The sequence below is a fragment of the Sporosarcina ureae DSM 2281 genome (assembly GCF_000425545.1).
Taxonomy (GTDB): domain Bacteria; phylum Bacillota; class Bacilli; order Bacillales_A; family Planococcaceae; genus Sporosarcina; species Sporosarcina ureae.
Genome location: NZ_AUDQ01000003.1, coordinates 57672 through 115342 on the forward strand (window position 1 = coordinate 57672; position 57671 = coordinate 115342).

63 protein-coding genes and 2 riboswitches (2 of these 65 cut by a window edge) are annotated in these 57671 nt (G+C 41.3%); of the genes, 5 read left to right on the forward strand and 58 right to left on the reverse strand.

Annotated features, from left to right (window positions below):
• The 27 genes from aroB to H605_RS0104240 all read right to left on the reverse strand — a co-directional run.
• Positions 1–1087, reverse strand: the 5' portion of a protein-coding gene (gene aroB, locus H605_RS0104105; RefSeq protein WP_029053039.1) for a 3-dehydroquinate synthase. The gene continues 20 nt to the left of window position 1, outside the view; 1087 of the gene's 1107 nt are visible here — the first part of the coding sequence; it begins with the start codon at positions 1085–1087; the stop codon falls past the left edge of the window.
• Between the two features lies 1 nt (position 1088).
• A complete protein-coding gene (gene aroC / locus H605_RS0104110; RefSeq protein ID WP_029053040.1) occupies positions 1089–2270 on the reverse strand; it encodes a chorismate synthase in 1182 nt (393 codons plus the stop codon).
• 23 nt (positions 2271–2293) lie between these two features.
• Positions 2294–3067 (reverse strand): CheR family methyltransferase, encoded by a 774-nt coding sequence (locus H605_RS0104115; RefSeq protein WP_029053041.1) that lies wholly within the window; start codon positions 3065–3067, stop codon positions 2294–2296.
• Between the two features lie 115 nt (positions 3068–3182).
• Positions 3183–3629, reverse strand: coding sequence for a nucleoside-diphosphate kinase (gene ndk / locus H605_RS0104120; protein ID WP_029053042.1), 447 nt, complete (start codon positions 3627–3629; stop codon positions 3183–3185).
• Between the two features lie 90 nt (positions 3630–3719).
• Positions 3720–4694, reverse strand: a complete 975-nt coding sequence (locus H605_RS0104125) for a polyprenyl synthetase family protein (RefSeq protein ID WP_029053043.1) — start codon at positions 4692–4694, stop codon at positions 3720–3722.
• Between the two features lie 26 nt (positions 4695–4720).
• A complete protein-coding gene (locus H605_RS0104130) occupies positions 4721–5416 on the reverse strand; it encodes a demethylmenaquinone methyltransferase (RefSeq protein ID WP_029053044.1) in 696 nt (231 codons plus the stop codon).
• 36 nt (positions 5417–5452) lie between these two features.
• Positions 5453–6166 carry a heptaprenyl diphosphate synthase component 1 gene (locus H605_RS18340; protein ID WP_051210462.1) on the reverse strand — a complete coding sequence of 238 codons (714 nt, stop codon included), beginning with the start codon at positions 6164–6166 and terminating at the stop codon, positions 5453–5455.
• Positions 6167–6195: 29 nt separating this feature from the next.
• The gene (gene mtrB / locus H605_RS0104140; protein ID WP_029053045.1) at positions 6196–6417 is read right to left on the reverse strand and encodes a trp RNA-binding attenuation protein MtrB; all 222 of its coding nucleotides are present in this window, start codon (positions 6415–6417) and stop codon (positions 6196–6198) included.
• A gap of 65 nt (positions 6418–6482) precedes the next feature.
• The gene (folE, locus tag H605_RS0104145) at positions 6483–7052 is read right to left on the reverse strand and encodes a GTP cyclohydrolase I FolE (RefSeq protein ID WP_029053046.1); all 570 of its coding nucleotides are present in this window, start codon (positions 7050–7052) and stop codon (positions 6483–6485) included.
• Positions 7053–7231: 179 nt separating this feature from the next.
• Positions 7232–7504: an HU family DNA-binding protein gene (locus H605_RS0104155; protein ID WP_037561579.1), complete on the reverse strand. Its 273-nt coding sequence runs from the start codon at positions 7502–7504 to the stop codon at positions 7232–7234.
• A 216-nt stretch (positions 7505–7720) separates the two neighbouring features.
• A complete protein-coding gene (spoIVA, locus tag H605_RS0104160) occupies positions 7721–9199 on the reverse strand; it encodes a stage IV sporulation protein A (RefSeq protein ID WP_051210463.1) in 1479 nt (492 codons plus the stop codon).
• A 279-nt stretch (positions 9200–9478) separates the two neighbouring features.
• A complete protein-coding gene (locus H605_RS0104165; protein WP_029053049.1) occupies positions 9479–10189 on the reverse strand; it encodes an LptM family lipoprotein in 711 nt (236 codons plus the stop codon).
• Between the two features lie 4 nt (positions 10190–10193).
• Positions 10194–10397, reverse strand: a complete 204-nt coding sequence (locus H605_RS0104170) for a DUF2768 domain-containing protein (RefSeq protein ID WP_029053050.1) — start codon at positions 10395–10397, stop codon at positions 10194–10196.
• 20 nt (positions 10398–10417) lie between these two features.
• Positions 10418–11437 (reverse strand): NAD(P)H-dependent glycerol-3-phosphate dehydrogenase, encoded by a 1020-nt coding sequence (locus tag H605_RS0104175; RefSeq protein WP_029053051.1) that lies wholly within the window; start codon positions 11435–11437, stop codon positions 10418–10420.
• A 26-nt stretch (positions 11438–11463) separates the two neighbouring features.
• The gene (gene der / locus H605_RS0104180) at positions 11464–12774 is read right to left on the reverse strand and encodes a ribosome biogenesis GTPase Der (protein WP_029053052.1); all 1311 of its coding nucleotides are present in this window, start codon (positions 12772–12774) and stop codon (positions 11464–11466) included.
• Between the two features lie 130 nt (positions 12775–12904).
• On the reverse strand, positions 12905–14053 hold the full coding sequence (gene rpsA / locus H605_RS0104185) for a 30S ribosomal protein S1 (RefSeq protein ID WP_029053053.1): 1149 nt from the start codon (positions 14051–14053) through the stop codon (positions 12905–12907).
• Between the two features lie 80 nt (positions 14054–14133).
• Positions 14134–14718, reverse strand: coding sequence for a lysophospholipid acyltransferase family protein (locus tag H605_RS0104190; RefSeq protein ID WP_029053054.1), 585 nt, complete (start codon positions 14716–14718; stop codon positions 14134–14136).
• A complete protein-coding gene (gene cmk / locus H605_RS0104195) occupies positions 14715–15392 on the reverse strand; it encodes a (d)CMP kinase (RefSeq protein WP_029053055.1) in 678 nt (225 codons plus the stop codon). The genes H605_RS0104190 and cmk overlap by 4 nt, the downstream gene beginning before the upstream one ends.
• Before the next feature lie 76 nt (positions 15393–15468).
• Positions 15469–16110, reverse strand: coding sequence for a flagellar brake protein (locus H605_RS0104200; protein ID WP_029053056.1), 642 nt, complete (start codon positions 16108–16110; stop codon positions 15469–15471).
• Between the two features lie 66 nt (positions 16111–16176).
• Positions 16177–17460: a PepSY1/2 domain-containing protein gene (locus H605_RS0104205; protein WP_029053057.1), complete on the reverse strand. Its 1284-nt coding sequence runs from the start codon at positions 17458–17460 to the stop codon at positions 16177–16179.
• Between the two features lie 22 nt (positions 17461–17482).
• Positions 17483–18280: a spore cortex-lytic enzyme gene (gene sleB / locus H605_RS0104210; protein WP_029053058.1), complete on the reverse strand. Its 798-nt coding sequence runs from the start codon at positions 18278–18280 to the stop codon at positions 17483–17485.
• Between the two features lie 97 nt (positions 18281–18377).
• Positions 18378–19058: a glutamic-type intramembrane protease PrsW gene (gene prsW / locus H605_RS0104215; RefSeq protein ID WP_029053059.1), complete on the reverse strand. Its 681-nt coding sequence runs from the start codon at positions 19056–19058 to the stop codon at positions 18378–18380.
• Between the two features lie 80 nt (positions 19059–19138).
• Positions 19139–20101: a YpdA family putative bacillithiol disulfide reductase gene (locus tag H605_RS0104220; protein ID WP_029053060.1), complete on the reverse strand. Its 963-nt coding sequence runs from the start codon at positions 20099–20101 to the stop codon at positions 19139–19141.
• A 28-nt stretch (positions 20102–20129) separates the two neighbouring features.
• Positions 20130–20894: a metallophosphoesterase gene (locus H605_RS0104225; protein WP_029053061.1), complete on the reverse strand. Its 765-nt coding sequence runs from the start codon at positions 20892–20894 to the stop codon at positions 20130–20132.
• 100 nt (positions 20895–20994) lie between these two features.
• On the reverse strand, positions 20995–21309 hold the full coding sequence (locus H605_RS0104230) for a hypothetical protein (RefSeq protein WP_029053062.1): 315 nt from the start codon (positions 21307–21309) through the stop codon (positions 20995–20997).
• Positions 21310–21457: 148 nt separating this feature from the next.
• Entirely contained in the window at positions 21458–22897 is a 1440-nt protein-coding gene (locus H605_RS0104235) for a RecQ family ATP-dependent DNA helicase (protein WP_029053063.1), read from the reverse strand.
• Entirely contained in the window at positions 22897–23925 is a 1029-nt protein-coding gene (locus tag H605_RS0104240) for a YpbB family protein (protein WP_029053064.1), read from the reverse strand. Before H605_RS0104240 ends, H605_RS0104235 begins: the two co-directional genes overlap by 1 nt.
• A gap of 113 nt (positions 23926–24038) precedes the next feature.
• Between H605_RS0104240 and H605_RS0104245 the strand changes: the two genes are divergently transcribed.
• Positions 24039–24296: a ferredoxin gene (locus H605_RS0104245; RefSeq protein WP_029053065.1), complete on the forward strand. Its 258-nt coding sequence runs from the start codon at positions 24039–24041 to the stop codon at positions 24294–24296.
• 268 nt (positions 24297–24564) lie between these two features.
• On the opposite strand, the gene H605_RS0104250 is transcribed toward H605_RS0104245, so the two are convergent.
• The 12 genes from H605_RS0104250 to H605_RS0104305 all read right to left on the reverse strand — a co-directional run bounded on the left by H605_RS0104250 (position 24565) and on the right by H605_RS0104305 (position 36627).
• Entirely contained in the window at positions 24565–25146 is a 582-nt protein-coding gene (locus H605_RS0104250; RefSeq protein ID WP_029053066.1) for an ECF transporter S component, read from the reverse strand.
• A gap of 188 nt (positions 25147–25334) precedes the next feature.
• A riboswitch (FMN riboswitch) is annotated at positions 25335–25469 on the reverse strand.
• Positions 25470–25541: 72 nt separating this feature from the next.
• Positions 25542–26741 (reverse strand): GerMN domain-containing protein, encoded by a 1200-nt coding sequence (locus H605_RS0104255; RefSeq protein WP_029053067.1) that lies wholly within the window; start codon positions 26739–26741, stop codon positions 25542–25544.
• A 4-nt stretch (positions 26742–26745) separates the two neighbouring features.
• A complete protein-coding gene (locus tag H605_RS0104260; protein ID WP_029053068.1) occupies positions 26746–27270 on the reverse strand; it encodes an RNA polymerase sigma factor SigX in 525 nt (174 codons plus the stop codon).
• A 47-nt stretch (positions 27271–27317) separates the two neighbouring features.
• Positions 27318–29120 (reverse strand): ATP-binding protein, encoded by a 1803-nt coding sequence (locus H605_RS0104265; protein WP_029053069.1) that lies wholly within the window; start codon positions 29118–29120, stop codon positions 27318–27320.
• Complete coding sequence (locus H605_RS0104270; protein WP_029053070.1) at positions 29117–29836, reverse strand: response regulator transcription factor; 720 nt, start codon at positions 29834–29836, stop codon at positions 29117–29119. The genes H605_RS0104265 and H605_RS0104270 overlap by 4 nt, the downstream gene beginning before the upstream one ends.
• Positions 29837–29940: 104 nt before the next feature.
• On the reverse strand, positions 29941–31125 hold the full coding sequence (gene ccsB / locus H605_RS0104275) for a c-type cytochrome biogenesis protein CcsB (protein WP_029053071.1): 1185 nt from the start codon (positions 31123–31125) through the stop codon (positions 29941–29943).
• Positions 31116–32774, reverse strand: coding sequence for a cytochrome c biogenesis protein ResB (gene resB / locus H605_RS0104280; protein ID WP_029053072.1), 1659 nt, complete (start codon positions 32772–32774; stop codon positions 31116–31118). The genes ccsB and resB overlap by 10 nt, the downstream gene beginning before the upstream one ends.
• 15 nt (positions 32775–32789) lie before the next feature.
• The gene (gene resA, locus H605_RS0104285; protein WP_029053073.1) at positions 32790–33326 is read right to left on the reverse strand and encodes a thiol-disulfide oxidoreductase ResA; all 537 of its coding nucleotides are present in this window, start codon (positions 33324–33326) and stop codon (positions 32790–32792) included.
• A gap of 104 nt (positions 33327–33430) precedes the next feature.
• Positions 33431–34162 (reverse strand): pseudouridine synthase, encoded by a 732-nt coding sequence (locus H605_RS0104290; protein WP_029053074.1) that lies wholly within the window; start codon positions 34160–34162, stop codon positions 33431–33433.
• A 107-nt stretch (positions 34163–34269) separates the two neighbouring features.
• On the reverse strand, positions 34270–35274 hold the full coding sequence (locus H605_RS0104295) for a D-alanyl-D-alanine carboxypeptidase family protein (RefSeq protein ID WP_029053075.1): 1005 nt from the start codon (positions 35272–35274) through the stop codon (positions 34270–34272).
• Positions 35271–35882 carry an SMC-Scp complex subunit ScpB gene (gene scpB, locus H605_RS0104300; protein WP_029053076.1) on the reverse strand — a complete coding sequence of 204 codons (612 nt, stop codon included), beginning with the start codon at positions 35880–35882 and terminating at the stop codon, positions 35271–35273. The genes H605_RS0104295 and scpB overlap by 4 nt, the downstream gene beginning before the upstream one ends.
• A 13-nt stretch (positions 35883–35895) precedes the next feature.
• Entirely contained in the window at positions 35896–36627 is a 732-nt protein-coding gene (locus H605_RS0104305) for a segregation/condensation protein A (protein WP_029053077.1), read from the reverse strand.
• 36 nt (positions 36628–36663) lie between these two features.
• Here H605_RS0104305 and H605_RS0104310 point away from each other — a divergent pair, with 36 nt between their 5' ends.
• Positions 36664–37173 carry a DUF309 domain-containing protein gene (locus H605_RS0104310; RefSeq protein ID WP_029053078.1) on the forward strand — a complete coding sequence of 170 codons (510 nt, stop codon included), beginning with the start codon at positions 36664–36666 and terminating at the stop codon, positions 37171–37173.
• Here H605_RS0104310 and H605_RS0104315 read toward each other — a convergent pair.
• From H605_RS0104315 to H605_RS0104375, 12 genes are all read right to left on the reverse strand, one after another.
• A complete protein-coding gene (locus tag H605_RS0104315; protein WP_029053079.1) occupies positions 37170–37544 on the reverse strand; it encodes a GNAT family N-acetyltransferase in 375 nt (124 codons plus the stop codon). The two genes, H605_RS0104310 and H605_RS0104315, sit on opposite strands and share 4 nt — an antisense overlap.
• A gap of 180 nt (positions 37545–37724) precedes the next feature.
• Positions 37725–39050: a diaminopimelate decarboxylase gene (lysA, locus tag H605_RS0104325; protein ID WP_029053080.1), complete on the reverse strand. Its 1326-nt coding sequence runs from the start codon at positions 39048–39050 to the stop codon at positions 37725–37727.
• An 86-nt stretch (positions 39051–39136) separates the two neighbouring features.
• Positions 39137–40594, reverse strand: coding sequence for a spore germination protein (locus H605_RS0104330; protein ID WP_029053081.1), 1458 nt, complete (start codon positions 40592–40594; stop codon positions 39137–39139).
• Between the two features lies 1 nt (position 40595).
• Entirely contained in the window at positions 40596–41384 is a 789-nt protein-coding gene (locus tag H605_RS0104335; RefSeq protein ID WP_029053082.1) for a SigF/SigG family RNA polymerase sporulation sigma factor, read from the reverse strand.
• Positions 41385–41387: 3 nt separating this feature from the next.
• Positions 41388–41834 carry an anti-sigma F factor gene (gene spoIIAB / locus H605_RS0104340; protein ID WP_029053083.1) on the reverse strand — a complete coding sequence of 149 codons (447 nt, stop codon included), beginning with the start codon at positions 41832–41834 and terminating at the stop codon, positions 41388–41390.
• Positions 41824–42177 (reverse strand): STAS domain-containing protein, encoded by a 354-nt coding sequence (locus tag H605_RS0104345; protein WP_029053084.1) that lies wholly within the window; start codon positions 42175–42177, stop codon positions 41824–41826. The genes spoIIAB and H605_RS0104345 overlap by 11 nt, the downstream gene beginning before the upstream one ends.
• A gap of 499 nt (positions 42178–42676) precedes the next feature.
• Positions 42677–43972, reverse strand: coding sequence for a pyrimidine-nucleoside phosphorylase (locus H605_RS0104350; protein ID WP_029053085.1), 1296 nt, complete (start codon positions 43970–43972; stop codon positions 42677–42679).
• Between the two features lie 7 nt (positions 43973–43979).
• Positions 43980–45173, reverse strand: a complete 1194-nt coding sequence (gene deoB / locus H605_RS0104355) for a phosphopentomutase (RefSeq protein ID WP_029053086.1) — start codon at positions 45171–45173, stop codon at positions 43980–43982.
• A gap of 24 nt (positions 45174–45197) precedes the next feature.
• Positions 45198–46088 (reverse strand): site-specific tyrosine recombinase XerD, encoded by an 891-nt coding sequence (gene xerD / locus H605_RS0104360; protein WP_029053087.1) that lies wholly within the window; start codon positions 46086–46088, stop codon positions 45198–45200.
• A 44-nt stretch (positions 46089–46132) separates the two neighbouring features.
• A complete protein-coding gene (gene fur, locus H605_RS0104365; protein ID WP_029053088.1) occupies positions 46133–46609 on the reverse strand; it encodes a ferric iron uptake transcriptional regulator in 477 nt (158 codons plus the stop codon).
• Positions 46610–46705: 96 nt separating this feature from the next.
• Positions 46706–47218 carry a hypothetical protein gene (locus H605_RS0104370; protein ID WP_029053089.1) on the reverse strand — a complete coding sequence of 171 codons (513 nt, stop codon included), beginning with the start codon at positions 47216–47218 and terminating at the stop codon, positions 46706–46708.
• A gap of 64 nt (positions 47219–47282) precedes the next feature.
• Positions 47283–47816, reverse strand: a complete 534-nt coding sequence (locus H605_RS0104375; protein WP_029053090.1) for an NUDIX hydrolase — start codon at positions 47814–47816, stop codon at positions 47283–47285.
• Positions 47817–47888: 72 nt separating this feature from the next.
• Between H605_RS0104375 and H605_RS0104380 the strand changes: the two genes are divergently transcribed.
• Positions 47889–48791 carry an aldo/keto reductase gene (locus H605_RS0104380; RefSeq protein WP_029053091.1) on the forward strand — a complete coding sequence of 301 codons (903 nt, stop codon included), beginning with the start codon at positions 47889–47891 and terminating at the stop codon, positions 48789–48791.
• Positions 48792–48832: 41 nt separating this feature from the next.
• Here H605_RS0104380 and H605_RS0104385 read toward each other — a convergent pair whose 3' ends face one another.
• From H605_RS0104385 to H605_RS0104395, 3 genes are all read right to left on the reverse strand, one after another.
• Positions 48833–50188: a nucleobase:cation symporter-2 family protein gene (locus tag H605_RS0104385; RefSeq protein ID WP_029053092.1), complete on the reverse strand. Its 1356-nt coding sequence runs from the start codon at positions 50186–50188 to the stop codon at positions 48833–48835.
• Complete coding sequence (locus H605_RS0104390; protein ID WP_029053093.1) at positions 50185–50772, reverse strand: xanthine phosphoribosyltransferase; 588 nt, start codon at positions 50770–50772, stop codon at positions 50185–50187. Before H605_RS0104390 ends, H605_RS0104385 begins: the two co-directional genes overlap by 4 nt.
• A gap of 15 nt (positions 50773–50787) precedes the next feature.
• A riboswitch (purine riboswitch) is annotated at positions 50788–50887 on the reverse strand.
• A 228-nt stretch (positions 50888–51115) separates the two neighbouring features.
• Positions 51116–52003: an AEC family transporter gene (locus H605_RS0104395; RefSeq protein ID WP_313247659.1), complete on the reverse strand. Its 888-nt coding sequence runs from the start codon at positions 52001–52003 to the stop codon at positions 51116–51118.
• Between the two features lie 116 nt (positions 52004–52119).
• Here H605_RS0104395 and H605_RS0104400 point away from each other — a divergent pair, with 116 nt between their 5' ends.
• On the forward strand, positions 52120–53349 hold the full coding sequence (locus H605_RS0104400) for a CynX/NimT family MFS transporter (RefSeq protein ID WP_029053095.1): 1230 nt from the start codon (positions 52120–52122) through the stop codon (positions 53347–53349).
• A 295-nt stretch (positions 53350–53644) separates the two neighbouring features.
• Here the strand turns inward: H605_RS0104400 and H605_RS0104405 are convergent, their stop codons facing one another.
• Positions 53645–54490 carry a VOC family protein gene (locus H605_RS0104405; protein WP_029053096.1) on the reverse strand — a complete coding sequence of 282 codons (846 nt, stop codon included), beginning with the start codon at positions 54488–54490 and terminating at the stop codon, positions 53645–53647.
• Positions 54491–54994: 504 nt separating this feature from the next.
• Between H605_RS0104405 and H605_RS0104410 the strand changes: the two genes are divergently transcribed.
• Positions 54995–55525, forward strand: coding sequence for a helix-turn-helix domain-containing protein (locus tag H605_RS0104410; protein WP_029053097.1), 531 nt, complete (start codon positions 54995–54997; stop codon positions 55523–55525).
• Between the two features lie 172 nt (positions 55526–55697).
• Here the strand turns inward: H605_RS0104410 and H605_RS0104415 are convergent, their stop codons facing one another.
• The 3 genes from H605_RS0104415 to H605_RS0104425 form a co-directional block, all read right to left on the reverse strand.
• A complete protein-coding gene (locus H605_RS0104415) occupies positions 55698–56453 on the reverse strand; it encodes an exodeoxyribonuclease III (RefSeq protein WP_029053098.1) in 756 nt (251 codons plus the stop codon).
• A 20-nt stretch (positions 56454–56473) separates the two neighbouring features.
• The gene (locus tag H605_RS0104420; protein WP_029053099.1) at positions 56474–57385 is read right to left on the reverse strand and encodes a pseudouridine-5'-phosphate glycosidase; all 912 of its coding nucleotides are present in this window, start codon (positions 57383–57385) and stop codon (positions 56474–56476) included.
• 64 nt (positions 57386–57449) lie between these two features.
• A protein-coding gene (locus H605_RS0104425; protein ID WP_029053100.1) for an NAD(P)/FAD-dependent oxidoreductase crosses the window boundary here: on the reverse strand, positions 57450–57671 show its 3' portion. The gene runs 903 nt beyond the window's last position; only the last 222 of its 1125 coding nucleotides appear in the window; its start codon lies off the right edge, out of view; its stop codon occupies positions 57450–57452.

Consider the following 57671-nt stretch of genomic DNA (forward strand, 5'->3'; position numbering starts at 1 on the left):
TCAATTTTGCTTTAAATTCCTCAAATGCCGCCTGACACTCTTCCGAACTAATTTCTTTTACAAAAGGTTCACCGATTTTTTGTAATAAAACAAAATTCATCTTGCCGAATGAAGCTTTTTTATCCTTTTGCATATAGGATAGTAACTCTTCGAAACTATAAGAGAATACCGGCCCAAATGTATAGCCATTATTGTTAGCGAAGTGAAGATAGCGATTCGTGAATCCTTCTGGTATATCACCGTATTTTTCACTTAGCAAGAAGGCATAACCCATACCAATCATGACACATTCACCATGACTGAGGCTACCGAATCCAGAAGCCGCTTCCACAGCGTGTCCAAATGTGTGGCCGAAATTCAGATACTTGCGCGTAGAATTCTCAAACTCGTCTTCTCCCACGATCTCTGCTTTTACCTTGATGCCTTGCAGTAATTCCTGTTCAAGCCATTCAATAGAAGGTGTAGAAAACTGTTCCTTTTCCAGTAATCGCTCTGTCCATAATGGATCCGAAATAAAAGCGTGCTTGACCAATTCTGCCAAGCCTGAACGCATTTCTGATGCAGGTAACGTATTGAATACATCCGTATCAAACAATACAGCTGAAGGTTGATGGAATGATCCCACCATGTTTTTCCCTTCCGGCATATTAATGGCTGTTTTACCACCGACCGCACTGTCATGCGCAAGCACAGTTGTCGGACATTGGATAAAGCGAATACCCCGCATAAACGTAGCTGCTACAAAGCCTGTTAAATCCCCACACGCCCCTCCACCAAATGCGATCAGGAGTGAATTCCGCGTAAAACCTTCAGTCAGTAAGAAAGACTGACACTCCACGTAGACTTCTGGCATTTTACACTTCTCGCCGCCAGGTACGATTTTCACCGATACCTCGCGACCAGAATGTGCTAGTGCTTTTTGCAATAAAGGCAGATGTAGCTCTGCTACATGTGCGTCGGCAATAATTCCAATTTTATCTGTAGTACGTAGCAACTCTGCATATTCAGTCGAAAATAATTCATAAGTGTTCGAACCTACATAGACATCGTATTGGTGATCACGGACGGAAACAGTTAACTTATCCATCTTAAAACTCCTTTACATATTGTCTATATTGTTCAATATCTTTCTGTAAGCCATCCATTGTATCCGAACGGAATTCTTCCATAATCGCTTTAGCCATCTCTGTAGCGATGACATGTTCAGCTACAACGGATGCAGCAGGTACCGCACAAGGATCGGAACGCTCAATTGTTGCTACGAAAGGTTCCTTTGTATCAATATCTACGCTTTCCAGTGGTTTATATAGCGTCGGTATGGGTTTCATTACACCGCGAACTACGATCGGCATACCTGTCGTCATTCCACCTTCAAGTCCGCCTAAACGATTGGATTTTCGGTAATATCCTAGCTCTTCATTCCAACTGATTTCATCATGCACTTCACTGCCTGGCATTTTGGCCATATCAAACCCTAAACCAACTTCAACCCCTTTAAAAGCGTTGATGCTCATCATAGCGCCTGCAAGCTTGCCATCCATTTTGCGATCGAATTGCACGTAACTACCAATTCCCGGAGGACATCCTTCAATGATGACTTCTACTACTCCACCAAGTGTATCGCCACGCTTTTTAATATCATCTATAGCTGCCGTCATTTTGACAGACGCGTCTGCATCCGCACAATATACTGCATCTTCTTCTATGATGGCACGCAGCTCTTCTATGGAAAGATCGGCATAAGCGGCAGGATCTGTTTTGATTCCACCAATTTCTGTCACATGCGCTACAGTTTCAATCCCAAGCTGACGCAAGAATTGTTTTGCTACTGCACCGATTGCAACACGCATCGTCGTCTCACGTGCTGATGAACGCTCCAAAACATTTCGCAAGTCACGGTGGCCATATTTCATGCCGCCGACTAGATCTGCGTGTCCAGGACGAGGACGAGTGATCTGACGCTTCACATCTTCCGGATTTACGTCTTCAGGCAGTGGTTCTACACCCATGATGCCTGTCCAATGTTTCCAATCATCATTAACAACTGTCAGCGTGACTGGCGAGCCCATTGTTTTACCATGACGTACACCTGATGAGATTTCCACACGATCCTTCTCTATTTGCATCCTACGGCCTCTACCGTGCCCACCTTGTCTTCTCTTCAATTCTTTATTGATCATCTCAGCAGTAAGCTCCATCTGTGCAGGTAATCCTTCAATGATAGCTGTAAGCTGTGGACCATGTGATTCTCCAGCTGTAATATAGCGCATATTCCATTCCTCCGTAACGTGGTTTATTGTTTTTTTCTATAAAAGAATGTATCTACTGATTCGAAGTTGTATTTTTCAGGATTAAATATTTGTTCTGTGCTTCCAACGAACAGAACACCACCAGGTTTAAGTGCTTTGGAGAAGTTGGTGTAAATCTGATCTTTCGCTTCTTCCGTGAAGTAGATCATCACATTACGGCAAACGATCAAGTCGTAGTTCGTATCATAGCGATCTTCCAGCAAATTTTGCTGTTTGAATGTAACGGTCTTCTTAATATCTTCTACCACTTGATAGGAAGCACCTTCTTTTATGAAGAACTTATCGACGATTGGCTTCGGCACCTCTTTTAATGCACGCTCATTGTAAAGACCAACTTTGGCACGATTCAATACGCCCATATCTAGATCTGTGGCGTAAATGGAGATATCACGCAACGGAAGGTAGGATGATAGAACCATAGCAAGTGAGTATGGCTCTTCTCCGGTAGAACAAGCTGCGCTCCAAATTTTTAATCGAGTATTCTTTTCCAGTAATTGAGGAAAGATTTTCTTCTCTAAGACGTTCCAACGTATGGCGTTGCGGTAAAATTCTGAAACATTAATCGTCATGCGGTCCAAGAATTCTTCCAATAAGTCTTTGTCCGTTTGAATAGCTAGAGAGTAATCTTTAAAATTACGAAAGCCTTTCTTTTCATATAGTGAAGTGAGTCTCCTCTTCATCTGGGCTTCTTTATACAAAGACAAATCAATCCCGGTTTTCTTTTTGACCCCTTGAATTAACATCGAATAATCAGACATTTCACAACCCCCTGCTGCCTTTTCTTTCTTATGTACGTTCTCATTATAGCGGAAAAAGTATGTTGTATGTATAAGAAAAACAGCCATGCGAAATTCGCTCGGCTGTTTTTGGCGATTAATTAATCCAGTTGTTCACTGTTTTGTCATAAGTCACAAGCTCTTCTTCTTTAAAGAACAAGTTAATCTCGCGGCTTGCTGACTCAGCTGAGTCTGAACCATGAATAATATTCTTGCCTACTGTTACAGCGAAATCTCCACGAATAGTTCCAGGAGCTGATTCTTTTGGATTCGTTGCACCCATCATTAAGCGAGCAGTAGAGATTACGTTCTCGCCTTCCCATACCATTGCGAAAACTGGTCCAGAAGTGATGAATTCTACAAGTTCTCCGAAGAATGGACGTTCTTTATGTTCTCCGTAATGTTGTTCAGCAAGTTCTTGAGAAATGTTCATTAATTTCCCGCCAACTAATTGATATCCTTTGTCTTCGAAACGACCAACGATTTCACCTACAAGGTTACGTTGTACGCCGTCAGGCTTTACCATTAAAAATGTTCTTTCCATCTCTTAAACACTCCTTCGATCTTCTATAGGGATAATCCCTTTTAAATCGTAACATTGACGCCTTTTTCTTTCAACTATTAACAAACATCGTCAATATTTTCGTTGACCAATAAAATCAGCAATTTGAGTCAAAGCTTTCTTCGACTTTCCATTCGGCAGACTTTCCAATTCCTTCAGTGCTTTGATCAAGTACAAATCACTTACATGCTGTGCTTTTTCGATAGCACCACTTTGTCGAATATAGCGAAGCATCGCTTGCCTATCCGATTCTTCCATCACCCCAGTAAACGCACGTTTCATGTAGGGCTTGAATTGTTCATCATCTTTTATGTATAAAACAGGCAATGTAATATGACCATTTAATAAGTCGCTTCCTGCCGGTTTCCCAAGTTCTGCATCTGTTGAAGTGATATCCAAGATATCGTCGACGATCTGAAATGCCATTCCAGTGAAATACCCATATCTCTTAAGTTTTCGTACAGTTTGCGAATCCGCATCCGCACTAAGTGCGCCGAGTTCACAACTGGAGGATAGCAGTAAAGCAGTTTTTCGCTTAATACGTTTCAAATAGTCGCGCAGATCTTGATCGGTTTGTTGTTGGAAATCAATTTGGATGATTTCCCCTTTACATATCTCAAGCATCGTTTCTGCGAGAATCTGATGAACAGGTGCTTTCTCGATATTACCAATAGATGTCAGCGCTCGTGAAAAGATGAAGTCCCCTGCATACATAGCTACCCGATTGTTCCACTTCGCTTTAACAGTTTCTAAACCGCGCCGCATATCAGAATCATCAATTACATCATCATGGACAAGAGATGCCATATGGATCAATTCCAGGGATACTGCAATTTTCGCAGCGTTCTCCAGCGAATACGTTCCGAATTGAGCAGCCATTATAACGAAAATCGGCCGGATTCTTTTTCCGCCCGCTTTTAATAAATGCAAGGAAGCCTGACGAACAATGGGAGAAGAGGATTGCACGGAACGCTCAAGCTCTTTTTCAATATAGGACATATCTTTGCGGAAATCCGTATAAAGCGACATCAACTTAATTTTTTCCAACCCCATTACCTTCTCCCGTGTATTCATTATTTGTAAGCGATATGGCCTGCCGCCGCACCGCCACTGTAAGACTTATACGAAACTTCTTGATATCCTGCATCGACAAAAAGCTGTGCTAGCTCTTTCATGCCTGGGAAATCATTTGCCGATTCTTGAAGCCAAGAATATTCTTTATAGCTCTTTGCAAACAGTTTACCGAATAACGGCATAATGTATTTGAAATAGAAGCGAAACCCTTGACGATAGACAGGTATTTTAGGTTGAGATGTTTCCAAACATACTGCCATTCCACCGGGCTTTAACACGCGTCGCATTTCTTTTAAAACAGTCAAGTAATCAGGAACATTGCGAAGACCAAACCCGATCGTTACATAATCAAATGAATTGTCCGCAAATGGAAGTGACATTGCGTTACCTTGAACCAACGTAAGATGCGGATAAGGTGCTACTTTGTCTCTGCCGGAATCCAGCATGTTGGCACTGAAGTCTAAACCGACAACTTCACCAGTAGGTCCTGTAGCTTGAGCCAATGCGACAGTCCAATCTGCAGTACCACAGCAAACGTCAAGTGCTTTAGCACCCGGCTGTACATGCATGCGTTCCATGATATCGTTCCGCCATTTTATATGTTGATTAAAACTGATCACGGAATTCATTTTATCATAGTCTGTCGAAATTTTTTCAAAGACGTTATGAACTTTTTCTTCTTTTGAGACCGCCACAGTTCGTCCCTTCTTTCCTCACTTCAATTTACTTTCTCATTGATTCGTCATTTTCTGCAACTCGGCTATTACTTCAGTATGTAAATAAAAGCTGTTCTCTAATCTGTCGTTCAGCTGTTGTTGTAACTGATCGATCCAATCTTGTGTCTCATGCGTACTCGGTACGAGATGCGGAAATTTCATGCGATTCAAATCATGCCGTCTGCTGTCAAGCAACCAGACGAAAGGAAAGACCGTCTCTACAATATGTACGTAGCGACTAAAACCAAATGATTCGAAGAACTTCACAATACACGCACTTTCCACTTCAGCGATTAACTGCAACCGCTCTTCAACAGTTGTTGGCGGCGCTTGAAGCAATGTCGTCTTGCATTCATTGACTCTGCCGATAGCCGATGACAAAGAACGAATGAGATGGAAGTTCGGAATCGACGCCAATAGCTTATAGTGAATACCGCTGAAGTGATCGCCCGCCAGGACCATCAACTGCTGTTCTTTGGATGAAGCATCGACGATATCGATTTGATCATGGACGTCAAAAGCCGTATGGATGGCACCGATGGCCAACGCTGCGGTTTGCATCTCATCTGTCCACTGCTCTCCGTTAAGCAAAGGCAATAAGAGCAACGAAGCTTTTCGCCTGTCAATCGGAGCATGTCCGACATCTCGTTCGACCACTGGCTGATAAATAGCGCGTCGCAAATGGTGTATATAATTGTCGACTTGGTCAGTGAACCCTTTTGTTTCCATCAGTAAGCTCCATTCCCGTAAGGATACGGTCATTCTTTTTCTTCGCTCGCAATTACGCCGTGAGCTGTATGAATTTCAGCTTCTCCCCGAATCTTAATAGCGGAGGTATGCTCGGTAAACTGCGCGATCATGACTTCTCCTCTATCTAGCTTTTCGGTATGGTGAAACTTGGTGTCATTGCCTCTCGTGAGCCCAATAACATTCACTCCATCTTTTTTCGCCTTGATAATCAGATAATCTGGTTGTGTCATTTTCGCATCTCCAGTCTATATATAATCCTAATGATAGCATATACAGCAAGCGCTCGGCAAAGACCTTAGTTTGTTCTAATAAGAGATAAAATTTCAGCACGCTTCACGTCATCATGTTCATAGATTCCTCTAGCAACGGTCGTGATAGTTTTAGCTCCCGGCTTCTTAATGCCTCTCATCGTCATACACATATGCTCAGCTTCGATGATGATATAAACACCATGGGGATTCAACTTTTCCATCATGGCATCTGCCACACTGGATGTAATGCGTTCTTGCAATTGTGGACGACGCGCTGCCGTTTCAACAGCTCTTGCCAACTTACTCAAGCCTGCAACTACTCCATTACGCGGAATATAGGCTACATGGGCCACACCGAAAAACGGTACTAAGTGATGTTCGCACATAGAATAAAATGGAATATCTTTCACCAAGACGACTTCGTCATGATTCTCATGGAATACTGTATCGAAATATTCTCTTGGATCTTTATTTAAACCTTCAAATACTTCTTGGTACATTTTAGCCACACGTTTTGGCGTATCAAGCAATCCTTCACGAGTCGGGTCTTCACCGATTGCTTCCAAGATCATCGTAACAGCCTGCTCTAATTTATTTATATCTTGCTCTTTCATAACAGCATGTCCTCCTTGTTGGAACAAAACCTATTTCCCCAAAATACTAGCACATTCCATTCATTCCGTATAGTTACTTGTACTTCCTTATGTATACCATTAAAAAAAACGGAAAGGAGTCCATCCATGGCCATCTGATGAACAGATTCGCTGGACGGACTCCTATGTAAAATCTCAAATTATTTTACTGCGTCTTTAAGTGCTTTACCTGCTTTGAAAGCTGGAACTTTACTTGCAGCGATTTCGATTTCTTCACCTGATTGTGGGTTACGTCCTTTACGTGCAGCACGCTCGCGTACTTCGAAGTTTCCGAAACCAATCAATTGAACTTTATCACCGTTAGCAAGAGTCGATTGAATTGTATCGAATACAGCTTCAACAGCTTTAGTTGCGTCTTTTTTTGTTAGACCTGCCGCTTCTGCCACAGAGTTAATTAATTCTGTTTTATTCACACCGTTCACCTCCTCTCAAAGGGGGATGCTATTGCTGTTAACACTGTAAAAAGAGTAACATAAGAAAAACTGCGGTGCAACAATATTATCGTGCTTTTCCTTTATTCACGGCATTTCAAGCGATTTTGATTGAAAAGCATAGAAAAAAGACCCGTTTTTGACGGATCTTTCATCATTCCAATCTACATTTTTTCGTTATTCTCCAGCTATTTCACCTTACACAATAAAGGTAATCATACCTTTATTTCCATCATTCACCATCTGTTCAATCGTTTCACGCAAGCGTTTTCTTGCTCGATCTGGAACTGCCGCGGTCTTATATCGGATACTTTCTTTCATGACTTCATGAAGTGGTGTGCCAAATAATTGTGTTTCCCATAATGCTTCCCGATCATGTAAATAGGCATTTTTCAATTCTTTTAACAAGTGATGACTATGGAATTCAGAGCCGATCAATGGAGCAAATTCCGCTTCCATATCGATTCGAATAATATGAAGTGAAGGTGCTTTCGCTTTCATTTTCACACCATAAAACGTGTCTTGTTTAATTAATTCAGGAGCAGTTGGCTGGAAATCTTCAATCGATGGCAACGCTACGCCATACCCTGATTTTTTCGCTGTATCGATTGCTTCTGCGTACATATCATACGATTTTTTCGCCTTAACTGCTTCTTGAATGAAGACAAGCCAATCTTTTTTCGAGCGCATTTCCGTCCCCATGAACTCTTCACACACATTAACAAAAGCTTGCTCATCCATATCAATTTTGACGATCGCACGCCCTTTACCTGCATCAACTTCTACTACTTCCGCTTGTCTAACAAACTCTTCTTCTTGCAATAACTCTGCAATCTCTTGAACTTTACGAATCTTAGAGACACCGAGGAATCCGTCTGTAATTAGCTGATCGATCCGTGCATTCAGCTTGTGGCTATCCCCTAGTTCCTCCATCCAATCAGGACGTTGCAGCTCAATATCCGTGATAGGGAATTCATAGAGCGCCTCTTTAAGTATGAGCTGAATCTCCGCTGCATTGAGCTGGTCCGCACTAATAGCAATTACGGGAACACCATACTTTTCATGTAATTGCTGTTTCAATTCCAATGCTTTTTCATGGGCAGGCATTTTAGAATTTAATACAATGACGAACGGTTTGCCGATTTCTTGCAGTTTCGAAACGATTTCTTTCTCAGCGGCTTCAGCGGCTGCGCGTGAAATATTGTTTACCGTGCCGTCCGTCGTCAGCAAAATTCCAATTGTGGAGTGATCACGAATAACTTTGTCCGTTCCGATGCGCGCCGCTTCCTGGAACGGGATCGGCTCATTGTGCCATGGTGTATGGACGTACTTCGGTCCATCCTCATCCTCATATCCTTTAACGCCGTCTATGACGTAGCCTACACAGTCCGCTAGGCGAATTTGGAATTCCAGTTCTCCATCCCCGATTGATACGCTTGTGCCTTGGGCAGGTACGAATTTAGGTTCTGCAGTCATAATTACGGGACCTGGTGAACTTTGGGGAAGTTCGTCTTGTGCGCGTATCCGATCGTTGGCATCCGTCATGTTGGGGATTACAACTTCCTCCATGACTCGTTTGACAAATGTGGATTTCCCTACTCGAACAGGGCCTACCACGCCTATATAAATATCGCCGTCTGTTCTTCTAGCTAAGTTTTCGTATAGTTCTTCTTTCATCATTAGCCCTCCTTTTTCTCCGCATTGTAGCTTATGAAATAGAAAAACGTTTCATGCATGAATGCATGAAACGTTTTTGGGTAATGATATGAAACTTTCTTCAGATATGTTACTAAACTTGGATAGCGGTTCGGGATTTCCGTTCCAGGCGGACACTTTCCTGCCGGTGTCGCATTCCACTACAATCCTAGTTATATTGTGGTGAAAGTTTGTATCATACGTTGAAATATGTAACGTTCAAGTAAATAATACAACAGTTCATACACAAATTCGAGAACGTTATTTCTTCATAAACACAGGTTCGTTGTTTTCGTCTACAGTGTATGGCAAGGAGTATGCCGGGAGGACTAGGGAGTCTTCGTATAGTAGGTAACGGATGTCTGTGCCTGGTTCTACTTCTGGCTTTTGTTCCATCAAGATCTTGTTGAGGTCGATGGAGTAGTCTACGTAGAAGTTTCCGTCGCCGCCTACTACGATAGGCAGGTGGGCGTCAGAGTATGGGCTTTGGACGGTTAGTGGTTCTTTGAAGCCCATTTTCTTGAAGTCTACTGCATAGACGTTGTCGCCAACCGGATCTAGGAATGGAAGTTCTCCATTGATAAATTTGCGCAAGTTTAAGTCACGCAATTTTTCAGTGGTACGCAAGTCGACTAACTTAACTGTAGGATGTTCTTCTACATCCATAAGAACGTACTGGAAGATGCCACCGTTTTCGAATGCGTTAGACGGAATCTTTTCAGTAAAGTCCGGAACGATTTTTGAGAACTCGATTGGATATTTGATAAATTGATCGGTTTCTTGATCGCGTGTTTTAATTGGTAATAGGCCGCCTGATTGTTCTTGGTAGCGCTCTACAGCTTTTTGAATTGTTTCTTGCAGTTCAGGATACGGTGTTTCACTTGCTTGCTTTTCTTCAGGCGGTCGACCGCCACAAGCAGACAGTAAGAGTCCACAGATCATGACTGAAAGTATAAGTAATCGTTTATTCATAAGTTTACGCGCCTCCTGTCGGTCCGTTGAATACTAAATAGACCATTGCGAAGAACGACGAAATTAATAATGTATAGGCAATAATTGCAAATAGAATTTTTACTACACGGTTTTTCATTTTATATCGGCTCAAATAAATCAAGCCCATTGAAATGACCATGAATCCCATTGCGTAAAAAGATAGCCACATTTTATCTAACGAGGACAAAATTGTCACCCTCCTACTGTTTAAATACCGAAAAATGTATCGATTTCTTGTTTCTTACCACGGGTCATTAATTGATCCACAGCTTGTTTAGGTGGAACCCCACCAAATAGTATGGAATATAAAGCTTCTGTCAATGGCATGTTGACATCAAACTGCTGTGCCAACTGAAACGAAGCCTTTGTAGTACGCACACCTTCTATGACCATACCCATTTCTTCGGTCACTCTTTCTAGAGACTGACCTTTTCCAAGTAAGTTTCCTGCGCGCCAGTTTCTTGAGTGGACACTTGTACATGTAACGACCAAGTCACCAAGTCCCGTTAATCCGGAAAATGTTTGTTGATCCGCACCCATTTTGACACCTAGACGCGTGATTTCTGCTAGACCTCTTGTAATAAGAGCAGCCTTTGCATTATCACCGTAACCAAGACCATCGGAAATTCCAGCAGCCAAAGCAATGACATTTTTCAATGCCCCGCCAAGCTCCACGCCGATTACATCTTTATTCGTATAGACACGGAAATAATTGCTCATGAATAAATCTTGTATCTGTTCTGCTGCTTCCATGTTGCTTGAAGCCACCGCCACCGTGGTTGGATGTCGAAGTACGACTTCCTCCGCGTGGCTCGGTCCAGACAGCACTACAATAGCTTCACGTAGTGTTTCATCAATTTCCTCAGCAATAATTTCAGAAATCCGTTCCAATGAATCCGGATCAATTCCCTTGGAGACATGGACAAATATAGCCGGTTCAGTTAGTAATTCCTGTATATGGCGACACGTCTCGCGCATCGCAACGGTCGGTACAGCCAGTATAATCGTTTTCGCATGCTGGACCGCCACGTTTAATTCACTAGTAGAGTTAAGGTTTTCGGGCAGTTTCACATTTGGCAAATACCGGTTGTTTGTATGCTGATTATGGATTTCATCCGCTTGTTCTGCACGTCTTGTCCAAATTAAGCTGTCATGTCCATTTTCAGCCAGCACAACAGCGAGTGCGGTTCCCCAACTGCCTGCCCCAAATATAGAGACTTTTTCCATTACCTCCACCCTTTCTGTTTGCGTAGTTAGCTTCTTGCTCTCGTGATTAAGCGGATTGGTGTACCTTCAAATCCAAAAGCTTCACGTAATCTGTTTTGTAAAAAGCGTTCATAAGAAAAGTGCATAAGTTCTGGTTCGTTGACAAAGACCACGAATGTCGGTGGCTTCACAGCAACTTGTGTTGCATAGTAAATCCGCAAACGACGTCCTTTGTCTGAAGGTGCAGGATTTCTAGCTACTGCATCTTCTACTACCTCGTTCAAGACACTTGACTGAATGCGCATTGCATGATTTTCGCTGATCAATTGGATATTGGAGAATAATGTATGCACACGTTGCTTCGTTTTAGCTGAAACAAAGAAAATAGGCGCATAATCAAGGAATCTAAACTGATCACGAATATCATCGATGAAGTTATTCATCGTCTTATCATCTTTTTCAAGCGTATCCCACTTGTTGACGACAAACATGACACCTTTTCCTGCTTCTTCCGCAAAGCCAGCTACACGCTTGTCCTGCTCACGAATACCTTCTTCTGCGTTCATGACAATCAAGACAACGTCAGAGCGATCAATCGCTTTTAAGGCACGTAATACACTATACTTCTCTGTGTTTTCGTATACTTTCCCTTTTTTACGCATTCCGGCAGTATCGATAATTTTAAATTCTTGCCCTTCTACTACTTTTGTAGAGTCAATCGCATCTGTTGTCGTTCCAGCGATATCGCTAACGATCACTCGATCTTCACCAAGTAACGCGTTAACAAGTGACGATTTTCCAACATTCGGACGTCCAATTAAACAGAACTTGATGGAATCATCTTCCTCTTCCTCTAAGTTCATATCTTTAAAGCTCTCTGCGACTGCGTCCAATAAATCACCAAGACCTAGCCCGTGTGATCCAGATAGTGGATATGGCTCGCCAAATCCAAGTGAGTAGAAATCGTAAATCATATCTCTCATTTCTGGATTATCTACTTTATTCACTGCCAATACGACAGGCTTATTCGTTTTATACAGCATACGTGCAACCTGTTCATCTGAATCTGTCACACCATCTCTACCATTCGTCAAAAATATGATGACGTCAGCTTCTTCAATGGCGATTTCAGCCTGCATACGGATTTGGTCAAGTAATGGCTCATTACTCAGTTCAATACCGCCTGTATCAATTAAGTTAAATTCATAATTCAACCAATCTGCTGCGCTGTATATACGATCTCGCGTTACACCGGCAACGTCTTCTACGATAGAAATACGTTCGCCTACGATCCGGTTAAAGATTGTCGACTTACCGACGTTGGGTCTTCCTACTATTGCTACTGTTGGTTTTTTCATTTTCTTTCATTACACCCTTCCGACCTATCTTTAAATATTATACACAAAAAGAATGATGATGCATATGAAAGCATCATCATTCCCGTTACGCTAATTTATCATTTGTGGCTAGTTTATCACATTCTGAAGATTATTTTTGGAATTTCTTTAGTTGATCGCCGATGACATCCGCTAAAGAGAAGCCGGTTGTTTCTTCAGGCATTTCATAACTAAAGTTTTCTTCACGTGCTTCTTGAGGCTTTTCGATAAGATCTTTAATACTCAATGAGATACGTTTTTCTTGTGGATTTACGTCCAATACTTTTACTTGTATAGACTGTCCTTCTTCCAAGACTTCTTGTGGTGTACCGATATGCTCATGTGCAATACGTGAAATGTGTACGAGTCCTTCCACGCCAGGCAAGATCTCAACGAATGCACCATATGCTACAAGTCGTTTTACCGTACCATCCAGTACAGAGCCGACTTCTGCCTTTTCTTCGATGTTTTCCCATGGTCCAGGCAATGTATCTTTAATGGATAGAGATACACGTTCTGCATCACGGTCAACAGACAATACTTTGACTTGGATTTCGTCTCCTTCTTTCAACACGTCCGACACGCTTTCAATATGTCCGTGTGAAATTTGAGAAATGTGTACCAAACCATCTACCCCACCGATATCAACGAATGCGCCGAAAGAAGCGATACGTTGGACTGTACCATCTAAAATGTCACCTTCTTGAATCTCAGAAAGTGCAGCTTCTTTTTTCTGCTCGTTCTGCGCTTGGACCACCGCACGGTGAGACAAGATCAATCGATTCTTTTCTTTTTCCATTTCCACGATTTTAAATGTCATCGTACGTCCTTTATAATCATCAAATGATTCAACGAAGTGATCTTCTACTAAAGAAGCGGGAATAAATCCGCGAACGCCAAGGTCGACAACCAGTCCGCCTTTCACTACGTCCTTTACTTCTGTTTCGATGATTTCACCGCTTTCAAATTTCTCTTCTAATGAATCCCATGCATTTTCCGCATCTACTTGGCGCTTGGACAAGACGTACGCCTCGTCTTCCACTTTAGTAATCGCCAACTCTAATTCGTCACCGACTGAGACTGCATCTGCTGCTTTTTCAATATGCAAGCTAGAAAGTTCACTGATCGGAATCACGCCGTCAAAAGGAGCACCAGCGATTTCAACCGTCACCGATTTCTCTTCAACTTTTGTCACTACACCCGTTACGTGTGCACCTTCACCGTATTCTTTAACTTCATCCATATTCATCTCTTCAGTCATATGTAGCCCTCCTCCATAATGAATCCTATCTCTATATTATGCGAATTGAGACTTAAAAACAAAAAATTACACTTATTCTTTTATTTGTACTGTTCTATCAACTTAGATATCTCTGCCATAATCGCCTCTGTTACCTCTTCAGCAGATGCTTTTCTTTCACGATAAGCCGTCATATCCATAGCTTCTCCATACACGACTTTTAGTTGCGAAAAGGCTTTATACGGTCCAATGATTGCACAAGGAACGACTTTCGCCTCTCCACCTTTTAACGCAAAGAATCCTGCGCCTGCCAAACCTTTTCCAATCTCTCCCGTTTTGCTTCTCGTTCCTTCAGGGAAAAGGCCTACCACTTTGTCTTCCCGTAATAGTTTAATGGTTTTACGGAATGCTTCTCGGTCACTCATGCCACGTTTTACAGGATATGCCTGTACTTTTGGCAACAACGTTTTCAGAACTGGCTTATCAAATAGCTCTTCTTTGGCCATAAAATGAACCGTTCTCGGACATGTAATACCGACTATAGGCGGATCTAAATTATCTATATGATTCGTACATAAGAGCACGCCGCCTTGTTTCGGGAAGTTTTCTTTGCCGATTACCTTAATTCGATAAAGTGGATAGCAAACAGTACCAATCAAAAATTTGCCAAGTGGATATAAATTCATTGAGCTAACCTCTTTTCGGCATATTCGACAATACTATTCGTCACTTCTTCTATTGTCTTCCCTGTTGTGTCAATTGTAATCGCATCTTCTGCTTTTTTTAATGGAGAAATTTTACGTTCGCTGTCCGCTCGGTCTCTCTCGCTAATTTCCCTTTTCAATGTTTCATAATCCGACTTCATTCCACGCTTTTGTTCTTCTAGTAAACGACGCTCTGCACGCTCTTCTACAGAAGCTGTCATGAAAATTTTTAATTCCGCTTCAGGTAAGACGGCAGTACCTATATCCCTGCCATCCATTACAACGGATGATTCTGCTGCTAGATTTTGCTGTTTAGCGACCAAGAGGTCACGGACAGATGTTAAAGCCGCTATCGCTGAGACATTTGTAGTCACTTCGTGCGAACGTATCGCATCGGTTACCTCTATACCGTCTAACAAAACTTTTTGCACTTGTTCATCCGGTTGCAATTCAATTTCTGTTTGCGCAATCAATCGTGTGATTTCTTCCTCATTGCGCAGATCTATGGCGCTTTGAAGTACTTTGTAAGTAATGGCACGATACATGGCTCCTGTATCGATATACGTATATCCTAATTTTTTAGCTACCAATTTAGCAATTGTACTTTTACCTGCCGCTGCCGGTCCGTCAATTGCGATTCTCATTCCAGCTGTCATGATGAAAACCCCTCCATTTACGCCTTTATTGTACCATAAGCAAAAAGGAAAAGTCTGCTCTCGACAGACTTTCCCTTTAGCTATTTCGTAATTCTAACTGTCGTTCAAAGCAATAGCGGATAATGTGTTGTCGATCTTTGTCGTCTATTTCATTAAACGTGAAAGAGCTCAGTCTGCGCTTCTCGCTTTCCCAGTTTCTGACTACTCTCGCTTTGCATGAAACATATTTGATTTCTGACTTCGAGAAATACAATACGATCAGTAATTTCACCTCTGTATTTTGCGTGAAATAATCATGATCTTTCATATTGACTGCTAATCCGCCAGCGCTGAGATCCAACGATACCAATTGCAACGATGTGGAGTCTGCCTGTAACGCCACGTCCAATGACGTATCGACACGAACAAATTCTCTTCTTTGGATCTTCATCAAGTTTTGATCACCAGGATATTTCAGTTTAAGCATCGGTATCGTTTGGTTGACTCGACTATGCACCTCGGTACGAAATGCGTACGACATCTTATACTGATCTACAAATGTAACGAGAAGCTGTGTACCATCTATGAAGAATGCTGTTTTGCCCGTCATCATGTTAATAGGATAATCCATCATGAAGTGCTCTTCACCTTCAATATCCACTACTCGACATTTAAATTTCTCCGATTCCTCGGTATAATCTTTTTCTAATGTTAATACCGTCCCGATACTTAGTCTCATTTCTCCACCTGCCATTCGTCCTATACTTTCATTATGTCATGTGGAGTAATTTTTTCCAATCCTTTTTTATTGTTTTTCTGTTGTAATGACTTCTAACGTCTCCGTGTCAACGAGAATCTTGTACGTCTCCAAATTTTCTTCTCCAGAAACGATTGTTAAATAATGCGCCAGGCGTTGCTCCTTTTGACTATTTTCTACGTATGCAAGCTCCTGAGCCATTACTGTAACATCCGGTCTAAAGAACGTGTGCCACTCCGCTGTACGAATAGGCTGTGGTTTCGGCTGTTCTTTACGAATGTATTCAGACGCATTCAGACCGATCACTTCACCGTTGTCTTTCGCTAATTTGATATGAATCGGGTCTGAGAATACTTTGGCATCATTTTCAGGAGACACCCTAACGTAAACAAAGTGCCATGCGTTATCATTTTCTCTAGCCTCTTCTAAAACTAGATCCTTATACTCCGCCTTCTGTAAAAACTCATCAGCCATTTTCTCTAACTCTTCATATGATACTGTTGGCTTACCCATGCGACGCTCCACGAGATACGACAGAACATGTCCACCTTTTTCAGTTAAATCTAAATAGCCGATTGAAGAGTTTTCCGCAAAACGAATATGGTAAAACGGATATGGCGCACCTTTTCTACTTTTTTCCGCTGCAATGATATCATTTGACACACTCGGCAGAAGCTTTTTAAATTTTTGAATCGCCTCGTCCTCGGTAATTTTCTTTTCTTTAATATTACGCAACTCTTTTTTCTTTTCTGCATCGGACTCACTTGCTGTTAAAGGAAATACTGCTTCTGTATATTCCATAACGGACTCGCCCATTTTGGACCAATTTGCCTGACCATCGGGTGAGTCACGCAATTTTTTCTCCCAGTTGCTCATGGACATTCTTCTTGAAAACATATCTTTTGTCGCCAACTGCCATTCACTTGTCAGTTCATTCAAATTCTCTGAAGCACGCTTCATCACACCATAATATTTATCTGGGTCACCTTGTTCTGTAGATTCCTTTGCAAAATTCCCTAACCGTCCTAAATAATTCATCCAAGAAGTAGAGAAACTTTCATCTACAGGAAGTGAGGAAATAGATGATTTGATGTCTGAAGATAAACGCCAAATATCTTCCCGTTCTTTTGCAGAACTTTTCTGATCTTCAAAAAGTAACGACTTGTTTACTGCTTCTTCCAACTCGCCAAGTTTTTGTGAGGCATCTGTCATACTTTTAGAGTATTGGCCATTCAATGCAATCGATAAATCTTCATTTTCACGCACCGTTCCAAACGTATATATCCCCAATACAATAAATGCATAGGTCAGTATGAAAATCATTTGCTTCATAATAAGCTAGGTCCTCCTTTCTTTAGTCACAAAATATGTGTAGACCGATTTTCTTTATTTGCGGTCTCGACCAAATCCATTTACTAGTAGCCGTTATTGGATTGAAATAGTAAATTGCGTTTTCTGAAGGATCCCAGCCGTTGATCGCATCGATGACCGCTTCTTTCGCGCGCTCATTCGGAGTTAGCCAAATCTGTCCATCCGCAACCGCAGTAAACGCTCCTGGTTGAAAAATGACGCCACCAATTGAATCAGGAAAATCTGCATGTTCGACCCGATTTAAAATAACCGCTGCTACCGCCACTTGTCCTTCATATGGCTCTCCACGAGATTCACCATATACTGCATTGGCCAATAAATTAATATCTTGATCGGTATATTTAGGTGGTGCTTGCATTTGGGTTTGCGACTGCTTATGTGGCGCACTTCCCTTTTTCACTTGCGATTCCAGCGACTGACCACCATAATAAGTAAATTGGTGTCCTTTAGCTATCTGACCCTTTACATACTTTTCATCGTAATCAGAAATTCCTTTTAACTTCTTCTGGGTTCCTTTACCTGCAATTCCGTCAAGCGGTAATCCGTATTGCTCTTGGAAATTGCGTAATGCCCAGTAAGTTCCATATCCGAAATTACCATCAATTTCTCCATGATAGAAACCGATATATTGAAGCCTTGCTTGCAACTCAATGACATCGTCTCCTTTTGCACCTTTGGCCAAATCACGTCCACTGAATGCTTCACTATGACTCGCAAAGAAAGAAAACATCATGATGCCTGCCAGTAATAAAAATAGGAAGCGTTTTGTAATTCGCTTCATCGACATCCACCTCCAATAAATTATGCTTCCTTGTAGTTTGTCCAATATTCAGTATTTTATAAGGCAAAAAATCCGTCTGATTTCCTCAGACGGATTTCTAAAAGTTTGATTGATTTCTTTTTCTAAATTGTTGCATCGCAAAAGTGTGCGCGTACTTCACTCGCGTCAGCCCGAACCACCAAAGGAACAACATGAAAGGGATTATTAAATACAGCCAATAATCATAGGTAAATAAAATCGAATTGTAGAGTACATGAAGCAAGAATGGCGCCAAAAATGCAACGGTAATCCATTTCGCTTTTTCTGACACTGCAGAAAACTTAGCTTTACCAAAGTAATATCCCATGACGACACCAAATAACGCGTGACTTGAAACTGGTAATAATGCACGAATAAAAGCTGTATCCAAACCGAAAGACAGTAAATATAAAATGTTCTCTACTGTAGCGAAGCCGAGCGACACACTTGCTCCATATAAAATTCCATCATAGGCATCTTCAAATTCGGTTGTTTTATAAACAAGAATAAAGATAATAATCCATTTAAAAAATTCTTCTAAACTGCTCGTAAATAACACATTGTGAAAAAAATCATTAGTAAATACGTGCTCTTCTTCAAATACATGCTGGATAAACAAAATGGGAAATGTCATGATTGCACCGTAAATGAATGCATGGAATAGCGTCTTGGATGGCTCCTTGGCAATTTGTTTACGTAAATACAAATAACTGAAAAGTGCCAGCGCCGGCGCTATTGCGACTGTCAGTAAAATAAACATAGGCGCCTCCTCATGTCGCTAGTATATCACATCCTATACGATGAAAACCGCCTGACCTAAAAGGCAAGCGACTCATCCATTCACTTATTTTGTGCAATACATTGCGCAATCATTCCACCATGGAAACGACCATTTTCGATGAAAATTTCATTAGCATTATTACCTGCTGCAATGACACCTGCGATGAATAAATTAGTAACGTTCGTTTCCATCGTATCTTCATTGAAAACAGGCCGTCCAGATTGTTCATCAACATCAATACCTATTTTACGTAAAAATGCATGATCCGGGTGATAGCCGATCATTGCAAAGACATAATCGCTTTCAAGATTAAATGTCGTTCCTTGCTGATTGACGGTAACCGCTTTTTCAGTAATCTTCGTTACACACGCGTTAAAATGCATATCGATTTGACCGTTACGCACTAAACTATCAAAGCCAGGCAATATCCAAGGTTTCACACTTTTCGAATACGTTTCATTTCGATAAAGGACTGTTACATGCGCACCTGCACGTTGTAATTCCAGCGCTGCGTCGACAGCGGAGTTTTTCCCACCAATGACTGTCACTTTTTTATTGAAGTACGGATGTGCTTCTTTGAAGTAATGGTAGACAGTAGGCAAATTCTCTCCTTCGACATGTAAACGATTCGGTTGATCATAATAACCTGTTGCCACTACGACATATTTCGCATCATAAACGGCTTTATTCGTTGTCACGACAAATCGACCATGCTGTTGATCGATATCTTCTACTCGCTCATGACTGTTGATCTGCAAGTTTTCGATTTGCGCAACGGTTCTATAATAGACTAGTGCATCATTACGCTTTGGTTTATCGATTGCTGTAATGAACGGCGTCTTGCCTATCGATAATTTCATACTGGAACTAAAAAATGTTTGGTGAGTCGGATAATTATAAATGGAATTCACGATATTTCCTTTTTCGATCACCACTACCGACAAACCTATATTTTGTAATTCAATTGCCGCCGACAAGCCACATGGACCGCCACCGACAATTACTGCATCTACAGAATTCATGATATCTTCTCTCCTAATTTTTTGCGTTCTAGTAATGAACTTCTACTACATGACATTCGGGTTTCGCACCGAAACGCAACGGCACCATCGTCGTTCCGTAGCCATTACTAATTAATTTCGCTCTGTTTCCCGTCGTCTCGAAACGACCAAGGTCTTGCATACCCCAAGGCCCCAGTCTAATCTGGCCTCCATGTGTATGGCCGGCAAGAGATAATTCCGGTTGCAACTTTTCTTCAAACTTTCGAAAATACGAAGGATTATGTACAGCAAGGATTAGATGATCATATCCTTTTGCAGAATCCACGGCCTGATCAATCTCTACTTTTCCGTTATTTGGATCTTGCAGCCCACATATACCGAAACATGGATGGTTCGGTATCGATGCAGTACTGTTAACCAGCACTTTGCCACCAACTTGTTCCATCACACGTAGTATATTTTCTGTACCTACTTCTTGGTCATTATTGCCGAAAATATAAAAAATCGGTCCTATCGAAGCGAGTAAGCGCATGTTGCGTTTAATTCGCTCAATTGGCACGCCACCTTCTGCTACGTCTCCACCGACAATCACTGCATCAATAGAACGCGTACGTAAATCATTAATCAGCCGCTGAGGAATACTGCGCCTGTGAATATCCGAAATAAAGAACACGTTCAATTTATTAGTTGGAGTGGAATTAATATGTAACATATGTGTAAGCACACGATTCCGATGGGCTAAGGCATACATATACGTCAGCATAGTTGTCGCTGATAAAAAAACTGATAATCCCGCTATTCGAACCTTTTTCATTAGTCAACTCCCATAGAAAAAAGCAAAGCGTCTACTTTGCTTTTGTAGTAGTAATTTTCATTAGTAGTATAGCAAGAATCCAATAAAATCCCTAACCATTTTACTGCACGTAGGAAACGGCATGCATGTAATCTATTATGGCCGGGTAAAACCCAACCGATAACTCGACTTTTTCAACAGGTACTTGATCGGGAACGTCAGGAGAATAGAGATCCGATAATACATAGAGTAGTATAACAATAGGTATTAAAGTAAAAATCGCCAGAAAAATATTGATGACTTTCACACGACCATATTGCTCCTCTTTCTTCTTTCCGTGTACTTCAGCACGAGAAGGAAGTTTATCAAAAGGCACTTTTTCTTTAATCTCTCTTCGCTGCTGTTCAAAATCCATTTTATACTGTTCGTTTAACATGTCTAATTTCTCCTTCACACCGCATAATGTCTGTTGCTATTATATGATGTAATTCCTTTGTTCATCCGTGAAAAGTACGTCCGCTCACAAACTCATCTATCTCTATTATGCCGAATTTTGTCTAAAAAGTAAATACAGACAGACTGCTTCAACCTAATAATTGATGCAGTCGTTCCCGCCATTGTAACGCTTCAACTACTTGTTCAGTCGACGTTTCCGACTTAATCAGCCAATCATCATCAAGATTTTGACAGTTTGAACAGCAATCCGCTTCTGCAGGTGAGGTGTTTTCACCAAAAAACTGCACTAATTTTTCTCGCAAACAACTATCACTTTTTACATAGCACTCCATTTCCGCAATTTGTTTCTCTTTCACTTGATATATTTGGTGAATTTGTCGAATGACATTTTCAACATCAGATTGCTCCAAATAATAATCAAGTAAACGACTGGCAACTTCGGATAGTCCAGCTTGTTCAGCAGCCAATTGACTCTTAGTCTCTGATTGCAGTAAAGAATGATAATAAAGAGTTTGCTGTTCATCTGGCAGATCTTCATAGACTATGAACTTCACTTTCTGTATATCCCGCTTACTATACAAAAGAGTGGCCGCAGCTTTTTCCCCGTCACGTCCTGCACGTCCTACTTCCTGGATATAAGCGCTTGGCGTAGCAGGTAAATGCTCATGAATAACTTGCCGAATATCATCTTTGTGAATACCCATGCCAAATGCATTGGTAGCACAAATCCACTCAAGTTCACCTTGTACAAATTGTTGTTGAATGATGGATCGTTCATCCTGTTCCTTGCCACCGTGATAGCTGGCTGTCGGAATTCCAGTTTCTCGGATCATAGCCGCAAGTTCATCCGCACGTTTCCGTGAAGCTACATAAATAACACCAGGACCGATTGTCGTAGCAAGTCTTTGTATAATCCACTCTGTTTTTACCCATTCATTATCCATATGCATAACTCGATACGATATATTCGGACGATCGATTGACTGTCGTTCGATGTGAGGTTTTCTCATGTGTAAGTAAGTTGTAATATCTTCCACTACTTTCTCATTCGCAGTAGCAGTTAATGCCAGCACTGGAGCTCTTTCTAAAACTGAGAATAATTCCTTTAATCGTAAATAGTCGGGCCTGAAATCAAATCCCCACTCTGAAATACAATGGGCTTCATCTACTACAAAAAAAGCAATAGGCAATTGTTGAACAAGCTGTCGAACATGTTGTTGCATCACCATTTCAGGCGATAGGAAAATGAATTTATAGTGCGCTAAAGTAGAAAGCGCCAATTCCTTTTCCTGCCTCGATAAAAATGAATTAATAGCGACAACCCGCTTCTCTTTATGTTTTCGCAAGTTAGCCACTTGATCTTCCATCAACGCAACGAGAGGAGAGATGATAATCACTGCACCATCGACCATGTATGCAGGTAATTGATAGCAAAGTGACTTACCCGTACCCGTCGGAAAAATTGCCACGGTATCTCGTCCAGCTAGCAACTCGGTAATGACTTCTTGTTGTCCAGGTCGAAATGATTCATAACCAAACTTTTGACGCAACACGTCTTGAAGTTCCATCAACTCTCACTCCTTCCGATCATGATGATTAATCGCAGTTGGAAATACGATAATTCTGGGCACTGCTGTTTCAACAAACGCAAACGTTTAGTCTGCAACTGTTCAACATGACGCCAAACTACATCTATTTGTTCTTCCGTTATAAAATCTTTATATGGAAAGCCATCCATATTCGATGCCATTTCAATGAAATGATCTTCTATTGTACTTAATTTCAAATTTCGTAAAGAAGCAATTTGCTCTACCGAATAGCCCCGCTCGAATAGTTTCCGTGTCCGTTCTGCAGATTGCGTCAAATATGTGTCCACTTTACAGCCTGCCGCTAATTCTGTCAGCAACGGCAGGTTGGGTCGCTGTTGTATGAAATCGAGCATAATATGTAATGCTTCTATATAGTACAATTGTAGAGTCTTAACTGGTAGATTTACACGATCTGTCATCTGTTCCCAAGTAGACGCAGTGAGCCGGTACCCCGTCAATCGACTGCTCACTATCATACGTTGTAAATCTGTTAATGAGGAGTTAGTTAGCACATGTTCCAATTCTTTTCGCAATGATGTAGATAGGCTGATCATGCTACTTGATTGATTACGTAAGAACCCTTTGACAAATTGCTGGGTAGGCAACTCCTTCTGGATTGGCATGAACGTTGTTTCACTACTGCGTAAATTGGACAATGTCTGAACTAGCAACGCCAACCGTCTGGCGAACTCCCTTTCTCGCCCGCGGTAATTCCAGCCATTAAATCGCCACATTTCGCTACCTGTCGCCATCTGACCTTTTGCTGTCACATAGACGAGTTCATTTATATATATTAGGCCGTCCGCTTGCATCCGCTCTAACGCTTGCTGGAATTCGCCTGCTGTCAATTGTGGCAACAATGCATAGTATGATTTGACTTGATAATATTCAACGTCCTGTAACGTCTGTCCCGATCGTTTTCCACGAAGTATATGGTAGACACCTTGCGCTGAACGCTCACCATGGAGACGTTGGAAGATCGTTAATAAGATGGAATCGAAACTCATTTGAGCTACCCCCCTGAAGAAATAACGTTTTTTTGTTGAAAAGTGATGAAAACAGCTTTAGAATAGAGTAGATACAAAATAGGTTGAGTGAATGGAAGAAGGGAGAAAGACAAATGTCTAGCAAAAAGTATACGATTGTCGATCAGGATACATGTATAGCCTGCGGGGCGTGCGGGGCTGCTGCGCCGGATATTTATGATTATGACGATGAGGGGATTGCATTTGTTATTTTAGATGATAACACGGGAAACACTGAAGTTCCAGAAGAACTGATGGAGGATCTCGAGGATGCATATGATGGTTGCCCTACCGATTCAATTAAAATTGCGGATGAGGCCTTCGAAGGCGATCCATTAAAATATGAAGATTGATTCAATCCCGACAACACTTCCTACTATTGGATGTGTTGTTTTTTAATACGTTGAATTAATTATAAGGTTGGCATTAGTATTGGCATGGGGTTTTGCATTTAATATGTGAGTGAACTAAGTGTATCTACCTTTTATGTAAGGATTGCAACGGAAGATGTACGCACCCCACAGCTGGAGTGGAAATTCACTGACGTTACTATATCAATTTCTCTTCTAGCATAAAAAACGCCAGTCTTCTCAATATTCTGGAAGACTGGCGCATATTTGTTTAGAATGATAACTTCTTTTGTTGCTGAAGAATCCACTTCTCCATGCTTCTATATAACATCAACGTGATGGCTAATAGCATGACACCCTTGATCAAGTTGAACGGTAAGATTCCCAATATGATCATCTGATACAGCGAGTCGCCTGTAACTGCTGGCATACCTAGGAAATATGTGTACATTGGCAAGAATACTAAGTAATTTAATACGCTCATACCTATTGCCATTGCTACCGTACCCGCGATCAAACCTGATGCAAGACCTTTAGCTGAACGATACTTCGTGAAAATCCAGTAGATTGGCATTATGAATAATACACCTGTCACAAAGTTTGCGACTTCTCCTACCGGTACTCCTGTCGGGCTTCCTGATAAGAACCAGTGCATGACGTTCTTCAATATCTCTACGCCTATACCTGCAACAGGTCCCATCGTCATGATTGCCATAACAGCAGGGATCTCACTGAAATCAATCTTTAAAAATCCAGGCATTGCCGGGATGGGAAAGTTGAACTGCATTAATACAGTTGAAATACTCCCCAATATTGCCACCAAAATCAGCTTACGTAACTTCTTGTTATTCACTTGTTCCTCTCTCCTTTTGCGATTCACTTCAAAAGAGGAAAGGCTGGCTCATCTATTGTTCCGCTAAAAATCCCTAAAGCAAAATATGCTTTAGGGAGAGTAAAATGCACTGTTAAGAACAGATAATTTACAAACTTATCCGTCAGGAAACAAGCACCACTTTTGCGTACACAAAAAGATGGCTGCACCTTCACCTTCTCCCATCCAGACTATACTGTCGGCTCCGGAATCTCACCAGAATCAGCTGTTAAGCTCGCGGGCTAAAAGTAGAACTCTACTTCATTTCCGCCGGTCGGGAATTACACCCTGCCCCGAAGATGAATCAATATTTAATTATGAACCTATTATAGCGTAAAAAAACTGTTTTGTAAACTTCACGAGTTTACAAAACAGAATTATTCGTTAATTAGATACTTTGGATTTGCACCCAACGGCTTTTCCAATGGTCGAGTGAAGTCAAATTTATTCCATTGCTCTTGTGCGATTTGATCAAATTCTACCTGTTTGTCGAAACTTGCCGCCGTCAGCAAGATGCCGTCTAGGAGTTGCAATGCTTTTTCTGATTGCATCTTATCTAAATCAAGCACTTTAGTAAATTTCACGTTGACAATACCTTTAACTTCTTTGACCGTGAAGTCTATTCCTTCAGGGATCACAGTTGAAAAGATATCATTCGGTGATTTTTTCATCTCATGTAAAGCTTGCTCCACCGTTTCGGAAGTCTTGCCAAAATTAGTGGAGAGTACCGCTTCTCCATCTGATTTTAAAAATCGATAATACGCTTGACGCGAAGCCACTCCTGACAAGCTGATCGGTTCATCTACTTGACCTACTTGATCAAACGTAATTGGCGTTGCATCTTCTTGTAAAAACTGTATTTCATCGTATCCTTGAAACGTATTTTGTACGGACAGATTCAACATTTCAAGTGTCGCACTCGATCTGTCATAGGTATGGTCCGCAGTGAACTTCATTTGAACTTGATTACCGTTCGAAGATATCATCGCTTTATACGGATGATACTCTGAAAAACCGAGCGCCTCTTCATCTATTGTATTCGCATACTCATTATACAGCGCCACTGCATCCGGTGATGTCCCTAAGCCTTCAGGGAGGCGTTCATTCGGTATTAGGAATGTTACGGGGACAATGGCGGCCTGATCGGTAGCCAAGCCAATATGAAACGCTGTGTGATCCAGGATGTCGGCAGGATAAGCGGCGTATGAGAGCGGCGCTGAAACCTGCTTTGTAAACACGGATGCATCACTCGCTTCATTCGACTGCATTTCTTCACTATCCTCCATCACGATAGGATCAGCCGATTCCTCTGTCGTTGCTTTATCCATCGATACTTCATTGTTTTGCTGAATGAATGTCGGCACGATGATGGTGAGCAATACAATCGCCGCAACAGCTGCGATAATTGGTGGCCACTTGGATTTCGATGGTCTCTTCTTCGGCCCGTTTGGCTCAGAAAGTCTCGTATCTTCTTTTAATCGTTGCATAATCTCGTCTTTGGAACGCTGATCTTTCACAACGGGCATATTACGCAAACGTTTCTCGATAGTATCTTCATTCCACTTGTCATTGCTCATCTCATCACCCCTCCCTCGCGGAACACGCTTCCAACTTCACTTGTAATGCTTTGATTGCACGATGCTGCGTCGTTTTCACTTTGCTTTCAGTCCAGCCCAGAACTTCAGCCGTTTCAGCGACGGATAGATCCTGAAAGAAGCGCATAAGGATGACCATTTTCTGATCACCCGTACATGTGTGCAACACTTCAAGCACTTGCCTCTGCTCCTCATCTGCTTCAATCAAATGTTCAGGCAAGCGGTCAGTTGAAGCTAATTGCTCTGTTTCCCAATCGAAATGAATGTTTGCATGCTTGTTGATTGTGGATTGTTTTCGGAAATAGTCTATCGAGACATTTTTCGCAATCGCAAACAGCCAAGTTTTCTCGGTGCTTTTCCCTTCAAAACGGTCATATGATTTGAGTACCCGCACATATACCTCGTGCATCAAATCTTCGGCTACCCCCCGATTGCGAGTCAAATAAGTAAGGAAGTTGAATACGTCACGGTTATAGTCTTTATATAATCGTTGAAAAACGGAATCATCCATTCAATCCCCCGTTCTCTAATAGTAGTCGTTTCAGTATAGGAAAGGTTTCAATTATTAATTGCGTCAAATGGAAGTGAACAAATAAAGATGGTACCTTTTTCTTCACCAATGGTTGCTAAAATTGAACCGTTATGTGCTTCCATAATATTTTTTGCAATAGCCAAACCAAGTCCTGTACCACCTTTTCCTCTTGTCCTTGCTTTATCTGCCTTATAGAAACGCTCAAAGATGTAAGGCAAGTCTTTTTCTGGAATCCCGACACCTGTATCGGCTACTGTAATATCAAGTATTCCGGTAGACCGATAGACACCTAGCGTCACCGCTCCACCGTCTGGAGTATGGCGGATGGCGTTATCGATCAAATTAGTGAACACTTGCTCAAGACGGTCTTCATCTGCCGTTACGAGTAGTGTATTCAATTCTTCCGTCTCCAAAGACAAGTCCACTTTTGCATCTTTTGCCACTTGTGAGAACTTTGTCACCATACGTTCTAGAAACTCCACAATCGAAAGAGGGTTTTTATTCAGTTGAATGTAGCCGGATTCCATTCTTGCCAGATTCAGCAAGTCTGTGACGAGGCGACTCATACGCTTGGATTCATCATGGATGATCTGAACCATTTCCATACGTTCTTCCTCACTGCTCACTACATCATCTATGATGGCTTCACTATATCCTTGCAACATCGAGATCGGTGTCCGCAATTCGTGTGAGACGTTGGCAATGAAATCCGAACGTAGTTTATCCAATTTATGCTGTTCCGTCATATCACGGAATACCGCCACCGCTCCACGGATACTATTTTCACTGTACAATGGGCTGATGGAAATGACATAAAACTGTCCACCCAATTCCAATTCATCTTCCACTTCCTCAGCGAATGAAATGGCATGCTTTAGCATATGGAAAACTTCTTTAGGCAACGGATGATGATTTTTCTGATTGTATCCATACCATTTTTTCAACAATAACTCGGCTTGCGGATTTTTCAGGAGGATTGAATAATCTTGATTAAACGTTACGACTGCATCTGTCATAGATGTAAGAATGCTGGAAAGCTGTTCTTTCTCCTGCTTAATCAATTCAATATTATATTTTAACTGACGTCCCATCTGATTAAAAGCAGTGGCTAACTGACCAATTTCATCGTTTTGCGCCACAGGTAAATGTGTATCAAAATTCCCTTTAGACAACTCAAACGCTGCTTGCTTCATCTTACGCAACGGCAATGTGATGCGCGTAGATAGGAAAAATGCAAAGAATGTAGTTAAAATAAATGCGATGAATGCGGATAGGAAGACAATGTTCGTCGTGCTTTTCGTCGTACGGTGCACAGCATCTAAGCTTTGGTACATGAGTACACTCGCTTGTTCACCATTTGCTTGTTCAAATGGATAAGAAAGAATCAAAAATTGCTCCATGACGTCTTGTTCTGTCAATGAAGGCAATATCATTTCTTTCATTTTATGCTTACCTGATTCAGGCGTATTAAACAAACTGTCTTCCGAAAGAAGTTGATCTTCAATTTCCTTTTTACTTGAAGATGTATGGAATGAATACAGCACATTCCCCTGTTGATCAACAACAATTGCATTGGTCTCTAAATCGAGGATATCATCTACAATTTGGTTCATGGATTGAGTCATGGAACTTGTCGTTTGTTCGTTATAATCATTGACAATTTTACTGATGGTGGTAGCTTCTCTCTGCAAAGACTCTTCCGCTTGTTTCGTGTGGAAGTTATCAAGAAATTCGAGCAGGAACAGTGTCACAATAAACAAGACAAAGGAAACGAGAAGCAATATGGTGGCCCATAGCTTCCCGACAATTGAATTCCATATTCTAATCATTCGTTTGGAACCTCGAACTTATAGCCGACACCCCAAACAGTCACAATCATTTTCGCTGCGCGGTCTGAAACACGGCTCAGTTTTTCTCGCAGCCGTTTGACATGTGTATCCACTGTACGTAAATCTCCAAAGAATTCGTAATGCCATACTTCTTTCAGCAATTGTTCACGATCGAATACTTTATCCGGTGATTTTGCTAGGAAATACAATAACTCATATTCCTTCGGTGTTAAATTAACTTCTTTCCCTTCAGCTGTTACACGATGTGCATCGTGATCTATTGTCAGCTGTGGAAACACTACTAAATCTTTTGACGTTGTGTTAGACGACACATTCGGGAATGCAACTGAACGTCTGAGCATAGCTTTTACACGTAAGACTACTTCTCTCGGACTGAACGGCTTGACGATGTAATCGTCTGCACCACTTTCAAATCCGCTTACACGGTCTGCTTCTTCACCTTTTGCTGTCAATAAAATAACAGGTGTCATAATTTTATTTTCACGTAGTTCAGCTAATACTTCCATACCATCTTTTTCAGGCATCATCACGTCGAGCAATATACAATCATATTGTCCAGCAAATACTTTTTCTAACGCATCTGCTCCATCGATCGCTTCTTCAATTTCATAGCCTTCTCTAGATAAATACATATTCAATAGGCGACGAATGCGATCCTCATCATCCACCACTAAGAGCTTCACTGTTTCTTCCACAATTCATTACCCCTTTCGACAATCTTCTATCTCCATTGTACAATTACTGACCTATAAAAAGAAATAAAAAGACTGCATGACAATTATTGTCATGCAGTCGAAGATTATGCGTATGAGTGTAAACCTGCAATAATTAAGTTTACGGCAATTAAGTTGAACATGATGATAACAAATCCGATGACAGCAAGCCATGCGGACTTTTTACCTTCCCAACCTTTTGATAAACGCAGGTGAAGGAATGCAGCGTAGAACAACCACGTAATGAGTGCCCACACTTCTTTCGGATCCCAGCCCCAGAATCGTGACCAGGCTTCATGTGCCCAAATCATGGCGAAAATCAAAGCACCGAGCGTGAAGACCGGGAAACCGATCAATACAGCACGATAGCCGATTTCATCCATCAGCTGGGAATTGGCCTTCTTCGCTAACGGTTGGAATACCGCGGCGAGAGGTTTCCGTGCGATCAACCGTAATAATACGTAAAGCACTGAACCTACAGCTATAGACCAAACAAGCGAAGACAGTTTTTGCGCATTGATGATCGGAGGCAATTCAACCCAAGGTGTCATTTTGTCCGGTGTCATCGCTTCATACTCATTCATCCCAAATAACGGAGGAACGTGATAAGTAATTTCAGCGGGTACTTCATCTTTATTTATATAAGTAAATTCTGCTTCATAGTCCATTACTTTGAATGTCGTAGAAGATACGACAAAACCAAGAACAAGAATTAACGTATACATTACTGCTTCTATCCAAAAACGTGATTTGGATTTTTTCGTCATATCAATATTCTTTACTAAGAATACAAGCCCTGCTATCGCACTGATTGCAAGTATAGATTCACCAATAACCGTTGTGATTACGTGAATAAACAACCATTTACTTTGAAGTGCAGGAATTAGTGGAGTAACTTCTGTCGGAAACATCGTTGCATACGAAATAATGATAATTGCAACGGGTAACGCGAACAATCCAAGTGACGGTGTTCGGTAAATAATATACAACATAATGAATGCCCCTATGAGCATCATGCCGAATGCAGTCGTAAACTCAAACATATTACTAAGTGGCGCGTGGCCTGACGCAGCCCATCTTGTAAAGAAATAGCCTAAGTGAGTAAGGAATCCGATGATTGTAATAACTAAACCAATCGTTCCCCACTTACTATTATGATACGCTTTTTCTGATTTTGATTTTTTGATAGCGCCTCCGAAAAACAAAGTGGCTACTAAATATGCAATAAATGAAACTAATAATAAATTACTACTGATGGCTACTAAGTCCATATTTCCTCGTCCCCTTCCTGTTCTGGCTTGTCCAACTCAGGATCCTGACGATCTATATAAGCAGGCAAGTCTACAGTTTCTCGTAATGTATCCAGCTCTTTACGTAATGAGAACCAGTTTTTATTCGTATGTGCAGCAATCAACAAATGTCCTTTTGTATCTTCTTGGATCCATACTCTGCGGTGTTGCCAATACATTCCTTGAATAACACCAATCATAAATACTAGACCACCGAATAAGAGGATATATAACGTTTTGTCTTTACGGATTGTCAAACCTGAAATATTTCGAGTCTCAGCAGCTGCAAACTTAATCGCGTAGTCGTTCTCTTCTACTTCCAACGTTTGACGAATGGCCACGAAACTCTTTTCACCTTCTGGCTTATCTGGTGTGTTCATCTGAAAAATGAATGCTGGATTATTCGGAACGGGTGACTTCGAATAGGGTTCCCCGTCTTTAATTCCATCATAGTCTGGATAGAAACCTAGCATATTGACAGTTGAGCCATTTCCAAGATCATATTCCTTTTCTGGATCACTTAAATCTACCGTGAATTCCCCTAAAGATTCTTCAGAAGATTTATTTACCAAATGAAATGTCATGTTTTTAAGCTCGTCCAGTTTATAATCCATCTGGAATACATTATACCCATCAAATTTCAATGGTTTATTGACATTGATGGCGTAATCCTCCACTTTTTCAAGACTTTCACTACCTGGGAGCGCGCCCTCATTTTGTTTATACAACGTAACATCTGTCGTATACGACTTAACGATTGCGCCATTCTTCTCTAACGCCTCACCGAATACTTTTTCAGCTTCTTCTTTTGAATAATTCTCTAAGGTAAACTTTTTATTCTCAAGTACATACCCTGGCGCTCCAACGATATTACGTGTTTCCCCTTCACGGAGCCACATCGCTTCGTCAACGTAAAAACCAGGAATTCCTCTAAGCAGAACACCCGAAATGAAAATGATTAATCCAACATGGTTGACATATGGGCCCCAGCGTGAAAATCGATACTTTTCAGCTAAAATGGCACCATTCTCTATTTTTACATTGTAACGCATTGCTTTTAGTTTCTCTTCTGCTTTTGCAAGTGACTCTTCCGTATTTTGGACATCGCCTTCTCCAAAAATCCGCTGACGCTTCATAAAGGATGGGTGACGACGTGTGCGTTGCTTTTTAAGTGATTTATAAAGCGGAACAACACGGTCTATACTTGCGATGATAATAGAAGTTGCAAGCATACCGACTAGTACTTTAAACCACCAGCTATTATACATATCATAAAAGCCAAGTTGGTAATACAGTTTTCCTACCGTACCATACAGACGCTCATAGTATTCCAGATAGCCCTCCGGCGTAGTAGCAGGTACATAAAACTTTTGCGGAAAGATTGTTCCAATTGCTGACGTGATTAATACCGCCGCAATAATACTGACGCCAATCTTGACGCTGGAGAAGAAGTTCCATATTTTATCGATAATGGAACTCTTATAGGTTTGGGATCTTCTAGAGGATCCCTCGTAACGCATATCTACAATATCACTTTTCTTCGCCTTTTCAGATAAGGGACGACCACACTTCTCACAAAGCTCTGTACCATAAGGATTTTCATGCCCACATTGGCATTTGATTTTGCTCATTGAGTAACAATCTCCTTACTTTGGTTGAATGCTTTCTAAATACTGATAAATTTGTTGCTCTGTCATCCCCTGTTTAATGACCTTCGTAATCTTTCCTTCTGAATTGATGAGGAAAGTTGTAGGTAATGGTTTGATATTATACAAATCCATAACGGTTTTGTTCTTATCCCATAACATGGGGAATGAAAGGTTCATGTCGTCTCTAAAGAGCTCTATTTTCACTTTTGGTTCTCCTACGTTGACAGTCAGGATATGTACACCCTTCGCTTCAAAGTCTTTATAGAGATCCTCCATATGTGGCATTTCCTTTTTACAAGGTGGACACCATGTACCCCAGAAATTCAGGAATACGCCTTGCCCTTTATAATCCGACAACCGGTGTTTATTTCCTTCTAAATCTACAAGCTCGAAATCAGGCGCTGTATCACCTTCCGCCAAGACTTTTACTTTATCTTTTGAAGTAATTGCGTAGATCATAATTGCAGCTAAAATTAATAAAAGGGCTGTTCTGCTAATTAGCCTGATAGTCTTTTTGTTTTTCTTTTTGGCCAATCATGTAACCTCCTGTCTAATTTACGTTCCATTGGCTATTATACCAAAACATAAAATCAGTTGGCACCGCACTAGTGATAGAATTGTGAACTTTTAACGCTTTCTTAGCCGATCTTTCCTGTTTCTGCTAATACGCGTAATTGTTTCAATTCATGTCTTGTTAGCTCACGCGCTTCTCCGGCATTCAATCCGCGTGTAGTCAAGTTAGCAAACTCTTCACGCTTCAATTTTTGAACCGGACAATTAATTGCATCAAACATTCTTCGTACTTGACGGTTACGTCCTTCATGGATTGTGATCTCGACAATGGCAGAATTTGTTTTCTTATCCGAACTTGTCATTTTCACACGAGCAGGAGCAGTACTGCCGTCATCTAATTCAATTCCTGTCTCCAGCTTTTTAAGATCATCGCGGGTAGGAATGCCTTTTACTTTGGCTACATACTTCTTTTTTATTTCGAATTTCGGATGAGTCATTAAATATGAGAAGTCTCCGTCATTCGTCATCAACAATACACCTGATGTATCATAGTCTAGTCGACCAACCGGGAATATTCTCTGGCTGACTTCCGGTACTAAATCCATTACTGTTTTACGACCTTTTTCATCGTCTACTGTTGAGATATAACCGCGTGGTTTATAAAGCAGATAGTAGACAGGTGTTTCTTTCGTCAATTGAACGCCTTCCACTTCAATTGTGTCCATTCTGCTAACTTTTGTCCCAAGTTCCGTTATGACTTTGCCATTCACTTTAACTAAACCGTCCAATATTAGTTTTTCTGACTTTCTTCTTGATGCTACGCCGGCCTGTGCCAATACCTTTTGTAATCTTTCCATAGGTTCCTCCTTGATGTTACATACTGAAAAAATTATGTCATACTTTCGAGCAAATGAAAAGAAGACTGACCTATGTAGGTCAATCTTCGAAATAGTATGTTTTCAACTCACTTTTCGGACTCGATATCTACTGCTACTGTCTTAATTGGTTCTGTACCTAAATAAATAGACCAGTAGCCTTTTTTCTGTTGTTCATCTGCTTGTGGAATTTGTAACACATTGGACAACATTTTCTTCTCTTCTTTCGTTACGAGTAACTTAACAGATTGATCCAGCTTTGCGATCATATGTGGAAATACTTGATACTTTCCTTTTTTCACTGCTGTGTACGATTGATATTCAGAGAAAACTTGCTGGGATAACTGTTTATGGACTTGCCAATCATTTCCGTTATTTAACGTAACGACAATGACGGACTTTCCATCCTTTTCGAAATAGGTAGCCAATGTACGTCCTGCTGCTTTTGTGAAACCTGTTTTCCCCGCAACGGCAGTTGGTTCAGATATTACTAGCCGATGTTTATTTTGCCAACTGTTTTTTCCTTGTTCTGTTTCAAAAGGATAGTTCTTTGTAGAAGCTATTTTACGAAATTCTGGATTCTTCATAGCAAAATACAACATTTTAGCTGTGTCATACGCAGAAGACAGGTGATGCTCGCCGTGCAAACCGGATGGATTCATAAAATGCGTTTGCTCCAGGCCATGACTTTGCGCTACTTCATTCATCAGATAGACAAATCCATCAAGTGAGCCACCTGCATGTTCAGCGAGTGCCTGCGCTGCATCATTACCTGAACGCAGCATTAAGCCATACAGTAAATCTTGCGTCTTCATTACTTGACCCGTTTCGAGATAAATGGAGGATCCTTCTGCTGTCGCGGCTTCTGAGGAAATGACCGTCTCCTGTTCACTCGGCTTTAACCCCAAAAAGGTATAAGCCGTCCACATTTTCGTCAAACTTGCGATAGGAAGCGGTTCATGTTCATTTGATCCCATCAGCAATCTGCCATTCTCTCCGTCTATCACTGCAAATGACGTACCCGCCGCCTGGCTACTTGCGGGATATATCAATAATCCGACTATCAGTAGAGCGATGACCGAAATTTTTCTCAAGCATCATGTCCTCCTTCTTCTGTAATGGAAAATGCTTCTTGGAATTTCGTCATGAATAAATCCGTTTCTTCCGATGTTTCTTGTTCTTCGTCAAGTGACAGTGGCGGCATATCTTCGAGCGACGCCAGTCCAAAACGATCTAGAAAGAAAGTTGTCGTGCCATATAAAATCGGTCTACCAGGCCCATCCATGCGCCCCACTTCCTCTACGAAGCCTTTACCAGCCAACGACGACAATGCACGCTCGGACTTTACACCACGCAAGTCATCGATCTCTACGCGCGTTACAGGTTGCTTGTACGCAATGATGGCAAGTACCTCAAGCGCTGCTTGTGTAAACGTAGACGGTTTTGGATCTTCTAGCATTCTTTTGATGTCATCAGCCCATTTACTCTTCGTCACCAAGCGATAACTCCCGCCGTAACTTTTCAACGTGATGCCACGTGTGTCATCTTCGTCATACGCTGCTTGCAACGAAATCAGTACTTGTTCTGCTTTTTGCTCTTCGCATTCCAACAGCGCGGCTAACTGTGTAAGAGATAAACCTTCTTCACCTGCCACGAATAAAAAACTTTCCGTCATCCCGACGAAACGTGTTTCGATGTTCATTCCTATCATCCCTTCACATCAACGAGATTCGTAATTCTTCAAAATTATTACTTTGTCGCACTTGAACTTCTTGTAATTTCATCAGTTCAAGCAATGATAAAAATGTTAATACGAGCTCGGGTACAGTCGTCGTTTCAAAAAGTGCATGGAAATCACATTCTCCACCACTTAGTTCCAACTTACTCATGATCGATGACATCTTATCCCCGACAGATTGCTCAGATTTTGTTATACTCGCTGTAAGAGGCAGTTTAAGCTTCTTTCTGTGTAGCATTTTTTGAAATGCACCAATTAAGTCAAAAACATTGAGCTGTTCTTCCGTCTCTGTTACAAACGCTTCACCATAATCCGTTAAGTCTTCAGGCTCTTTAGTGAAATGCTCATCACGGTGTGCAGCAGACTCACGAAGCGAGTTGGCCGCTTCTTTAAACTTCCGATATTCCATTAATCGGGCTATCAATTCTTCACGCGGGTCTTCCTCATAACCGAATTCTTCGATGAATGCCTCTTCTTCATTGACCGGCAACAGCATTTTGCTCTTCACTTCCAGCAACGTCGCTGCTAGTACAAGGTATTCGCTTAATTCATCCAATCGAAGAACACGCATGGCATGCAAATGTTCTATGTACTGCTGTGTTAGCTCCGCCATGGGGATGTCATAAATATCAATTTCGAGCCGATTGATCAAATGTAACAACAGATCAAGTGGCCCTTCGAAGACTTCGAGTTTTACACTATAACTCATTTTACCAACCTACCTAACCAGAAAGGAATGATTTGGATGCACCCTTACTACCATCCTCTTTTTCTACAGTTTATTGTGTATTTCAATGACAATCAAGATTATTTCGAGTGCCACGAGGTGCTGGAAGAATATTGGAAAGACCAAAAAAACTTTTCAAAAGATCATCCACTAACCGGCTATATTCTCATGGCTACCGGATTATATCATTGGCGCAGAGGAAATACAGCAGGCGCTTCGCGTACTTTAACTAAAGCCATCACACGCTTCCACGAAATGCCTGTACAATTTGGCGACTATCTTGAAGAAGTGGCCATTGATGAAATCATCATGCAGCTAGAGCATTGTCTTACCCGCATTAAATCAGGCGAAGATTTCCATGCATTCCCACTTCCAATCTCTCCAGAGTTGCAAGTCGAAGCAGAGAAATTCAAGCCTCTACTTGCATTACTGCCAAAAAACAGCGCATCTGTTATTCATAAGCATATGCAACGGGATAGGTCAGATATTCTTTTACAACGTGAAGAAAAGAAGAAGGGCAGCCGTTAAAGATCTGCGCCTTCTTCTTTCCTTAAACAACTTTGTATAAATGGTTCAGTAAAGTCGGTACTTTTACAGCCATATCCTGGGTAGATCTCTTGCAATTCCTTTATCATCTTAGATGCAATTCCTTCTCCACGAAACGATGGATTGACCGAAATATGCTGAACAGTGTAGGTCTTGTCATTGTCGTTGACTTCTACCCCTATTAATCCGATGTAATCTTCTGCTTCTTTATAAAGATATAGCTGCCACTGTTCAACACAGAGATATTGCTGAACAGTCTCTTGCAATTTGCATAACATCTTTTCACTAGGGATATAAGATAAAAAGCCCATAGCAATTTTCTCTTGTGCCTTCTTAAAACGAATAAGATTCAATAGTAACCCCTTCTTTTCAGAAATCCTTTATACAGTTTACACCAATATCCCGTTTACTTCAACTCGCGGATTATTTATAGCGCGGATCGATTATCGGAACAACAAAATACCAATAGATGACTCCCCAAATTATAGCCATTACAACAATCGAAACGAAAAGAATAATGTTTTTCTTTTTCATTAGAAATTCTCCTTCTCATCTGATTGCAACGGAAGGTCTAATTTAACGATGTCTTCGTAGGTTTCGCGTCTTACGACTAACTGATGTTGCCCTTTTTCCACAAACACAACAGCAGGTCGAGGCAGTCGATTATAATTGCTGGCCATGGAGTACGTATAGGCTCCCGTACAAAAAACAGCTAGTAGATCACCGGTTTCCACTTTGGGCAAATAGGCTTTTTCAATTAATTTATCGCCGGACTCACAGCACTTACCTGCAACTGTCCATTGCTGGTCATGTGGCTCGTTCATCCGATTAGCAAGCGCACTAGAATAGTGTGCATCATATAGAGCCGGACGAATATTATCAGACATTCCGCCATCTACTGCTACGTATGTACGGACACCCGGCACCACTTTCGTACTGCCTGCAGAATAAATAGTCGTTCCTGCATCTCCGACAAGCGAACGGCCGGGTTCAATCCAAACTTCAGGAATTGGATACTCACATTCCTCAGCCATCTCTTTTACTACATCTGCCATTTCCTCTACGTAAATAGCTGGCTCAAGTGGCGTATCTTCCTCAGTATAACGAATACCAAATCCGCCACCTAAATTTAAGACAGGACAGATAAATTGATAATTCTTCCGCCATTCGACCATTCTTTCCATTAGCACTTCTGCTGCGAATTTGAATGCATCGGTTTCAAAGATTTGTGAACCTATATGACAATGCATGCCAAGGAATTTAATATAGCCATGATCATGTAAAGCAAGGAACGCTTGATCCGTTTGTCCATTTTTCAAATCAAAACCAAACTTTGAATCTTCCTGGCCTGTTGTAATATAGTCATGAGTATGTGCTTCAATTCCTGGTGTTACACGGACTAAGACATTCATCGTTTGCTTTCGTTCATCTGCAATTTCTTTAATCATGTCGATTTCCAAGAAATTATCGATTACGATGCATCCAATGTTCTCTTCAAATGCATACACTATTTCTTCTCTGCTCTTATTATTGCCATGGAAATGAATCCGTTCGCGTGGGAATCCTGCTGCTACTGCCGTATATAATTCTCCACCTGATACAACATCAAGAGACAACCCTTGCTGTTCTGCCAATTGATAAATTGCGATTGAAGAAAAGGCTTTACTCGCATATGCAACTTGTGCTCTAATTTCTTTTTTTTCAAACGTATCTTTAAATGCCCGCGCACGCTCTTTGAATAACTCTGTATCATAGATCATGACTGGTGTTCCATATTGTGAAGCTAGTTCTGAAACGTCCACTCCACCGATTGTTAAGTGACCGTTTTCGTTCACTGTCTGTGTTCCATAAAGATGCATGTCCCATACCCCTTCCGAATTCTCTAAAATAACTTTATCACAAGAAGACGGAAAGTAGCAACGACATGCAAAATTTCGAAATACCTTTATGACATCCTGTCACGATTCGGCGAGTTCGTAATAAACGGCCGCGGATCGTCGATTGTCATAGGGAAACGAATCAACACACGCAACAAAGCTTTCGGGAAGAATGGCGTGAACGGCCACAAATACGGCACATTCATCGGCTTTAATGAGCATAAATAATAATAAATCACAGCAAGTGCTATAAAGAAGCCTGGAGCTCCTAGTAATGCGGTTGAGATCAGTAAGAAAATCCGGAACACTTTTGTCGTAATACTTAATTCAAATGAAGGAATCGCAAATGTGAAAATGGCACTAACCGCCACGTATAATACGACTTCCGAAGAAAATAAGCCTACGTCAATCGCTACTTGCCCAATGACAATGGCCGCAACGAGTCCCATAGCAGTCGACAGCGGTGTAGGTGTATGAATTGCGGCCATCCGCAATACCTCTATACCGATATCAGCCACAAACAGTTGGACAAATAACGGAACTTCTCCCCATTCATTCGGTCCAATATATTTGATCGCTTCGGGAACGAATTGTTTTTCGATCGACATCAAATACCAAAACGGCAACATCACTAAACTTAAAAATGTCCCAATGAAGCGTACCATTCGAATGAATGTACCGATTAAAGGTGCTTGCCTATATTCTTCCGCGTGTTGTAAATGATGCACCAGTGTAACAGGGACTAAAATGACGGACGGAGATGTATCGACGATGATCGCAATATGTCCCTCTAGTAAATGCGCGGCACAAATATCAGCACGTTCAGTATACCGAACGAACGGCATCGGGTGAAACCCTTGTTTAAATAGGAATTCCTCGAGTGATTTATCGGTCATCGTCAAGCCATCCGTTTTCAATGCATCCAGTCGTTCTCTCACAAAATTTAAATGCTCTTCATTGGCAGCACCTTTCATAAAGGCAATGGCAATGTCCGTTTTACCTTTGACGGACGTCTCATGCATTTCAAATCGCAGTTCCGTTGTACGTAAACGTCTTCGGATTAATGCCGTGTTCGTCAGGATATTTTCCGTAAATCCGTCCCTTGAGCCACGTATGACTTTTTCAGTATCTGGTTCCTCAGGATTTCTTCCTGGATATGACCGCACATCAAGTGCGAATGCGAAACCGTCTTTCATAATGAATACAGCTAACCCACTTAAAATAGCTTTCGCGAGTTGATCTTCATCCTTTACAATTTCCAGCGAATGATACGGAAAATAATCCATCATTGCGCGGTCAATGTTTTCAACAGATTCCCCTGTAAATAATTCATTACGATACTGCATTTCTGTCATTAAAGTAGTTAAGACCTCGCCATCCACTAAACCGTTCATATACAGAAGAAGTATTTCTTTATCCCATAGGTGGATCAACCGTTTAGTCGCATCGTATGTTTCATCTTCGCCAAACTGGTTGATGAACCACCTCTCCCCTTCTCGTATGGACGTAAATAGTGTATCGGTCAAATTAAGGTCTCCTCACCTTCTCGAGCGCTTCTTCTGCATCTGCGCCCATCCATGTTTTCATTTGGGCTAGAATTTTCTTTTCCAACCGTGATACTTGAACCTGTGATATTCCGATTCGTTTCGCAATATCACTCTGTGTGTAATCCAAATAATAGCGCATATAAATGATCGTTTGATCACGTTTATTTAACCGTGTAATGACATCTCGTAACGGAATATGATCGAATACTCTTTCCGACCTGTCGTCCCGCAGCTGATCCATTAGCGTCAAGCTATCCCCATCACTCTCATACAACTGTTCATGAAGCGAAGCCGGATCTCGAAGCGCATCAGAGGCTAGAATAATATCTTCCTGTTTCACTTCCAATATTTCCGCCATTTCTGAAATGGAAGGTGAACGTCCGTTTCTCTTAAAGAAGTCATCGGTTGCGTGACGAATTTTATAGCTTAACTCACGAATGGTGCGACCTACTTTTACCATTCCATCATCACGTAAATAGCGTTGAATTTCTCCTACAATCATCGGCACTGCATACGTTGAAAACTTCACCTCATAGGATAAATCGAACTTATCTATTGATTTCATCAAGCCAATGCAGCCTATTTGAAATAAATCTTCTAAATCCGCACCACGCGAAGCGAAGCGTTGAACGATGGACCACACGAGTCTTGTATTGCCTTCTACCATCATTCGTCTAGCTTCTTTGTCACCCGCTTGTGATTCTTTGATGAGTTCCCGCATTTTTTCTTGTGACAATAGAGCGTGTTGCTTCTCAACAGATGCTTCCATACGTCACCTCATTCTACTTACTTCTGTGACCGGAGAAAAATTCTTCTCAAATGTCACGATTGTCCCATTTCCAAGGGTAGAATCTACACGGATACCGTCCGAGAAACTTTCCATGATTGTAAAGCCCATACCGGAGCGCTCCATTTGTGGTTTGGTTGTGAACATCGGCTCCATCGCTTGCTCTATGTCGAAGATTCCCATTCCTTCATCTGTTACCGTCATTTTTACCGATCTGTCATCGATCGTTGCATGGACCTTCACCATACTTTTACCGTCGCATTCGTAACCGTGGATAATGGCATTAGTGACAGCTTCCGAAACAATTGTTTTAAATTCCGAAAGTTCATCCAATGTCGGATCCAATGGTGCGATAAAACAGGTGAGCGCCATTCTGGCAAGTGCTTCATTTTGTTCTATCGCTAGAAACGACAAGGTCATTTCATTTTTCATGTACAACCCCTCCGATTTCGTCGATTGCTTCTTCGACTGTACATATTCTGACGACTTCACCAAGACCCGAAAATTGGAATAGCTTCTGCATTGTCGGAGATGGATTCAATATGAGTGTTTCTCCGTTTACAGGGACTAGATCGCGCATTCTGCCGAGTATGAGTCCGATTCCTGCGCTGTCCATGAAGCCTAGTTGGTAGAGGTCCCAGATAATTGCACGCGTCTTTCCTGTAAATATAGCGGTAGATACTTCTTCTCTAATTTGATTGGCTTCGTGGTTGTCGAGTTCTCCTGCTAGCGTGATTAGGACTATGCCATTTTCCAGTTGTGTAATAGTTGCCATGTGTGGATACGCCTCCTTCATGAAGGCATTGTCGCACATTTAGAACCACTATCCTTTAGTTTTGACAAAACTAGTCAACTGTCCCTAAAACTTCTTAAGTTGTGACAAGGTTTAAAGGTGACGAGATGGTACTGTTAATCTGCATTCCAGGTGAACGCTTTTCTACAGGCACGGCTTGAGCCACTTCGCTCTAACTATCAAAAGAATTGCTAATTCCGCGGGAGTCGCTGCTTGTGCCGAAGATCAATCACTTTAATGTTCTAACAATACAAATGGTAGGCGGAATAATGAGACAGTTATGCGCACTTCCTATCTGGCTCATTGTGCTAGCCATCCATACATCCAGCAGAATATAATACCGACACCTCTGTCGCTCTTCACTCGAGCTACACAAGAGTATGTACCGTTGAATTTGTTTTTACACATCAACAACAAAAAAGCCATGTGCTCTGAAGGAAACCAATTTTTTGGAGTACTTCAGGCACACGGCTTTTATGGATTATTTGGCATGTATAAGCGGTGGTGCTGCTGTTTTTTCTTTTGCGATATGCATATGAGATTGTAATAGTTTAATCGAGTTGTCAACTTGTTCAGTGTTTGCATGGAGTATCGCGAGCGCTTCTCCTTTTTCTACAAAGTCGCCTATTTTCTTGCGCAAGACAATTCCAACCGCAAGATCAATAACGTCTTCTTTTGTTGCACGGCCTGCGCCTAGAAGCATGGCAGCTACACCTATTTCGTCGGCGTCGATCATGGATACATAGCCACTTTCAATAGCAGGAACTTCAATTTGATACGGTGCTTGCGGCAATAGATTTGTATTTTCTATAACTTTTTCGTTGCCGTCTTGTGCTTTGATCAACTCACCGAACAAGCGCAGTGCCTCACCGTTATCTATGACGTTCTGCAGTTGTTTACGTGCATCTTCTTCAGTTTCTGCTTTGTTTGCCGCTAACAACATCTTGCTGCCAAGAACAAAGCATAACTCTGTTAGATCGGCCGGCCCTTTTCCTTGCAGCGTATCAATGGCTTCTTTTACTTCAAGAGCATTTCCAATTGCAAATCCGAGTGGTTGGCTCATATCTGAAATAACGGCACTTGTGTTTCTTCCAACTTCATTTCCAATCGCAGTCATGGCGTCTGCCAATTGCTTGGAATCTTCCAATGTTTTCATGAAGGCTCCTGCGCCTGTCTTGACGTCCAATACGATAGCATCTGCGCCTGCCGCAAGCTTTTTACTCATAATAGAGCTTGCGATTAGTGGAATGCTATTGACTGTCGCCGTGACGTCTCGTAACGCATACAGTTTTTTATCAGCTGGCGTCAAATTACCGCTTTGACCGATTACAGCGATTTTCAAATCATTGACCTGTTGAATAAATTGTTCCGTAGAAATCTCAACGTGGAAGCCGTCAATTGCTTCAAGTTTATCAAGTGTACCTCCTGTGTGACCTAGTCCTCGACCACTCATTTTAGCAATCGGTACACCGCATGCTGCGACAAGCGGAGCTAAGATGAGTGTCGTAGTATCTCCTACTCCACCTGTTGAGTGCTTATCTACCTTCACTCCTTCAATGGCAGATAAATCAATTTGATCACCAGATTCCACCATTGCCATTGTTAAGTACCCTTGTTCTTCTGTTGTCATACCTTTAAAATAAATGGCCATTAAGAAAGCGCTAGCCTGATAGTCAGGGATTGAGCCATCCGTATAACCCGTCACGAAAAACTCTATCTCATCTTTATTTAGCTCTATTCCGTCTCGCTTATTTTCAATGATATCCACCATGCGCAACATACAATTAATCCTCCTTAACCAATGCAGACAAGAAACTTTCACCATGTTCCGGCTGATCTACGTGGAAATTATCAGCAATTGTCGCACCGACATCAGAGAATGTTTTACGGATCGGTAACTCGCCAGCTCCTTTATTCGAAGGTGAATAGACGAGTAACGGCACATATTCTCTTGTGTGATCCGTTCCTTCATGCGTCGGGTCATTCCCGTGATCTGCTGTGATTATCAGTAAATCATTCGGTCGCAGTGCTTCCATAATCTCAGGCAAGCGTGCATCAAATTCTTCAAGTGCATTACCGTAACCAATCGGATCACGACGGTGACCATATAACGCATCAAAGTCTACTAGATTAACGAAACTGATGCCTTCAAATTCTTTTTTCATAACCGTGACAAGCTGATCTACACCGTCCATGTTCCCTGTGGTACGGACTGCTTCTGTCACGCCTTCGCCATTGTAAATATCTGCTATTTTACCGATTGCGATTACGTCATAGCCTTTATCCTGCAATTCATTCATCACTGTTTTACCAAATGGCTTCAACGCATAATCGTGACGATTGGTTGTGCGTGTGAACGTACCGGGTTTTCCAACAAATGGACGTGCAATCACGCGGCCCACTAAAAATTCAGGTTGCAACGTAAGTTCTCTTGCGATTTCACAAATACGATATTGCTCTTCAATAGGAATGATTTCCTCATGCGCTGCAATTTGTAGTACAGGGTCCCCCGACGTGTAGACGATCAGAGCGCCTGTCTTCATATGTTCTTCACCGAGCTCTTCAATAATTTCCGTCCCACTTGCCGGCTTATTTCCGATAACTTTCCTACCCGTTTTTAATTCCAATTGATCTATTAATTCCTTTGGAAAACCATTTGGATATACTTTGAATGCATCATCGATACTCAAACCCATTATTTCCCAGTGTCCTGTCATCGTATCTTTACCAACAGACGCCTCTTGCATCTTTGTGTAATATCCTTGCGCTTCTTTTTGAGGTGCAAGTCCTTTAATGGGTGCAATATTCGCAAGACCTAGACGTTCCAAGTTTGGTAGTTTCAATCCATCCATCTCTTCAGCGATATGTCCAAGTGTATTCGATCCAACATCACCAAATGCTTCAGCGTCCGGCGCTTCGCCGATCCCTACTGAGTCAAGTACGATTAAATGAATACGATTATAACGAAATTTCTCCATATGAAAACCTCCAGTAATAGTAGTTTACGCTCTAGGATGAAATTGACTATAGACATCTTTCAAGCGCTTTTTGCTGACATGCGTGTAAAGTTGCGTCGTGGAAATATCGGCATGGCCGAGCATTTCCTGAACTGCACGCAAGTCGGCTCCATTTTCGATCAAATGTGTGGCGAATGAGTGACGTAATAAATGCGGTGAAATGACTTTTTGAATTTCCGCCTTCATGCCTGCCTCTTTTAGGATTTTCCAACACCCTTGCCTTGTCAGACGTCTACCATGCATGTTGAGAAATAAGGCCTCGGTATCTTTAATGAATTTAGGACGCCCTTCATTTAAATACACAGTACAGGCATCGATCGCCGAACGTCCGAGTGGTACGATCCGTTCCTTACTGCCTTTTCCGAATACCCGCACAAAACCCATTGTCAAATGAAGATCAGCCAAATCAATCGCTATCAACTCACTTACCCTCATTCCCGTCCCATATAACAATTCTAGCAGCGCAATATCACGCATTCCTTGTGAAGTATTGCCATCCACGGCATGAATCAGTCGTTCTATTTCAGGTATAGAGAGCACATCCGGCAACTGTTGTTCGATTTTAGGCAATTCGATGTGAATCGTGCAATCATGAGTGGTAACTTGCTCTCTCACTAAAAATTGATGAAACGAACGAATGGAGGAAATATGCCGAGAAAGTGTACGACTGGATTTACCACTATCTTTCAACTTCTGCAAATATTGAAGAACCATCGCACGTTCAATCGAATTAACTGTTTCCAAATTCAAACTTTCTATGAAACGTAAATATGCAGTTAGGTCGCGTTGATAAGATTTCACCGTGTTTTGTGCTAATTGTCTTTCAACTGTTAAAAAATGCACATAATCTTCTAACGCAAACTGCGCATCTTTCATAGACTTTCCTCCTTCCTTATGTAAAAAGTAAAAAAGGACAGCGCTTAGGCCATCCCGTTGTCTTCCTGTTCTTCCTCTTCGTCTTTCACCTTACAACGTTTACAAACACCATGGAACGTTAGCCAATGATCTTTGACTGTAAAACCATAACGACCTTCTACGACTTTTTCTACTTCGCCAAGTAGGTCTTCCTGAATTTCATCAACCGTTCCACATTCTAGACAAATTAAGTGATGGTGGAACCGCGCAGCGCCTTCTTCGCGCAAATCATAACGTGCTACACCATCGCCAAAGTTAATTTTATCGACAACTTTTAGTTCAGTTAATAATTCTAATGTACGATATACAGTCGCCAGACCAATATCTGGCGCTTTTTCTTTTACTAATAAAAATACATCTTCTGCACTTAAATGGTCTTCTTCATTTTCCAGAAGAACTGCTACAGTCGCTTCACGCTGAGGCGTCAACTTGTAGCTGGCCCCGTGCAATTGCTTCTTGATTCGTTCAATACGGCTTTCCATACGACGCCCCCCTCAAATTGTTTCCATTATACCAAACTGTCGTTCCAGATGACAATAGAAAGGAAAGGTTCATTTCATTACAGTGTGTAGTAAACATTATTTTATAAAATAGAAGATCGATAGTTCCAGTATCTGCGTGATCAACAACAGAGCAATCAAAGGTGGCACAGCAGTTAATGGACGATCTTTCTTACTGGCCGGTGTAGCGAAAAATGGCGGACTTAACACTGAACATAATATCAGGAACAATAAACAGCTGATTAATTGAAATGGGAACCACCAAATCGTATAAGATACCAATTTTAATCCTGTCGATAATAAATAGGTGGATGACAAACCAAAAAAAGCACATTTAATCGCTCCGAGAAACATAGTGATAAAGCGGACTCTTTTATATTTAGACAGAATGATGGCTAATAGAATAAAGCTCAACGTCACCACGATAGGCGACCACAAAGCCGCTTCAGACCCCTTTACTACGCGTTGGTCATATAAGCCGATAATTTGTTCTAGCGACGTGACCGGCCACTCCCTGAATAATAAAGCCCCTCCTATATAACTGATTGCGAGTATAACGAATAAATAGACAAAAGACAATGATCGAGCCATAAATAGGACACCTCCGCATCGTTTTTACAACATATGCTTGTCCGTCCTGAAATAGCTCAATCCTTTATAGGTTTTTTACATACCAGACAGCAGCAACCGTCTTGGCATCATAAATCCTTTCATTCGCAATGAATTCCTCTGCCTCTTCCACTGTTACCTCTAGCACATCAATGAATTCATCTTCATCCCCTACAGCAGGCTGTTCCACTTTTTCAAGCTCTTTTGCTACATATAAGTGAATGATCTCATCCGCGAAGCCTGGTGAAGTGGAGAAAGTCTGCAAATATTCGAATGAATGTGCACGGTACCCTGTCTCTTCTTCCAGTTCACGAATTGCCGTCAGTTTAGGTTCTTCTCCCGGCTCGATCTTGCCCGCAGGTATTTCTAGCATCGTTCGTTCCAAAGGCTTTCTGTACTGTTCAACTAACACGATTTTTTTATCTTCAGTCAAGGCGATAATCGCCACAGCTCCTGGATGTTTTACTAATTCTCTTTTTGCTAGTTTTCCATCAGGCAATTCTACTTCGTCGACTTGCACTGAAATGATTTTACCTGTAAAGATCTGTTCTGTTGAGAGGGTTCTTTCTTCAAACTTCATCCAGCACTCAACCCTTTCCATTGGTTTTATATCCCGTTTTCATTGTACCATGAAACGAAAGGAGTGAGGCACATGAAGAAACGTACAATAGGTTCTAGTAATTTGCTTGTTTCCGAACTTGGATTGGGTTGCATGTCATTACCGACTGAACTGGAAGCGGCTCGTTCTGTACTCGACGAAGCGGTTGATCATGGCATTAACTATTTCGATACAGCAGATCTTTATGATAAAGGAACTAATGAAGAACTCATAGGAAAAGTGCTGAAAGAAAAACGACAAGACTTGATCATTGCGACGAAAGCCGGTAACAAGTGGGTGTCAGGAGAAGAGTCCTGGACATGGGATCCTTCCAAAGCGCATATTATGGACGCTGTCAAACAGAGTTTACGACGTTTACAACTCGATTATATCGACTTGTATCAACTTCACGGCGGTACGATGGAAGATGATACAGATGAAACGATCGAAGCTTTTGAAACATTAAAAACTGAAGGGGTCATACGTGAATACGGTATATCTAGTATTCGACCTACTGTTATTGAACGTTTCCTGAGTACTAGCAACGCGGTTTCCGTCATGATGCAGTATAACTTGCTTGATCGACGTCCTGAAGAATACTTTTCTATGATTGCAAAAAAAGGTGCATCTGTCGTCACTAGAGGTACACTGGCAAAAGGCTTACTAACGAATGAAGGCGTGGAGCGAGCGAAGAAATTGAATGGCTTCGTTTCTTATACACCTTCTGAGTTGCAGCAAACAATTCAGGTGCTTTCAAAGGAAACAGACAACTTACATGCATACGCTCTTGCTTTCGCACTTAAAGAGCCTGTAGTGGCCTCAGCTTTGATTGGTTCAAGAACACAAGAGCAACTTCGTGAATCATTGAATGCTTATGATACAAAAATCGATCCACAATTGCTTTCGGCATTAACAAACAAAACAGAGCGTCATCAGTATGAACAACATCGAGTGTAAAATATAGAAAAAGAGCAACTTTTTAGCAGTTGCTCTTTTTCTTATTTATGATCAGCTGTTGCACTTACCAAGACAGAAGATGGTCCTTCTTTGATGCTAAGCGGCATAGCTTTTGCTTCTTCAGCATGCTGGGCTGCTTGCTTCTTTTTTGACGGAATCATATTGAAAATGATATTCAAGAAAATGGCGGTGATACTTCCGAGCACAATGCCATTACTTGTTAAAATCTGTACACTTTCCGGCAATTCTTTAAACAGATCCGGTACAACTGAAACACCAAGACCGATACCGATGGAACACGCTACGATCATCGCGTTATCTTGAGTTTTTGAAATAACAGGACTTAACATTTTAATTCCTTGTGAAACAACCATGCCGAACATGGCAACCATCGCGCCGCCAAGTACTGCTGGAGGGATAATTGTTGCAAGAGCTGCTATTTTTGGCAAAAAACCTAATGAAATTAGCATAATTGCAGTAACGAATATTACCCGACGTGACTTCACACCAGACAATTGCATCAAGCCGACGTTTTGCGAAAATGTCGTATAAGGAAATGCGTTGAAAATACCTCCAATAACAGAAGCTAACCCCTCTGCCCGATATCCTTTTTCCAGCATTTTCTGATCAATTTCTTCCTCACAAATATCACCGAGTGCAAAGTATACCCCCGTAGATTCTACGAGCGATACCATTGCCACCAATGTCATAATTGCAATCGGAAGTATATGGAATGTAGGAGTAGCTAAATAAAACGGCATGACCATATGAACATAAGAAGCATCATGTACATTCGAAAAATCTACTATACCTAGGAAGATTGCTGCAATTGTACCACCCACTAATCCTAATAAAATAGCGATAGACTGCATAAAACCTGAGGTGAATCGGAACATCAAGATAATAAATAACAACGTTCCAAATGAAAGTAAAATATTTGTCAACGAACCGAAATCTTCTGCACCTTGTCCGCCACCCATATTATTGATCGCTACAGGAATCAATGTGATTCCAATAATTGTTACGACAGAACCGGTAACGATTGGCGGGAAAAATTTCACGAGACTTCCGAAGAAGTGGCTAATGAAGAAAATGATTACGCCCGAAGCAATAACCGCTCCGTAAATAGCCGAAATTCCATAATCATTGCCTATCAAAATCATTGGGCCTACAGCCGTGAACGTACACCCAAGAACGACGGGTAGACCAACACCAAAATATTTATTACGTGAAATTTGCAACAACGTCGCGATACCACACATTAAAATATCAATTGAAACAAGATAGGTCAGCTGTGTGGGAGTTAACCCTATGGCATTCCCCACAATAAGCGGTACCAACACCGCGCCTGCATACATAGCTAGTAAATGCTGAAAACCTAGCAGTGTTGTTTTCATCCGTTATTTTCCTCCCCAACGAATTGGACTTGACCGTTTTTCAGTGACTGAAGCTCAGCCAGTGACTCTAAACGTACGCCTTCTTTTCGAATCAAATCCCCACCTGGTTGGAAGCATTTTTCAATGACAATTCCAACACCAGCGATAGTGGCACCAGCTTGTTTTGCGATATCTATGAGTCCTAGTGCAGCTTGGCCATTCGCAAGGAAATCATCGATGAGCAATACCGTATCTTCATTTGAAATAAAATCTTTAGAAACCGAAATATCATTCGATTCTTTCTTAGTGAAAGAATACACTTTCGCGGAGTATAAATGATCCGTCAATGTAAGTGATTTACGTTTTCTGGCAAACACTACCGGAACGCCCAATATCATTCCCGCCATTGTCGCTGGAGCAATACCTGAAGATTCAATCGTGATGATTCTCGTGATGTTTTGATCGCTAAATCGTTTAACAAACTCTTTTCCGATTTCCTGCATCAGTAATGGATCGATTTGATGATTCAAAAAAGAATCTACTTTTAGTACCTCTTCCGATAACACTTTACCTTCTTGTCGAATCTTGTTTTTTAACAACTCCACGCCGTTGTGCTCCCTTCATTTTTCCGAATAAAAAAGGCGGTCTATTTTCGGTAGACCGGTAGAAACTTACGGGCCATATCCCCGTGATTATATGAGTCTTATTTAACTGAATGCTAACAGTATAGCATGATTCGACAAATTTTCAATAAGAATATTTGTCAATTAGTTTGATAGCTTTAAGCTAGCAAGCACATGGACATATTCTCGACAAAAAGTTGGCGTGAATTAGGATAAATAGTAATTTCAAGGGAATGCATAGGATTGAAGCGTCCCCTCAGTAGTGCCAATCGCTTACCAACACCCACGCCAGACTCTCTTTGCAATAAATTCCCAGTTTTTTTACTTACCCGAAAAGTAGTGAGGAAAGATAAATCACTACGCCTACTGTAAAGCTGCTAGCTACGGTGTTGAACAGGACGATCTGGGCTGCTAGCTCAGACTCTACATCATATTCCAATGCCAGCGTCGAGCTGTTTCTTGACGTTGGAAACGAGCTGGCGATCCAGAGTGATTGAGCTGTGACACCGTCTATCCTCAACAGTAAAATCAACAGCAACGCCACAGTTGGTGAGATTATGAGTCTGCCAATAGCGCTTAGGTAGATTAAACGGTTCCATAGCGTTTTCACCTTTATCTGCGCTAACTGCGCGCCTAGTGTAATGAGCGCAATGGCGATAAAAGCATTTGATAAATGACTAATCGGCAACTCGATAAATTGTGGCAATTGGATATTTGCTAAATTAAGCACAGCACCTAGCCACAAAGCATGAATAATCGGCATTCGAAGAAACTGCTTTACGATGTCTTTTCCTGATTGCGTGGAAGACACGAGATTATACAATCCATACGAGTACGTCAGTAAGTTCTGATAGACAATTAACACGATTTGAATGGACACTCCGAGTGGATTGGCATGAAAGACTAGCTGACTGACGGGTAATCCATAGTTTCCAGAGTTGATCAAAACAATACTGTTTTTCATTACAGCGGTTTGCTGGCGGTTTAGACGCAAGAATTTACTAAATAAATGGCCAGTAATTATTAAAGTGGTCGTAAATAATACGACAAACATTAATACGTCGAGTAGGATTTCTATATCAATGACGGTATGGTATAAGTTCATGAATACGGCGGCAGGTATTAAACAGTATGTTAGTATATTCCCTAACGCCTTAACATTAAAAGTAAACTTTATTTGTAAAACTACGCCAATTGCTAATAAAATAAGCATGGGTGTGATAACATTTACAAAGACTATGAGTAAGTACTCCACAAAGGAATCTCCTTTCTGCTGCTTCAGCTACATACTTCTCAGAACAATCTTCAAGTAATACAGGAGGCTTCACAATGGAAAAAGAACGACCAAGTAAACATTTACATTTTCCTAAGAGTCAGTGGATATTATTAGCGGGTATTTTATTTTTAGCCGCTACCATCCGTTCCCCACTAACTTCTGTCGGACCTATTATCGGTAACATTCGTGATCAACTGCAAATCTCTAACTCGTTGGCTGGATTTTTAACAACCATCCCATTACTGGCATTTGCTATTGTATCACCTTTTACACCACGTATTGCAAAACGTTTTGGTATGTCGAGAACACTTTTCTATGCGATGATTATTTTATTGCTAGGAATTATCATGCGTTCTGTGGGCAATAGTCCATTGCTATTGATCGGTACATTTTTAATTGGGGTAGGAATCGCTTTTGCAAACGTCCTATTACCAAGTCTTCTTAAACTGAGCTTTCCCTTACATATTGGATTAATGACAGGACTATACTCAGTATCTATGAGTATATCTGCAACACTTGCTTCTGGTATAGCTTCTCCAATTGCGAATGAAACAGTATATGGCTGGCAAGGGGCGCTAGGAATTTGGGGAGTCATTACATTGTTAGCTATTATTGTATGGATTCCTCAGATACGCAAAAAGAAAGAAGTCATCAAATCGGTTCAGAACAACATGAAGACGAAACCTGCTCTGCCTATTTGGCGGTCACCACTAGCCTGGAGCATCACGGTATTCATGGGACTACAATCGTTCCTATTTTATACGACAGCATCATGGATTCCCATTGTGTTGCAAACAAATGGCATGACGGCTGATGCTGCCGGATGGATGCTAGCTCTTGTCCAGCTTGCACAATTACCTATGATGTTTATTATACCAGTGGTCGCTGATAAAGTACGTGATCAACGTGTCCTGGTTGCAGCTGTTTTCGCTTGTTATTTAATTGGCTATGGCGGCGTTCAGTTTGGAAGCGAAAGCCTGACTGCACTTTGGATGATTTTCATTGGTCTAGGAGGAGGATCGGCATTCGGACTCGCTATGATGTTCTTCACTTTACGTACCCATACACCAGACCAAGCGGCTTCAATTTCCGGTATGGCGCAGTCGATCGGCTACTTACTCGCAGCTATCGGTCCAGTGTTGTTCGGTATTCTTCATGACTATACCGGTTCATGGACGGCACCGCTTTATACCTTCATAGTTGTCGCAACGATACTATTTATAAGTGGAATGTACGCAGGCAAAAAGCGTTTGATTTCGCTTGACTCAAACCAGCATGCATAATAAAAAACAAGTGCATTGAAAGTGAACTTTTTTAGTATAAAGATATAAAAACGTATTTCAACAATAAAACGAAGGACCCCAATTCATCTGCGAATTGGGGTCCTTCGTTTTATCCATGTATAACTCTGTAGGTATAAAATGTAACAGTTTCAAAAGCTTAGTAGCAAACCAAGTACTATGCATACGCAATCTTTTATAGCACGAAGTGAATCTCAAAAAACTAAAATTCAATCCACTCTTAAAATTAGTAAAATCACACCCATGCTACCGTTTTAGGCGGGATAAGTGGGAGGGTTTACACGGTTAATTGAATTTTATTTCCTGATGGATCTTCAATCACAAACAACTCACCTTCAACCGTATACGAAACACCCAGGTTCTGTAATTGTCCAATTACTTTCGATCTTTCAGCTTCGTCTGGGAAAACAAGCGAGTACCAATTTATCCCCACACTATTTTTCTGTGGTTTAGGAGCACCTACTCCTTGCCATGTATTTAAGGCAATATGATGATGATAATCGCCCGTCGAAATAAAAATAGCTTGAGGATAATGGCTTACAACTGTAAAACCAAGTCCCTTCGTGTAAAATTCTTCTGCTTTTTGAAGATCGGCTACATGCAAATGAATGTGGCCCATTATCGTATCAGCCGGCAACCCGTTCCATTCCAAATCACTTACTGCTAGAAGACCTTCCCCATCTAATGGGTCAGTTACCATCTTGACTTCTCCATTAGACCAACTCCATTCAGAAGATGGCCGATCTATATACACTTCAATGCCGTTTCCGTCTGGATCCGTAATATAAAGTGCTTCACTAACAAGGTGATCTGATGCTCCGAATCGATAACCTGTCTTAGATAAATGGCGTAAAAAGGCAGATAAGTCAGCCCTGGTCGGTAACAAAAGTGCAAAGTGGAATAAACCAGATCTCCTTTCCTCCTTAGGTAGTACATCAACCGGCTGTTCAATCGTTAATAATCCTGTTTTTCCGTCTGCTGTTAAAACCGCTTTTCGATTTGTTTGCTCCAGTACTTGAAATCCGATAACTTGTTGGTAAAATTCAAGTGCTACATCCAAATTCATTACATTTATATTAACCTGTCCAACAAATGTATTAGGTTTTTTATGAAAGTTTTTCATTTTTATAATCTCCCTCTTCTATCTTGTATCGTTTCTAATGTGCGTAATCTAAATTTTTATCCTCTTCTTATTACATATCACTCGATCAATACCAAAGTTTACTTCTATGAGTTTGGACTTTGAAGATCATATTTAAACTGTCTGGCATCATTTTAAGTTACTGTTATATCCCTTTAAGGATATTATATCTCTATAAGTGAACACTAATTGTAAAAAAAATGATTCTCCATCCTATTTCATCTGATTTTCAGCATTGTAAAATACTTGGTTTACACATACCTCCTCACTTCTCTAAAACAAGTATATCTATTAACATATTGTTACTTCTTATCAGTTACTATTCCTTCTTGAATCACATCAATATATTTATTGTGAAAATTTAATTCAGCACTTAATATTCATATGTGAATATTAATTCTCTATAGGATAACATTATACGAAAGATAGCGTCAAGATATTTGTGCTATTATATAAATACATAACAATATTCTTGGAGGGATCCATGTGGAAATCGGCTCAAAAATACGAGATATACGTAAAAGAAAGAAAATAACCATCGCACAGATGAGTGAACAAATAGGACTCTCAAAAGGGTTTATAAGCAACATCGAAAATGATAATACATCCCCCTCCCTTAATACGTTGCAAGAAATCGCTCGCTTTCTAGACGTCCCGCTTCCTTATTTGCTGCTAGAGAAAAAGAAGCATATGAAAGTCATTAGGAAAGCTGATCGGGTATATACAACGTTTAACGGAATAAAAATTGAACATATTACTACGCAAAGTGGTCTGCGAATGATGCACGTTGAATTACCACCTGGTACATCGACCGGTGAAGCGATCGCCCACGAAGGTGAAGAGAGCCATGTCGTACTAAAAGGCACGGTCCTTGCTGAACAAGGCGAAGATTCTGTTATTGCAAAGGAAGGCGATTCATTTAGTTGGAATGCTAGCGTACCTCACTTTGTAAAAAACATCGGAGAAGATGAGGCAGTCTTACTCATCGCCGTCTACTCCGAGGATAAAAGTACATGACACCATTCTGTTCCCTCTCCGGCACACTATTCCTAAATCATTCATGTACTGGCAACCGAAATGGATTCAATTAATAAATCGCATCACAAGATAAACTTGTGATGCGATTTTTAGTATTTCAGTTATTGTACCCCTCAACTGAACAAGTTAACCCGAGAGGTACTTGCTCTTATTATAGTTCTAATTCTGTAGAAATCGGACAATGATCACTGCCCATGATTTCTGAATGAATGGCTGTTATTTGCAGGGCTGACAGGAGACGCTCTGAAATGATAATGTAATCGATACGCCAGCCAATATTTCGTGCCCGTACATCGCGCATATAAGACCACCATGTATAGTGATCTTTTAGATCGGGATTCATAAAGCGAAACGTATCAATGAATCCGGCATCTAATAACCGCGTCATTTTCCCACGTTCTTCATTCGTAAATCCTGAATTGCCAATATTGGATTTAACGTTACGAATATCAATTTCTTCATGTGCTACGTTTAGGTCACCGCAATAGATAACTGGCTTGATAGCATCTAAAGACTGTAAGTGATCGAGTAATTCATCTTCCCATGCCAGTCGAAATGATAATCGTGCCAAGTCCCGTTGTGAATTGGGCGTATAACAATTGACGACAAAAAACTCTTCAAATTCTAGCGTCAGCACTCGGCCTTCTGATTCGTGATCTAGATCATTCAATCCATAGCGTACAGAAAGAGGTGTTTTCTTCGTAAACACTGCCGTACCGGAATAGCCTTTTTTCTCAGCATAGTTCCAATAGGATTCATACCCATCGAAAGAAAGATCAATTTGTCCTTCTTGACATTTGATCTCCTGGACACAGAAAATATCTGCCTGTACTTGTTCAAAAAAGTCACTGAAACCTTTTTTCACACATGCTCTAATACCGTTCACGTTCCAAGATACTACTTTCAATTCTACACAACCTATCTCTATTAATTACCGTTAAAACTCACTGCCAATTTTGCGGCAAGTTCAGCGTTTGACTTTATCAGTGCAATATTGGCTTCCAAACTTTTGCCACCTGTCATTTCCTGAACTCTTTTTAACATATGTGGCGTGAGATTCTTTCCACTAATACCCATTTCTTCAGCTTCTTTAAGTGCATCTGAAACCAACCCATCCATATACTCTTGATCCATGGCATATTCTTCAGGGATTGGATTGGCAATAATCGCACTACCTTCCAAGCCTAGATTCCATTTAACACGTAACATCTCTGCCATCATGTCGATTTCATCTACTCGATAATCTACAGGATGTGCACTGTTTCTTGTATAAAAGGCAGGGAATATATCTGTCTGATACCCTATCACCGGCACACCTTTCGTTTCCAAATACTCGAGTGTTTTTCCAAGATCCAAAATGGATTTCGCTCCCGAACAAACAACCGCTACACTTGTGCGTGCGAATTCCTCAAGATCGGCGGAAATATCCATCGTCTGTTCCACGCCCCTGTGCACACCGCCAATGGCTCCAGTCGTGAATACACGGATTCTCGCCAAGTCAGCAAAAAACATCGATGCAGCAACCGTCGTGGCACCTGGTTTTTTAGTAGCAATTAAATAACTGATATCCCGTCTAGATGCTTTAATAACACCCTTGCTGTCTCCAAATCGTTCCAACTCATCATCAGTTAGCCCGATTTTTATTTTGCCGTCCATAATCGCAATGGTTGCTGGAACCGCTCCATGATCCCGCACAATCTGCTGAACTTCACGTGCGGCTTTCACATTTTCAGGATACGGCATGCCATACGTAATAATTGTAGATTCCAATGCGACTAGCGGCTTGCCGTATTTCATCGCTTCTTTAACTTCTTCTGAATACGAAACATATCTTCTCATTATGAATCTTCCCCTTTACCGTTCAATCGCTATATATTCATAATAGTCATTATACGCACTTTATTCAATGTTCACAGGCAATTATTTGATCAATAGAGTAGCTTTCCAAATTCCATCCAGTCTCATGGTCAAGCACTAACTGGGATAATAGCTTGCCGAGAAGAGGTCCTACTGTTAAACCAGATGAACCAAGACCATTGGCAATCCAAACCTGCGGGTGATCAGGCAGCTGACCAATTACGGGCATAAAATTCGGTGTATGTGGACGGATGCCCACACGAACCTC

Bases quoted from the DNA above. Each gene is read 5' to 3' on its own strand.
- aroC (WP_029053040.1), bottom strand. From the start codon at position 2,270: ATGCGCTATATTACAGCTGGAGAATCACATGGTCCACAGCTTACAGCT.
- H605_RS0104115 (WP_029053041.1), bottom strand. From the start codon at position 3,067: ATGTCTGATTATTCGATGTTAATTCAAGGGGTCAAAAAGAAAACCGGG.
- ndk (WP_029053042.1), bottom strand. From the start codon at position 3,629: ATGGAAAGAACATTTTTAATGGTAAAGCCTGACGGCGTACAACGTAAC.
- H605_RS18340 (WP_051210462.1), bottom strand. From the start codon at position 6,166: ATGGAAACAAAAGGGTTCACTGACCAAGTCGACAATTATATACACCAT.
- mtrB (WP_029053045.1), bottom strand. From the start codon at position 6,417: ATGACACAACCAGATTATCTGATTATCAAGGCGAAAAAAGATGGAGTG.
- folE (WP_029053046.1), bottom strand. From the start codon at position 7,052: ATGAAAGAGCAAGATATAAATAAATTAGAGCAGGCTGTTACGATGATC.
- spoIVA (WP_051210463.1), bottom strand. From the start codon at position 9,199: ATGAAAGAAGAACTATACGAAAACTTAGCTAGAAGAACAGACGGCGAT.
- H605_RS0104165 (WP_029053049.1), bottom strand. From the start codon at position 10,189: ATGAATAAACGATTACTTATACTTTCAGTCATGATCTGTGGACTCTTA.
- H605_RS0104175 (WP_029053051.1), bottom strand. From the start codon at position 11,437: ATGGAAAAAGTCTCTATATTTGGGGCAGGCAGTTGGGGAACCGCACTC.
- der (WP_029053052.1), bottom strand. From the start codon at position 12,774: ATGAAAAAACCAACAGTAGCAATAGTAGGAAGACCCAACGTCGGTAAG.
- rpsA (WP_029053053.1), bottom strand. From the start codon at position 14,053: ATGACTGAAGAGATGAATATGGATGAAGTTAAAGAATACGGTGAAGGT.
- H605_RS0104190 (WP_029053054.1), bottom strand. From the start codon at position 14,718: ATGAATTTATATCCACTTGGCAAATTTTTGATTGGTACTGTTTGCTAT.
- cmk (WP_029053055.1), bottom strand. From the start codon at position 15,392: ATGACAGCTGGAATGAGAATCGCAATTGACGGACCGGCAGCGGCAGGT.
- H605_RS0104200 (WP_029053056.1), bottom strand. From the start codon at position 16,110: ATGAGACTAAGTATCGGGACGGTATTAACATTAGAAAAAGATTATACC.
- H605_RS0104205 (WP_029053057.1), bottom strand. From the start codon at position 17,460: ATGAAGCAAATGATTTTCATACTGACCTATGCATTTATTGTATTGGGG.
- sleB (WP_029053058.1), bottom strand. From the start codon at position 18,280: ATGAAGCGAATTACAAAACGCTTCCTATTTTTATTACTGGCAGGCATC.
- prsW (WP_029053059.1), bottom strand. From the start codon at position 19,058: ATGTTTATTTTACTGACAGTCGCAATAGCGCCGGCGCTGGCACTTTTC.
- H605_RS0104220 (WP_029053060.1), bottom strand. From the start codon at position 20,101: ATGAATTCTGTAGATGCAGTAATTGTCGGTGGCGGTCCATGTGGCTTG.
- H605_RS0104225 (WP_029053061.1), bottom strand. From the start codon at position 20,894: ATGAAAAAGGTTCGAATAGCGGGATTATCAGTTTTTTTATCAGCGACA.
- H605_RS0104230 (WP_029053062.1), bottom strand. From the start codon at position 21,309: ATGTTAAACGAACAGTATAAAATGGATTTTGAACAGCAGCGAAGAGAG.
- H605_RS0104235 (WP_029053063.1), bottom strand. From the start codon at position 22,897: ATGGAACTTCAAGACGTGTTGCGTCAAAAGTTTGGTTATGAATCATTT.
- H605_RS0104240 (WP_029053064.1), bottom strand. From the start codon at position 23,925: ATGAGTTTCGATTCCATCTTATTAACGATCTTCCAACGTCTCCATGGT.
- H605_RS0104245 (WP_029053065.1), top strand. From the start codon at position 24,039: ATGTCTAGCAAAAAGTATACGATTGTCGATCAGGATACATGTATAGCC.
- H605_RS0104255 (WP_029053067.1), bottom strand. From the start codon at position 26,741: ATGAGCAATGACAAGTGGAATGAAGATACTATCGAGAAACGTTTGCGT.
- H605_RS0104260 (WP_029053068.1), bottom strand. From the start codon at position 27,270: ATGGATGATTCCGTTTTTCAACGATTATATAAAGACTATAACCGTGAC.
- H605_RS0104265 (WP_029053069.1), bottom strand. From the start codon at position 29,120: ATGATTAGAATATGGAATTCAATTGTCGGGAAGCTATGGGCCACCATA.
- ccsB (WP_029053071.1), bottom strand. From the start codon at position 31,125: ATGGACTTAGTAGCCATCAGTAGTAATTTATTATTAGTTTCATTTATT.
- resB (WP_029053072.1), bottom strand. From the start codon at position 32,774: ATGAGCAAAATCAAATGCCAATGTGGGCATGAAAATCCTTATGGTACA.
- H605_RS0104290 (WP_029053074.1), bottom strand. From the start codon at position 34,162: ATGGAAAGATTACAAAAGGTATTGGCACAGGCCGGCGTAGCATCAAGA.
- scpB (WP_029053076.1), bottom strand. From the start codon at position 35,882: ATGAACATCGAAACACGTTTCGTCGGGATGACGGAAAGTTTTTTATTC.
- H605_RS0104305 (WP_029053077.1), bottom strand. From the start codon at position 36,627: ATGAGTTATAGTGTAAAACTCGAAGTCTTCGAAGGGCCACTTGATCTG.
- H605_RS0104310 (WP_029053078.1), top strand. From the start codon at position 36,664: ATGCACCCTTACTACCATCCTCTTTTTCTACAGTTTATTGTGTATTTC.
- lysA (WP_029053080.1), bottom strand. From the start codon at position 39,050: ATGCATCTTTATGGAACACAGACAGTGAACGAAAACGGTCACTTAACA.
- H605_RS0104335 (WP_029053082.1), bottom strand. From the start codon at position 41,384: ATGGAAGCATCTGTTGAGAAGCAACACGCTCTATTGTCACAAGAAAAA.
- spoIIAB (WP_029053083.1), bottom strand. From the start codon at position 41,834: ATGAAAAATGAAATGACCTTGTCGTTTCTAGCGATAGAACAAAATGAA.
- H605_RS0104345 (WP_029053084.1), bottom strand. From the start codon at position 42,177: ATGGCAACTATTACACAACTGGAAAATGGCATAGTCCTAATCACGCTA.
- deoB (WP_029053086.1), bottom strand. From the start codon at position 45,173: ATGGAGAAATTTCGTTATAATCGTATTCATTTAATCGTACTTGACTCA.
- xerD (WP_029053087.1), bottom strand. From the start codon at position 46,088: ATGAAAGATGCGCAGTTTGCGTTAGAAGATTATGTGCATTTTTTAACA.
- fur (WP_029053088.1), bottom strand. From the start codon at position 46,609: ATGGAAAGCCGTATTGAACGAATCAAGAAGCAATTGCACGGGGCCAGC.
- H605_RS0104370 (WP_029053089.1), bottom strand. From the start codon at position 47,218: ATGGCTCGATCATTGTCTTTTGTCTATTTATTCGTTATACTCGCAATC.
- H605_RS0104375 (WP_029053090.1), bottom strand. From the start codon at position 47,816: ATGAAGTTTGAAGAAAGAACCCTCTCAACAGAACAGATCTTTACAGGT.
- H605_RS0104380 (WP_029053091.1), top strand. From the start codon at position 47,889: ATGAAGAAACGTACAATAGGTTCTAGTAATTTGCTTGTTTCCGAACTT.
- H605_RS0104385 (WP_029053092.1), bottom strand. From the start codon at position 50,188: ATGAAAACAACACTGCTAGGTTTTCAGCATTTACTAGCTATGTATGCA.
- H605_RS0104395 (WP_313247659.1), bottom strand. From the start codon at position 52,003: ATGCTTATTTTATTAGCAATTGGCGTAGTTTTACAAATAAAGTTTACT.
- H605_RS0104400 (WP_029053095.1), top strand. From the start codon at position 52,120: ATGGAAAAAGAACGACCAAGTAAACATTTACATTTTCCTAAGAGTCAG.
- H605_RS0104405 (WP_029053096.1), bottom strand. From the start codon at position 54,490: ATGAAAAACTTTCATAAAAAACCTAATACATTTGTTGGACAGGTTAAT.
- H605_RS0104420 (WP_029053099.1), bottom strand. From the start codon at position 57,385: ATGAGAAGATATGTTTCGTATTCAGAAGAAGTTAAAGAAGCGATGAAA.